Source organism: Bradyrhizobium sp. Kon37, from assembly GCF_055807535.1.
The window spans coordinates 1-56,182 of sequence record NZ_JBVVOY010000009.1; the positions used below are offsets into that span (position 1 = coordinate 1).

At 64.2% G+C, this 56,182-nt stretch carries 53 protein-coding genes (1 of these 53 cut by a window edge); 38 read left to right on the plus strand and 15 right to left on the minus strand.

Going from position 1 to position 56,182, the window contains the following annotated elements; all coding sequences use genetic code 11:
- Positions 1-366, plus strand: a 366-nt coding sequence (locus AC0L3J_RS18500; RefSeq protein WP_473348033.1) for an NYN domain-containing protein, incomplete at its 5' end; no start/stop codon positions are given.
- A 442-nt stretch (positions 367-808) separates the two neighbouring features.
- Here AC0L3J_RS18500 and AC0L3J_RS18505 read toward each other — a convergent pair.
- Positions 809-1,300, minus strand: a complete 492-nt coding sequence (locus tag AC0L3J_RS18505; protein ID WP_371259991.1) for a transposase — start codon at positions 1,298-1,300, stop codon at positions 809-811.
- A gap of 578 nt (positions 1,301-1,878) precedes the next feature.
- On the opposite strand from AC0L3J_RS18505, the gene AC0L3J_RS18510 reads away from it, so the two are divergent.
- From AC0L3J_RS18510 to AC0L3J_RS18520, 3 genes are all read left to right on the plus strand, one after another.
- Positions 1,879-2,124: a PilZ domain-containing protein gene (locus AC0L3J_RS18510; protein WP_027516316.1), complete on the plus strand. Its 246-nt coding sequence runs from the start codon at positions 1,879-1,881 to the stop codon at positions 2,122-2,124.
- 465 nt (positions 2,125-2,589) lie between these two features.
- Positions 2,590-3,222: a hypothetical protein gene (locus AC0L3J_RS18515; RefSeq protein WP_473348034.1), complete on the plus strand. Its 633-nt coding sequence runs from the start codon at positions 2,590-2,592 to the stop codon at positions 3,220-3,222.
- A 70-nt stretch (positions 3,223-3,292) separates the two neighbouring features.
- The gene (locus AC0L3J_RS18520; RefSeq protein WP_473348035.1) at positions 3,293-4,183 is read left to right on the plus strand and encodes an aldose 1-epimerase family protein; all 891 of its coding nucleotides are present in this window, start codon (positions 3,293-3,295) and stop codon (positions 4,181-4,183) included.
- A 30-nt stretch (positions 4,184-4,213) separates the two neighbouring features.
- On the opposite strand, the gene AC0L3J_RS18525 is transcribed toward AC0L3J_RS18520, so the two are convergent.
- Entirely contained in the window at positions 4,214-5,062 is an 849-nt protein-coding gene (locus tag AC0L3J_RS18525) for an MBL fold metallo-hydrolase (RefSeq protein WP_473348036.1), read from the minus strand.
- Positions 5,063-5,309: 247 nt separating this feature from the next.
- Between AC0L3J_RS18525 and AC0L3J_RS18530 the strand changes: the two genes are divergently transcribed.
- Complete coding sequence (locus AC0L3J_RS18530) at positions 5,310-6,122, plus strand: winged helix-turn-helix domain-containing protein (protein ID WP_473348037.1); 813 nt, start codon at positions 5,310-5,312, stop codon at positions 6,120-6,122.
- A gap of 231 nt (positions 6,123-6,353) precedes the next feature.
- On the opposite strand, the gene AC0L3J_RS18535 is transcribed toward AC0L3J_RS18530, so the two are convergent.
- Positions 6,354-7,160, minus strand: a complete 807-nt coding sequence (locus AC0L3J_RS18535) for a transglycosylase SLT domain-containing protein (protein WP_473348038.1) — start codon at positions 7,158-7,160, stop codon at positions 6,354-6,356.
- A gap of 98 nt (positions 7,161-7,258) precedes the next feature.
- On the minus strand, positions 7,259-8,401 hold the full coding sequence (locus tag AC0L3J_RS18540; protein WP_473348039.1) for an alpha/beta hydrolase family protein: 1,143 nt from the start codon (positions 8,399-8,401) through the stop codon (positions 7,259-7,261).
- A 141-nt stretch (positions 8,402-8,542) separates the two neighbouring features.
- On the opposite strand from AC0L3J_RS18540, the gene pgm reads away from it, so the two are divergent.
- The 5 genes from pgm to AC0L3J_RS18565 all read left to right on the plus strand — a co-directional run bounded on the left by pgm (position 8,543) and on the right by AC0L3J_RS18565 (position 14,490).
- A complete protein-coding gene (gene pgm / locus AC0L3J_RS18545) occupies positions 8,543-10,189 on the plus strand; it encodes a phosphoglucomutase (alpha-D-glucose-1,6-bisphosphate-dependent) (RefSeq protein ID WP_473348040.1) in 1,647 nt (548 codons plus the stop codon).
- 189 nt (positions 10,190-10,378) lie between these two features.
- On the plus strand, positions 10,379-11,428 hold the full coding sequence (locus AC0L3J_RS18550; protein ID WP_247816936.1) for an aromatic ring-hydroxylating dioxygenase subunit alpha: 1,050 nt from the start codon (positions 10,379-10,381) through the stop codon (positions 11,426-11,428).
- A gap of 6 nt (positions 11,429-11,434) precedes the next feature.
- Entirely contained in the window at positions 11,435-12,187 is a 753-nt protein-coding gene (locus tag AC0L3J_RS18555) for a GntR family transcriptional regulator (RefSeq protein ID WP_473295037.1), read from the plus strand.
- A gap of 10 nt (positions 12,188-12,197) precedes the next feature.
- Complete coding sequence (locus AC0L3J_RS18560; RefSeq protein ID WP_473348041.1) at positions 12,198-13,178, plus strand: PDR/VanB family oxidoreductase; 981 nt, start codon at positions 12,198-12,200, stop codon at positions 13,176-13,178.
- 259 nt (positions 13,179-13,437) lie between these two features.
- Positions 13,438-14,490: a SphA family protein gene (locus AC0L3J_RS18565; protein ID WP_473348042.1), complete on the plus strand. Its 1,053-nt coding sequence runs from the start codon at positions 13,438-13,440 to the stop codon at positions 14,488-14,490.
- A 91-nt stretch (positions 14,491-14,581) separates the two neighbouring features.
- Here the strand turns inward: AC0L3J_RS18565 and AC0L3J_RS18570 are convergent, their stop codons facing one another.
- Together AC0L3J_RS18570 and AC0L3J_RS18575 are read right to left on the minus strand one after the other, a co-directional pair.
- A complete protein-coding gene (locus tag AC0L3J_RS18570) occupies positions 14,582-16,543 on the minus strand; it encodes a putative bifunctional diguanylate cyclase/phosphodiesterase (RefSeq protein ID WP_473348043.1) in 1,962 nt (653 codons plus the stop codon).
- Positions 16,544-16,888: 345 nt separating this feature from the next.
- A complete protein-coding gene (locus tag AC0L3J_RS18575; RefSeq protein ID WP_473348044.1) occupies positions 16,889-17,254 on the minus strand; it encodes a nuclear transport factor 2 family protein in 366 nt (121 codons plus the stop codon).
- A gap of 100 nt (positions 17,255-17,354) precedes the next feature.
- Between AC0L3J_RS18575 and AC0L3J_RS18580 the strand changes: the two genes are divergently transcribed.
- The 3 genes from AC0L3J_RS18580 to hemC are packed head-to-tail and all read left to right on the plus strand — an operon-like array spanning position 17,355 to position 20,630.
- The gene (locus AC0L3J_RS18580; protein WP_473348045.1) at positions 17,355-17,945 is read left to right on the plus strand and encodes a TetR/AcrR family transcriptional regulator; all 591 of its coding nucleotides are present in this window, start codon (positions 17,355-17,357) and stop codon (positions 17,943-17,945) included.
- Between the two features lie 53 nt (positions 17,946-17,998).
- On the plus strand, positions 17,999-19,624 hold the full coding sequence (locus AC0L3J_RS18585; protein ID WP_473348046.1) for a GMC family oxidoreductase: 1,626 nt from the start codon (positions 17,999-18,001) through the stop codon (positions 19,622-19,624).
- Between the two features lie 25 nt (positions 19,625-19,649).
- A complete protein-coding gene (gene hemC / locus AC0L3J_RS18590) occupies positions 19,650-20,630 on the plus strand; it encodes a hydroxymethylbilane synthase (RefSeq protein ID WP_473348047.1) in 981 nt (326 codons plus the stop codon).
- Between the two features lie 216 nt (positions 20,631-20,846).
- On the opposite strand, the gene hemE is transcribed toward hemC, so the two are convergent.
- On the minus strand, positions 20,847-21,881 hold the full coding sequence (gene hemE / locus AC0L3J_RS18595) for a uroporphyrinogen decarboxylase (RefSeq protein WP_473348048.1): 1,035 nt from the start codon (positions 21,879-21,881) through the stop codon (positions 20,847-20,849).
- A 110-nt stretch (positions 21,882-21,991) separates the two neighbouring features.
- Here hemE and AC0L3J_RS18600 point away from each other — a divergent pair, with 110 nt between their 5' ends.
- Positions 21,992-22,207 (plus strand): hypothetical protein, encoded by a 216-nt coding sequence (locus AC0L3J_RS18600; RefSeq protein ID WP_007595236.1) that lies wholly within the window; start codon positions 21,992-21,994, stop codon positions 22,205-22,207.
- Positions 22,208-22,378: 171 nt separating this feature from the next.
- Positions 22,379-24,283 (plus strand): sensor domain-containing diguanylate cyclase, encoded by a 1,905-nt coding sequence (locus AC0L3J_RS18605; RefSeq protein ID WP_473348049.1) that lies wholly within the window; start codon positions 22,379-22,381, stop codon positions 24,281-24,283.
- A gap of 6 nt (positions 24,284-24,289) precedes the next feature.
- Here the strand turns inward: AC0L3J_RS18605 and AC0L3J_RS18610 are convergent, their stop codons facing one another.
- The gene (locus tag AC0L3J_RS18610) at positions 24,290-24,508 is read right to left on the minus strand and encodes a SlyX family protein (RefSeq protein WP_473262773.1); all 219 of its coding nucleotides are present in this window, start codon (positions 24,506-24,508) and stop codon (positions 24,290-24,292) included.
- Positions 24,498-25,280 carry an oxygen-dependent tRNA uridine(34) hydroxylase TrhO gene (gene trhO, locus AC0L3J_RS18615; protein WP_473348050.1) on the minus strand — a complete coding sequence of 261 codons (783 nt, stop codon included), beginning with the start codon at positions 25,278-25,280 and terminating at the stop codon, positions 24,498-24,500. Before trhO ends, AC0L3J_RS18610 begins: the two co-directional genes overlap by 11 nt.
- Before the next feature lie 185 nt (positions 25,281-25,465).
- Here trhO and ggt point away from each other — a divergent pair, with 185 nt between their 5' ends.
- From ggt to AC0L3J_RS18640, 5 genes are all read left to right on the plus strand, one after another.
- On the plus strand, positions 25,466-27,052 hold the full coding sequence (ggt, locus tag AC0L3J_RS18620) for a gamma-glutamyltransferase (RefSeq protein WP_473348051.1): 1,587 nt from the start codon (positions 25,466-25,468) through the stop codon (positions 27,050-27,052).
- A 169-nt stretch (positions 27,053-27,221) separates the two neighbouring features.
- Positions 27,222-27,836, plus strand: a complete 615-nt coding sequence (locus AC0L3J_RS18625) for a (2Fe-2S)-binding protein (protein WP_473348052.1) — start codon at positions 27,222-27,224, stop codon at positions 27,834-27,836.
- Positions 27,837-27,840: 4 nt separating this feature from the next.
- A complete protein-coding gene (locus AC0L3J_RS18630) occupies positions 27,841-28,857 on the plus strand; it encodes an FAD binding domain-containing protein (RefSeq protein WP_456765662.1) in 1,017 nt (338 codons plus the stop codon).
- Positions 28,858-28,859: 2 nt separating this feature from the next.
- Positions 28,860-31,151, plus strand: coding sequence for a xanthine dehydrogenase family protein molybdopterin-binding subunit (locus tag AC0L3J_RS18635; RefSeq protein ID WP_456765661.1), 2,292 nt, complete (start codon positions 28,860-28,862; stop codon positions 31,149-31,151).
- Between the two features lie 60 nt (positions 31,152-31,211).
- The gene (locus AC0L3J_RS18640) at positions 31,212-31,676 is read left to right on the plus strand and encodes an FKBP-type peptidyl-prolyl cis-trans isomerase (protein ID WP_007606926.1); all 465 of its coding nucleotides are present in this window, start codon (positions 31,212-31,214) and stop codon (positions 31,674-31,676) included.
- 65 nt (positions 31,677-31,741) lie between these two features.
- Here the strand turns inward: AC0L3J_RS18640 and AC0L3J_RS18645 are convergent, their stop codons facing one another.
- The gene (locus AC0L3J_RS18645) at positions 31,742-31,960 is read right to left on the minus strand and encodes a CsbD family protein (RefSeq protein ID WP_007606928.1); all 219 of its coding nucleotides are present in this window, start codon (positions 31,958-31,960) and stop codon (positions 31,742-31,744) included.
- 128 nt (positions 31,961-32,088) lie between these two features.
- Here AC0L3J_RS18645 and AC0L3J_RS18650 point away from each other — a divergent pair, with 128 nt between their 5' ends.
- From AC0L3J_RS18650 to AC0L3J_RS18660, 3 genes are all read left to right on the plus strand, one after another.
- The gene (locus AC0L3J_RS18650) at positions 32,089-32,601 is read left to right on the plus strand and encodes a cupin domain-containing protein (protein WP_473262780.1); all 513 of its coding nucleotides are present in this window, start codon (positions 32,089-32,091) and stop codon (positions 32,599-32,601) included.
- A gap of 131 nt (positions 32,602-32,732) precedes the next feature.
- Complete coding sequence (locus tag AC0L3J_RS18655; protein ID WP_473348053.1) at positions 32,733-33,161, plus strand: VOC family protein; 429 nt, start codon at positions 32,733-32,735, stop codon at positions 33,159-33,161.
- Positions 33,162-33,203: 42 nt separating this feature from the next.
- Complete coding sequence (locus AC0L3J_RS18660) at positions 33,204-33,692, plus strand: VOC family protein (RefSeq protein WP_473348054.1); 489 nt, start codon at positions 33,204-33,206, stop codon at positions 33,690-33,692.
- A 157-nt stretch (positions 33,693-33,849) separates the two neighbouring features.
- On the opposite strand, the gene AC0L3J_RS18665 is transcribed toward AC0L3J_RS18660, so the two are convergent.
- Complete coding sequence (locus tag AC0L3J_RS18665) at positions 33,850-35,004, minus strand: hypothetical protein (protein WP_473348055.1); 1,155 nt, start codon at positions 35,002-35,004, stop codon at positions 33,850-33,852.
- A gap of 2 nt (positions 35,005-35,006) precedes the next feature.
- On the minus strand, positions 35,007-35,708 hold the full coding sequence (locus AC0L3J_RS18670) for a FecR family protein (RefSeq protein WP_473348056.1): 702 nt from the start codon (positions 35,706-35,708) through the stop codon (positions 35,007-35,009).
- Positions 35,709-35,759: 51 nt separating this feature from the next.
- Between AC0L3J_RS18670 and AC0L3J_RS18675 the strand changes: the two genes are divergently transcribed.
- Positions 35,760-37,190 carry a phospholipid carrier-dependent glycosyltransferase gene (locus AC0L3J_RS18675; protein ID WP_473348057.1) on the plus strand — a complete coding sequence of 477 codons (1,431 nt, stop codon included), beginning with the start codon at positions 35,760-35,762 and terminating at the stop codon, positions 37,188-37,190.
- A gap of 57 nt (positions 37,191-37,247) precedes the next feature.
- On the opposite strand, the gene AC0L3J_RS18680 is transcribed toward AC0L3J_RS18675, so the two are convergent.
- Positions 37,248-37,889, minus strand: a complete 642-nt coding sequence (locus AC0L3J_RS18680; RefSeq protein ID WP_456765654.1) for an OmpA family protein — start codon at positions 37,887-37,889, stop codon at positions 37,248-37,250.
- Between the two features lie 508 nt (positions 37,890-38,397).
- On the opposite strand from AC0L3J_RS18680, the gene AC0L3J_RS18685 reads away from it, so the two are divergent.
- From AC0L3J_RS18685 to AC0L3J_RS18695, 3 genes are all read left to right on the plus strand, one after another.
- On the plus strand, positions 38,398-38,643 hold the full coding sequence (locus AC0L3J_RS18685) for a hypothetical protein (protein ID WP_456769694.1): 246 nt from the start codon (positions 38,398-38,400) through the stop codon (positions 38,641-38,643).
- A gap of 119 nt (positions 38,644-38,762) precedes the next feature.
- On the plus strand, positions 38,763-39,017 hold the full coding sequence (locus tag AC0L3J_RS18690; protein WP_456765653.1) for a hypothetical protein: 255 nt from the start codon (positions 38,763-38,765) through the stop codon (positions 39,015-39,017).
- 115 nt (positions 39,018-39,132) lie between these two features.
- Positions 39,133-40,296, plus strand: a complete 1,164-nt coding sequence (locus tag AC0L3J_RS18695) for a winged helix-turn-helix domain-containing protein (protein WP_456765652.1) — start codon at positions 39,133-39,135, stop codon at positions 40,294-40,296.
- A gap of 76 nt (positions 40,297-40,372) precedes the next feature.
- Here AC0L3J_RS18695 and AC0L3J_RS18700 read toward each other — a convergent pair whose 3' ends face one another.
- Positions 40,373-40,801 (minus strand): ribosomal maturation YjgA family protein, encoded by a 429-nt coding sequence (locus AC0L3J_RS18700; protein ID WP_456769693.1) that lies wholly within the window; start codon positions 40,799-40,801, stop codon positions 40,373-40,375.
- 79 nt (positions 40,802-40,880) lie between these two features.
- Between AC0L3J_RS18700 and AC0L3J_RS18705 the strand changes: the two genes are divergently transcribed.
- The 10 genes from AC0L3J_RS18705 (at position 40,881) to AC0L3J_RS18750 (ending at position 54,999) form a co-directional block, all read left to right on the plus strand.
- Positions 40,881-42,212: an MFS transporter gene (locus tag AC0L3J_RS18705; RefSeq protein WP_456765651.1), complete on the plus strand. Its 1,332-nt coding sequence runs from the start codon at positions 40,881-40,883 to the stop codon at positions 42,210-42,212.
- A 220-nt stretch (positions 42,213-42,432) separates the two neighbouring features.
- Positions 42,433-43,539 (plus strand): efflux RND transporter periplasmic adaptor subunit, encoded by a 1,107-nt coding sequence (locus AC0L3J_RS18710; RefSeq protein ID WP_456765650.1) that lies wholly within the window; start codon positions 42,433-42,435, stop codon positions 43,537-43,539.
- A 180-nt stretch (positions 43,540-43,719) separates the two neighbouring features.
- Positions 43,720-46,857 (plus strand): efflux RND transporter permease subunit, encoded by a 3,138-nt coding sequence (locus AC0L3J_RS18715; RefSeq protein WP_456765649.1) that lies wholly within the window; start codon positions 43,720-43,722, stop codon positions 46,855-46,857.
- Positions 46,858-46,892: 35 nt separating this feature from the next.
- Positions 46,893-47,492: a TetR/AcrR family transcriptional regulator gene (locus AC0L3J_RS18720; protein WP_106945200.1), complete on the plus strand. Its 600-nt coding sequence runs from the start codon at positions 46,893-46,895 to the stop codon at positions 47,490-47,492.
- Between the two features lie 175 nt (positions 47,493-47,667).
- Positions 47,668-48,291 carry a flavin reductase family protein gene (locus AC0L3J_RS18725; protein WP_027516354.1) on the plus strand — a complete coding sequence of 208 codons (624 nt, stop codon included), beginning with the start codon at positions 47,668-47,670 and terminating at the stop codon, positions 48,289-48,291.
- A 189-nt stretch (positions 48,292-48,480) separates the two neighbouring features.
- Positions 48,481-50,748, plus strand: coding sequence for an acyl-CoA dehydrogenase (locus AC0L3J_RS18730; protein WP_456765648.1), 2,268 nt, complete (start codon positions 48,481-48,483; stop codon positions 50,746-50,748).
- Positions 50,748-52,031 carry an acetyl-CoA C-acetyltransferase gene (locus AC0L3J_RS18735; protein WP_456765647.1) on the plus strand — a complete coding sequence of 428 codons (1,284 nt, stop codon included), beginning with the start codon at positions 50,748-50,750 and terminating at the stop codon, positions 52,029-52,031. The genes AC0L3J_RS18730 and AC0L3J_RS18735 overlap by 1 nt, the downstream gene beginning before the upstream one ends.
- Before the next feature lies 1 nt (position 52,032).
- Positions 52,033-54,129: a 3-hydroxyacyl-CoA dehydrogenase NAD-binding domain-containing protein gene (locus AC0L3J_RS18740; RefSeq protein WP_456765646.1), complete on the plus strand. Its 2,097-nt coding sequence runs from the start codon at positions 52,033-52,035 to the stop codon at positions 54,127-54,129.
- 51 nt (positions 54,130-54,180) lie between these two features.
- The gene (locus AC0L3J_RS18745) at positions 54,181-54,591 is read left to right on the plus strand and encodes an acyl-CoA thioesterase (protein WP_456765645.1); all 411 of its coding nucleotides are present in this window, start codon (positions 54,181-54,183) and stop codon (positions 54,589-54,591) included.
- A gap of 216 nt (positions 54,592-54,807) precedes the next feature.
- On the plus strand, positions 54,808-54,999 hold the full coding sequence (locus AC0L3J_RS18750; RefSeq protein ID WP_007595173.1) for a hypothetical protein: 192 nt from the start codon (positions 54,808-54,810) through the stop codon (positions 54,997-54,999).
- Between the two features lie 228 nt (positions 55,000-55,227).
- Here AC0L3J_RS18750 and AC0L3J_RS18755 read toward each other — a convergent pair whose 3' ends face one another.
- Positions 55,228-55,704 carry a nuclear transport factor 2 family protein gene (locus tag AC0L3J_RS18755; protein WP_456765644.1) on the minus strand — a complete coding sequence of 159 codons (477 nt, stop codon included), beginning with the start codon at positions 55,702-55,704 and terminating at the stop codon, positions 55,228-55,230.
- A 154-nt stretch (positions 55,705-55,858) separates the two neighbouring features.
- On the opposite strand from AC0L3J_RS18755, the gene AC0L3J_RS18760 reads away from it, so the two are divergent.
- Positions 55,859-56,182, plus strand: partial view of an HAD family hydrolase gene (locus AC0L3J_RS18760; protein WP_456765643.1) — the beginning only. It continues 363 nt past the right edge of the window; the window shows 324 of its 687 coding nt (coding positions 1-324); its start codon is at positions 55,859-55,861; its stop codon lies beyond the right edge, outside the window.

Consider the following 56,182-nt stretch of genomic DNA (forward strand, 5'->3'; position numbering starts at 1 on the left):
AAGGAGTTCATCGACGCCTCCGGCCGCCGCAAGGTCAAGGGCAACATGGACATCGAGCTCGCCGTGAACGCGATGGAACTCGCCGAGCACATCGATCAGATGGTGCTGTTCTCGGGTGACGGCGACTTCCGCTCCCTGGTCGAGGCCGTTCAGCGCCGCGGCGTGCGGGTCACAGTGGTCTCCACAATCGCCAGCCAGCCACCGATGATCGCCGACGAGCTGCGCCGCCAGGCCGATGTCTTCACCGATCTCATCGAGCTTCAATCCAAGGTCGGCCGCGACCCATCCGAACGCCCCGCCCCGCGCGACCGCGGACACATGCCTAGATTCTTGCAAGAGCCCAAGGGAAACGACTCCCTCGCCTAAACGATCGGCGAATGCGACTGGACAGGTCGGTAAGGAACGCTTTTGAGCTACCCGTGGCACCTACCTGTTCCTTCCGGGCGTGCCACACATCGGCAGTAACCTCAGACAAGATCGCGACGCGTTCCTGTGACAGTGTCGCCACCCGCCAAGATGGCTCTTTCGAAGAGCTTGGGGAGATGGTGGTCCGTGGGGGCGCGGCCGATCCAGCCACCGTTGCTAAGTGCGAGCTCGCTAAGCCACCGATCAGATGTCAAAGCTAAAGAATAAGGGCCTTTTCGCCGTCACCTGGTGCGATGTTTCTTTGGGTCTTGGGTGTGTGCAAACGAATAGGTCGGCAAGCGGCCGTGGTCGCCAATCGGATGCATCGCGTCGGAGCGTCCAATGACCGGTCAAAGTGGTTATCGCGACGCGATATTGCGCTTTTGGAGGCACTTTCTGGCCTTCAGGCGGCGCAAATGGCTGCAATCAGGCGCGGTTTGCCGACGATGTTCATTGCCCGGGTGAGGTTATAGGCGAGAACATGCAGCGCCATCTCAGCGGCAACATTCCGTAGGCGCTTCATCAGGAAGTGGGTCGCACCCATACGGGCTCTGATCGTGCCGAAGGGATGCTCGACCGTCTCGCGCCGCGTCCGCATGGCGTCGGGATTGGAATCGAGCCGTCTCTGGAATGTTGGTGTAGTGATAGGGCAGCAGCTGGCCGGACGGGCAGCGGTAGACGTCCTCATCAGGCGGGTAGGCGAAGTCCTGTTTGCCGAACCGACCTTCCGCCTTGGCGTTCGAAGTGACGGGCTTGGGCAGCGTGACTGCAAAGCCAGCCTCTTCGCAGGCCAATATCTCCTCTCCGTCGAAGTAGCCACGGTCGGCGACCGCCTCGAGTTTGTCCACTTCGAGCACTTCTTTGGATTTCTTCGACATCCGAGCAAGCTGCCCACGGTCGTTGCCGACGTTTATGACCTCATGCGTAACAATCAGATGGTGTTCGGTGTCCACCGCGACCTGGACATTGTAGCCGACGACACGCGTCCGCTGGTGGCCATCGAACAGGCATCCGGGTCGGTCAGCGATATCTGTTGATCCGGCGTGTTGCGCATCTGCGCATCAAGCGCCGAAGCTGCGTTCGCAATGTCAGCTTGCGTGGCCAGAGCCGAACTAGGTAACGCACCTAGGGCGATCCATGGCGTACGCTTAACCATCTGTAAGGTATCATGCATTTAAGATGGAGGCTTCCTAGCCTCACCATTTGTATATATGAGATTGCCGTGGCCTCAGATAATGATGACGAACTGGCTGTTTTGACGCGAGAGATCGCAGACATGGCGATCTATGTTCGGGATCAAACAGTTCTGATCGAGGTTCTTGAAGAGGATGGACATGACGTGTCCGAGTGCCAAAGAGAGCTAGCCAGGGAGCGATCGCATTTGGCGACACGGATCGCGAGGCAATTCAGGCTGCTCGAAATAACGTCGGCTCATGAAGGAAACGAGCCGGTCTCGCCGACCCAATGATAACCATGTCGGATCGCCGGAAGATCGACCGTGCGGAGGTCGACTTAGCCGCCTACATTTTTGGAGATGGCGGCAGCCAACGTTGCCGCGTGTTCAACATCTCGGAGGACGGGGCGGGGATCGAGTTGCAGACGAAGTTGCATATGCGTGCCACATTCAAGATGATGTTGGAAAGAGACCGTATCATCAGAGATTGTCGTCTGGTTTGGTGCAGCGAAACTCGCATCGGCGTTGTGTTCAAAACGGATTAAGTCGGCTAGGCCCATCCGCCATCACCGCGGGATTTCGGTGCTATTGCGCCATATCGGCCGGCCTGTCGCCCTGGTGAAGTGCGCGCAGAGATCTCCTCCAGGTTATCATCGTCTTCGGTCAAGACAAGAACGCTCTCAATTCGGATCTCGATCATGCCGGTTACCGCCGAGGGCGCGTGTCCGAAGGGGCCAATCGTAACCTCTGTCCGCGCTCCACTAGCGTTGCGGTGTACCAACCAGCGCCATCTGCGGCGCAACTGCAAGCCGCAATCGTTTCGACCGTAGGCTCAGTCTCCACTGCAAGTGCTGGACCATATGACTGGACGAGCAATAAACCATATGTTGCTTGCGCACAGCAGGCTTACAGCCACGGCCAGGTAGTTACCCAGTTCTACGGTCATACGGCCGGTGTGATCGCCTACAACCGCGATCGTCGCGCTTGCAACAGGCAGAATGGCTACCCGGATGCCTAACGTTGTTCACGCGGTGATCGGCGACTTCAAGTTCCCCGACCGCATCGTCCTCGGCACCGCCGACGAGTGCGGCCGCAAGGTGATGAGCGACAACTATGGGCCGCTCTCGCTGAACCAGGCGCCGCTGATGTTTACGGAACGCCGCACCGCCGAGATGATCAAATACGCCGCCAACGCATTCGTCGCGACTATCACCTTCATCAACGAACTCCGCAGACGTCTCCGAAAAGTCCGCGCCAACGTGCAGGAGGTCGCGCGCGGCATCGGCCTGGAAAACCGCGTCGGCGCCAAATTCGCATGCAGGTCCCGGGTTCGGCGGTCGTGCTCTCCGAAGGACACGAAGGCGCTGATCAAGATCGCGAAAAATCACGACGTGTCCTTGCATTGTCCTCGCGGTCAACGAGAACCGCAAGCGCGCGATGGCGCGAAAAGTGAGCCAGGCCCTCGGCGGCTCACTGGCGCGGCAAGACCACCGCCGTGCTCGGCTCACCTTCAAGCCGGATACCGACGACATGCGACGGCTTCGTCTATGAGAGCGTCTGACGGTCGTCCCAAGCTAAACTTAAGCTCGGCCGGACAATGCGGAGTTGAGCGTCGCTTCCCCAATGAGGAGCGGACGGAATAGTCTTCAGTGTGGTATGCTGCTCGCCGGCGAGCATTTCGTTCATCAGCCTTGGCTTCCGATGAGGACGGTCATGACCGACGCCACGCACACGATCCGCAGCGGCGGGCTCACCGCGACCATCAAGGCGCAAGGCGCGGAGATGTGTTCGCTGGCGAGCGATGCCGGCATCGAGTTCGTCTGGCAGGCGGAGCCCGCCTGGCCGCGCCATGCGCCGCTGCTGTTTCCGATCGTCGGGCGCCTCGCCAATGACGAATTGCGGCACCGGGGCAGGACCTACCGGATGACCCAGCACGGCTTCGCGCGTGACAGCCGCTTTGCGTGGGTGGAACGTGGCGAAAGTCGCTGTGTCCTGACGCTCGAAGACAGCGAGACGACGCGCGCGCTCTACCCCTTCGCGTTTCGCCTGACGGCAACCTATGCGCTCGACGAATCCGGTCTCGATCTTTCACTCGTGATCGCGAACACCGGCAAGGAGATATTGCCGGCCTCGCTCGGCGGCCATCCCGCTTTCAACTGGCCGCTCCAACCGGGGCTGGCGAAGGAGAGCTACGCGCTGAGCTTCGCGGACGCAGAGCCATCGCCCGTCCGCCGTCTCGACGGCGGCTTGCTGCGCCCGGCAACGCAGCCGAGCCCGATCCAAGGCTCCGTGTTGCCCTTGTCCGAATCCCTGTTCGTCGACGACGCAATCATCTTCGATCGGATCGCGAGCAATTCGGTCCGCTATGCCGTGGAGCAGGGCGCCTCCACCGGGCCGTGGTTGAAAATGTCATGGCGCGGCTTTCGCGAGCTCGGCGTCTGGTCGAAACCATCGGGCGCGCCGTTCCTCTGCATCGAGCCCTGGCGCGGCTATGCCAGTCCCGCCGGCTTCGACGGCGAATTCACTGACAAGCCGGGTCTGATGCACATCGCGCCCGGGACGGAAGAGCAATTGTCATTTCGGATTGAGGTTGGATCGTCCTGAGGTCGGACGGTCTTCGCGCATCTCGAGTTCTCAGACCTCGATCCGCGTGAGATCCTCGCCGAGCACGACAGGACCCGAATAGTCCCGTCTGACGTCCGCAAGCAGCGCGTTCAGCATGGAATCGTCGGTGCGAGGCCGGTGATGTGTCAGCGCGAGCTTCTTGATGCCGGCATTAGCCGCGACCTTGCCGACTGTATCGCCGCAGGCGATCGTGAATTTCGCAAGCCGGCGCAGGTGCTCGTTGTCGATCTCCGGTGTGGCGAGGAAGCAGCACTGGACCAGCAAGTCGGCCCCCTCAGCCAGTCGCTCGAGACCGGGGCAGGGCACCGTGTCGCCCGAAATTGCGATGACCTTGCCCTCGGCCTCGAAGCGGTAGCCGAGACACATCCAGCGTGCGAGGAAGGCCGGCGACATGTCGAGGCCGTCGCCATGCGAGACGAGTTCGGCGCTGATCTTCCAGCGCCCGGTGTCGAGAACGAGGCCCGGTATAATGTCGGTCGCGACGACTGGTTTCCAGCCGCCGAAGCTCGGCTCGCCCTGATCGCGCCAGGCGATGTCCTTGTCGTAGACCTGCGTGACCAGCGTATTGACGAGCCGTTCGGTATCCGGCGGACCATAGATGCGCAGATCGTCCTTGCGCCCGTGCAACCATGAATTGAGCATCACGTCGTAGAGGTCGCCGATGTGGTCGAAATGGTGATGGGTGAGAAAGACCGTATTGATGGAGCCGAGCGGCACGCCAGCCTTGCTGAGCTGCACCATGACGCCGCGGCCTGCGTCGATCAGGATGTTTTCCTCGCCGAGCCTGATCAGCGTGGTCGTCGCCATGCGGCGCGGGTCTGGGCGCGGGCCGCCGGTGCCGAGCAGGATGACTTCCATGGCGCCGCCTCCTGGGACAGACTTTTCGGGGCGCCACAGTAGATTTGAAGTTCTTGGCGTGGCAAGCGGCCGCGGGATGGGCTTCAGCTCGCACAACAGCCGCTCGTACGGGGCTCCCGAACATGCTGCGCGAGATGAGAAGTGTGGGCCAATTCATACTTAATCCAGTTGGATCGTGACCAATGTTGTTTGGGCGCGCTAACGCGCCTAGTATTGCAGCAGGCAATTCGAGGGGGCTCGAACAGTCGTGAATGTACGTTCACAGGACGGCGCGCTCGGCGACCTGAGCTTCCAGGTCGGCCCGCAAGCACACAGGACATCCAACATCGTGGCTGATTCCGCAGGTCAGGAATTGCGTGTCGCTGGCCGCGAGCGACTGATCGTCGTCGAGGACGATCCGGTGACGCGGACGATGCTGGTCGGTTATTTCAGCGAGAACAATTTCGACGTGGTCGGCGCCGGCTCCTGCGCCGAATGCCGCCAGGCGCTGCGGACGCGGACCGATCTCGTCTTCCTCGACCTGCAGCTGCCCGACGGCGACGGCTTCGATCTCGCCAAGGAGATCCAGGCGACCAGCAATGCGGGCATCATCTTCGTGACCCGCCGCGACACCGACGTCGATCGTATCCTCGGCCTCGAGATCGCGGGCGACCACTACGTTACCAAGCCGATCAATTTGCGCGATCTGCTCGCACGCGCGCGAAGCGTGCTGCGGCGGCGCTCGATCGACCGCAAGGCGGCGCGCACCCACAATTCGATCGCGTTCGGCGACTGGATCATCGACCTGACGCGGCGCGAGCTGCTCGGCAGCGACGGCAAGCCGGTGGCGCTGACGCGGGCCGAATTCGACCTGCTCGCGGCGCTCGTCGGTGCCGACGGCAGGCCGCTCAGCCGCGACTATCTGATCGAGGTCGTCAGCAACCGCCAGGCCGAGGTCGACATCCGCACTGTCGATGCCCTGGTGGCGAGACTGCGCCGCAAGCTCGTCGGCAGCGGCACGCCCGTCATCACCACCGTCACCGGCGTCGGCTACAAGCTCGCGCTGAGCGAGCGGCTCTAGACTCGGGCGCAGCACGAAATGGTGCCGGCGGCGCCATCGGGTTCAGCCACTGAAACCGACCAGGAACCGAATCGCGAGAAAGGCCGACAAGGCCACGGCGCCAGTCGCGACGATTGCAAACAAAACTCTCAAACTATTGTGCATGATCTCTATTCAGGTTCGGTTTCAAAGTTCGGTTTCAAAAATGTCGTTCGTCCAACCGCTGCTCGTCTCAAGGCAGCAACTCTAATTCTATTGGCGTGATGCGACCCGTTTCCACTTGGCTTCGACGCGAGCCTTGATGAGGCGGACCCGGGCTTCCTGTGCTGCCCAATATGCCCTGCTCGCTGCGGCCGTGCCTTGGCGGTACCGCGCGTAAATCTCCTTCGGCTGTGCCGGTCTCTTTTGGCTGTGTGCTGACTTCTGATGGTGCGCTGACTTCGAGATGGCGGGCGGCGTAGTTGGTGCCGGTGCCACATCTGGGACGGCCGCAGCCTGGTTTCCCACACTCGTCGAGTTCATGGAGACAAGACGGTTGCGGGCGCGATGACAATAGACCTGGGAGCGCGGAGTCATGGACTCCTCGTCATGACCGGCTCGATATTTCATCAGGGCGCGGCAAAGGTCCCCGCCTGCCAGGCGCCATGCGCGGCTCAGATACAGAACGCCGTAGTGGATGTTGATATCGGGCTCTGCGAGCTCTGCGTTATTTCCCCGAAATCCGAGCATCGCTGCCGTTTCGGGCCGAACCTGCATGAGGCCGATCTCGCCGACGGTGCCGATGGTGGCCGGATTGTATCCGCTTTCAACGAAGACGACGGCCTCGGCGACGTCGGCGGGCAGATCGGTCTTGGCCGTTTCTCTTTCGATGATTTTTCGAATCGCTGCCCGCGATGCCGGCGTCTCTCCGGCGCCGAGATCTGCATTGTGACCGCCGGCCGCCAACGCCGGTGCCACCTCGTTCTGAGCGTGCACGGAGGTGGACGCCAACCAAAGCACAGCGATCGCAACGTGTGTCCACGTCGCGCGGGCATTGACGTGTGTTCGATCCCGCAGCATGGAGACGTATTATCTCTTTCGAGTTAACAACCGATTTTCTGGCGGCCCCGGGGCGCGGTCCGGCTCGGACGGCGCGGGCGGCCAGCGGCGCATTGAAGCTATCGCGACCGCGAGCTCTGGTCGGTTGATGTGCTTGGCGCAGCCCCGGCCAATTTGTCGTCGACCGCATAGAGCGTGCAGGTGGGTGACCATTTTGTGCAGGCGCCAAGTGAATCGCGCTGGGCGTCGTCGGCGGTCGCGCGCCCCGAACGCCAGCCGTAACCGCCGTTCGGCGACACCGCAAAAGCCTTGTGCGGCATCGTGCTGGCGAGATAGCGCGCGAACTCGGCGCGCGCGGCCTCGCTGAGCTGGCCCGGCGGCGGGAGCGGATCGGGCGGGCTCAGGACATCGTGGCCGAGACCTCGCTCGCGCAGGAAGGCGTCGAGATACGGCGTCCATTGCGGACGGCTCGCGACCGAATAGAGATAATGGCCATCGTCGCCATAAGGCGGCGCTGCGATGAATTTCGCATTGCCGCCATTGGCGCGAAATCCGTCATGAAGGCGGCGCGCGAGTTCGGGACCGAAGTAGGAATCGTTGCTGGCATAGACCCACAGCATCGGCGCGCGCGAGGTTTTGCCGAACGTGGCGAAGGCCTGCACCAGCCCGTTCGGATTGCAGACGTCGTCGTCGTCGCGCGAGCCGCGCCCGCCGGCAAAGCTGATCGCGGCGACGAGACCCGCTGGCGCCTGCGCGGTCAACGCGACGGTGGCGAACCCGCCGGCGGAATGGCCGGCCGCGATCATGCCTGATGTGGTGACGTCGGCCCTGCGCGCCATCGCCTCGATCGCCGCGCGCAAATCCGCCACCGCGACCGCCGCCGCCGGCAGGTAAGCGGCATTGGCGCAGCCGCCGACGCTGTCGACGCGACCGCCGGGCGAGGTGCCGTAGCCGCGCCGCATCACGATCAGCGCGGCAAAGCCGCGCCGGGCGTATTCGAGAGCGATGCCGTAATATTTGTGCGCGGACATCGTCGCGCGATCGTCGAAACTGCGCGGTGAGCCGTGGCTGAGCAGCGCGAGCGGATAGCGCCTGGTCCCGGCCGGCCGGACCAGGAACGCCTCCAGCCCCTGCGGTCCGGCCTCGGCCATCGGGATACGCAAATCCTCGGTGTAGAACTCCGCGGCCACCGCATCGGGCGCGATGCCAGCCGTCGCAAGCCAGGCCATCAGAACAACCAACAGCCTCTGAAACAGCGTCATGCCCCGACTCGAAAAGCCCCGATCGAAAGACCATAGCATGATCTCAGGAACGGCCGCCCCATCGCGGGTGTTGTGCCCTTGGCGGGGGCTTGGCCGATGCTATGGTATCGCGCAATTCTACGACAGGACGAGGTATATCCAGTGGCTGATGTTCATCCCGCGGCGGGCAAGCAGGCCTCGCCGGACGCGCTCACCAACGTTCCGCGGCTGGTGACGGCCTATTTCGCCGGCAAGCCCGACGTCGCCGATCCCGCCCAGCGGGTGGCGTTCGGCACCTCCGGCCATCGCGGCACCTCGTTCAAGACCAGCTTCAACGAGGGCCATATCCTCGCGACGACGCAGGCAATCTGTGATTACCGACGTGAAAAGGGGCTGACCGGTCCGCTCTTTATCGGCATCGACACCCATGCGCTGGCCGAGCCCGCGCTGGTCAGCGCCGTCGAGGTGTTCGCGGCCAACGGCGTCGACATCATGATCGACAAGGACGGCGGCTACACGCCGACGCCGGTGATCTCGCATGCGATCCTGACCTACAACAAGGGCCGCAGCTCGGGCCTTGCCGACGGCGTCGTCGTCACGCCCTCGCACAATCCGCCCGAGGACGGCGGCTACAAATACAATCCGCCGCATGGCGGACCCGCGGATACCGATGCGACCTCCGTGATCGAGAAGCGCGCCAACGCCTATCTCGCCGACGGCCTCAAGGGCGTGAACCGCATCGACTACGCCAGGGCACGCAAAGCCGCGAACGTCCACGCCTATGACTACGTCACACCCTATGTCGCCGATCTCGGCAACGTCGTCGATCTCGACCTGGTCAAATCCGCCGGTGTCAATATCGGTATCGATCCGCTCGGCGGCGCCGCCGTGCATTACTGGCATCCGATCATCGAGCGCTACGGCCTGAAGGCGACCGTGGTGAACGAGGCGATCGACCCGACGTTCCGCTTCATGACGGTGGATTGGGACGGCAAGATCCGCATGGACTGCTCCTCGCCTTACGCGATGGCGAGCCTGATCGCGATGCGCGACCGCTTCGACGTCGCGTTTGCAAACGACACCGACGCGGACCGCCACGGCATCGTGACGCGCACCGGCGGCCTGATGAATCCGAACCATTACCTCGCGACCGCGATCTTCTATCTGTTCGCGCACCGCCCGAACTGGGGCAAGGACGCCGCGATCGGCAAGACCGTGGTGTCGAGCTCGATCATCGACCGCGTCGCGAAAAAACTCGGCCGCAAGCTGGTCGAGACCCCGGTCGGCTTCAAATGGTTCGTCGATGGCCTGCTCACAGGCGGCTTCGGTTTCGGCGGCGAGGAGAGTGCAGGCGCCTCGTTCCTGCGCCGCGACGGCACGGTGTGGACCACCGACAAGGACGGCATCATCCTCGGCCTGCTCGCCGCCGAGATCATGGCGAAGACCGGCCGCGATCCGAGCCAGCTTTTCAACGACCTCACCGCCGAGTTCGGCGTGCCCCATTACGCGCGCATCGACGTCGCCGCCACCACGCCGCAGAAGAACATCCTGAAGTCCGTCACGCCCGAGCAGCTCGGCCTGAAGGATCTCGCCGGCGATCCCGTCCGCGCCACGCTGAGCAAGGCACCCGGCAACGGCCAGCCGTTCGGCGGCATCAAGGTCGAAACCGATTTCGGCTGGTTCGCCGCGAGGCCGTCAGGCACCGAGGACGTCTACAAGATCTACGCGGAGAGTTTTCGCAGCCCCGAGCACCTGAAGGCGATTCAGCAGGAGGCTCAGGTGGGGTTGGCGAAGGTGTTCGGGGCGTAGCCGACGCGGGCGCCTACCCGCGTACAAGCCCGGGCATGACGAGTTTGCGGGTGCGCCGCTGGGACAATATCTCGTCTGTATACCGGAACAAGAATAACGGTATTTTGGTAGGGCAAATTCGGCCTTGAACCATTCCACTCCTGCGCTATTGTATACATAACGTATCCACTAGCCTTGGGAGTGAGACCGGTGACAAAACCCTTCCCGATGAACGCCTGGTACGCCGCCGCCTGGGACGCCGACGTGAAGCCGGCACTGCTGCCGCGGACGATCTGCGGCAAGCACGTCGTGATGTACCGCAAGGCCGATGGCTCGGTGGCTGCGCTGGAGGATGCCTGCTGGCACCGCCTGGTGCCGCTGTCCAAGGGCCGGCTCGAAGGCGACACCGTCGTCTGCGGCTATCACGGCCTGAAATACAATGCGCAGGGGCGCTGCACCTTCATGCCCTCGCAGGAGACCATCAACCCGTCGGCCTGCGTGCGCGCCTATCCCGTGGTCGAGCGTCACCGCTACATCTGGCTCTGGATGGGCGATCCCGCGCTGGCCGATCCCGCGCTGGTGCCTGACCTGCATTGGAATCACGACCCGGCCTGGGCCGGCGACGGCAAGACCATTCACGTCAATTGCGACTACCGCCTCGTGCTCGACAATCTCATGGACCTCACCCACGAGACGTTCGTGCACGGCTCGTCCATCGGCAACGAGGCGGTCGCAGAGGCGCCGTTCGACGTCACCCATGGCGAGAAGACTGTGACGGTGACGCGCTGGATGCGCGGCATCGAGGCGCCTCCGTTCTGGGCGAAACAGCTCGGCAAATCCGGTCTCGTCGACCGCTGGCAGATCATTCGCTTCGAGGCGCCGTGCACCATTGCCATCGACGTCGGCGTGGCGCCAACCGGCACCGGCGCGCCCGAAGGCGACCGCTCGCAGGGCGTCAACGGCTTTGTGCTCAACACCATCACGCCGGAGACCGAGAAGACCTGCCACTATTTCTGGGCCTTCGTGCGCAACTATCAGCTCGGCGAGCAGCGCATCACCTCCGAGATCCGCGAGGGCGTCTCCGGCATCTTCCACGAGGACGAGCTGATCCTCGAGGCGCAGCAGCGCGCGATGGACGAGAACCCGGATCGCATCTTTTACAATCTCAACATCGACGCCGGCGCGATGTGGACGCGCAAGCTGATCGACAAGATGGTGGCAAAGGAAAACCCGCCGCAGCACCTCCAGGCCGCGGAGTAAGCCGACATGGCCGAGCGTGAGGTCGACCGCTCCGTCTCGCAGACGGTGAAGGCGCAGCTCGCGCTGCGCGATCAGCTCCTGTCGGGCTCGTTGCGTCCGGGCGAGCGCATCTCCGAGCTCCAGGCGGTGGAGACGACCGGCGCCTCGCGCACCCCGGTGCGCATGGCGCTGGTGCGGCTGGAGGAGGAGGGCCTCTTGGAGGCGATTCCCTCCGGCGGCTTCATGGTGAAGGCGTTCTCCGAGCGCGACATCTCCGATTCCATCGAGCTGCGCGGCACGCTGGAGGGGCTCGCCGCGCGCTTTGCCGCCGAGCGCGGCGTGTCCGCGCGCGAGCTCGAGCCGCTGAAGGAGTGCCTCGCCGCGATCGACGAGCTGTTGCGCCAGGTCCCGATCTCGGTCGATGCGTTCTCGTCCTATGTCACGCTGAACGCGCGCTTCCACGCCCTGCTCACCGAATTGTCGCGAAGCCCGCCGCTGATCCGGCAGATCGACCGCGCCTCGTCGCTGCCGTTTGCATCCCCGAGCGGTTTCGTGATGGCACAGTCGGCGCTGCCCGAGGCGCAGCAGATCCTGATCATCGGGCAGGAGCACCACCGCGTCGTGATCGACGCCATCGAGAACCGCGAAGGCGCCCGCGCCGAAGCGGTCATGCGCGAGCATGCGCGGCTCGCGGTGCGCAATTTGCGGCTTGCGCTACGCAACCGGACCCATCTCGACCTCTTGCCGGCGCTTGCGCTGATCAAGACCGCAACCGATTGAGGGGAGTGTCATGCGCTTCATCGAAACCTGGATTCCGGCGACACTCGTCTCGAGGCGCGATCTTGCGCCGAGCATCCGCGAATTCCTGATCCGGCCGGACCAGTTCGATGGCGCCGCCTATCCGGTCGGCAGCCACATCAATATCAGCGTCACCATCGACGGGCAGCCGGAGACGCGGTCCTATTCGCTGGTCGGGGAAGCGTCGTCGCAGGGTTTAAGGATTGCGGTGCGCCGCGCCGAGGATTCGCGTGGCGGCTCGCGCTATATGTGGTCGTTGCAACCGGGCGCGCGGCTCGACATCACGACGCCCGCCTCGCTGCTCGCGGTCGATTGGGCGCGTCCAAACTACTGCCTGATCGCCGGCGGCATCGGCATCACGCCGATCCTCGGTGCGGCGCAGGCGCTGGCGCGGCGCGGCGTCGATGTCACGCTGCATTACGCGGTGCGCTCGCGCGCTGAGGCCGCCTATCTCGACGATCTCGCCGCAACGCTGGGTGACCGCCTGGTCGTTCACGCCAGCGATGAGGGCAAGCGGCTCGATCTCGACGCCCTGTTCGCCTCAGTGCCCAAAGACACGCTGGCGCTGTTCTGCGGCCCGATGCGGATGCTGGATGCCGCGCGCCACGCCTGGATCGGCGCCGGCCACCCGCTTCCCGATCTTCGCTACGAGACTTTTGGTTCGAGCGGCACGCTGCCGACCGAGACATTTCGCGTGCGCCTGAAAGGCTCCGATGTCGAGCTGGAGATCCCACGCGAGCGCTCGATGCTGGATGTCCTCAACGCCAGCGGCCACGACGTCATGTACGATTGCAAGCGCGGCGAATGCGGCCTGTGCGCCATCGACGTGGTCGCCGTCGATGGCGAGATCGATCATCGCGACGTCTTCTTCAGCGACCATCAGAAGCAAAGCAACCAGAAGATCTGCGCCTGCGTCTCCCGCGCGCGGGGCACCATCACGGTTGACACACTGCTGCGAGTGGATGCGGTCTGAGGGGGGTAGGGCGTCTCCTCATACGCTTACCCCACGAAGGCAGGCCTTGTCCGCCCTGTTCGGGGGCCGGCACTCTTGGTCGAGCCGAGACTGCGTCGTCGCCGTAATACTAATATCCGCCGCTGTTACCATTCTGTCACGGATTTGGACGCTGCTTGTGCCCTAGTATTGGATGCCCGTCGTAACTTAAGGCTCCGCGGTTCGCGGGGCGCTTTGCAGTAGCCCGCCACTGGTTGCAAATGCCGCCCAGAGGTTTGCAATGAGATCAAACAAGCCGGGAAGCTGCGTCATCAACTATGCGACAGCGGTGGCTGCTCTCGTGCTTTGCGCTGATGTTTCGCATGCCGACCAGGGCGGTAGCTCATTCTGGTTTCCGGGTCAGTTTGCGAGTCTCGCCGCCATGCAGCAGACACCGGGCTGGGCGCTCAGCGTGATCGATTACCATTCCAGCGTCGCCGCCGCTGGGAGTGCTGCTGCAGCCAAAGAGATCCTGGCCGGCAAAATTCCCGCGAACGTCAATGTAAATTTGAATCTGAGTCTGAGCGGGCGCGCCGATCTGGTCGCCCTTACGCCATCGTATACATTCGCGACGGCGGTGCTTGGCGGCCAGTTGGTCGTAGGCATATCGGGCCAGTACGGCAGAGCCGCCACCAGTATCGCCGGAACGCTGACTGCGATAGCCGGACCGATTGTGGTGACGCGCACCGGAATGCTGGAAGGATCGCTTACCTCCTACGGCGACCTCGCACCGTTCGCGGAACTGCTATGGAACCATGGCGTCGACAATTACATGGCTTACGTCACGGGCAATGTTCCCGTCGGCGACTATGATCCGACGCGGATTCCCAATATCGGGCTCGGGCACGGCGCGATCGACATTGGGGGCGGCTATACCTATTTCGACCCGGCGGCAGGAAACGAAATCTCGGGCGTCGCCGGCCTGACCTACAATTTCAGGAATCCCGACACCCAGTACCGGAGCGGCATCGATTTCCACTTCGACTGGGGCGCATCGCACTACCTAACGAAGCAGCTTTTCGTCGGCATTGTCGGATACGCCTACCAGCAAATCACCGACGATTCCGGCCAGAACCCGATCCTCGGTGGTTTCAGGTCACGCGTTTTCGGTGCCGGTCCGCAAATCGGGTACAGCTTCCCGGTCGCAGACATGCAGGGCTTCCTTGGTCTGAGGGGATACGGCGAATTCGGTGCAGCCAACCGTCCGTCAGGATGGAATACTTGGCTGACGTTCACCATTTCCCCGTCCGCGCCTGCCGCCATAGCACCCACGAAGCATCTGGTTGTGAAATAAACCTCGTGCCAACCGGACGTCGGCTGCGATCGGCCGGTGTCAAATGGGTCAATCGCATCACTTTGGCCGTATGCCGGCCGATTCTGCTCGCCTACGCCGCGTAGGTCGCCCGCAACTTCTTCGGATCAAGCAGCGCCAGGACGCCATCCGCCGACACCGGCCGGCTGATGAGATAACCCTGAACTTCGTCGCAACCGACCTGGCGCAGATATTCGAGCTGGTCGGCGGTCTCGACACCTTCGGCGACCACGCCGATGCGAAGGTCGCGCGCGAGCCCAATCACGGATTTCACGATCGCGGCGCAGTCCGGCTGCACCAGCATATCGCGGATGAAGGACTGGTCGATCTTGATACGGCTGAACGGCAGCTTGCGCAGATAGGTCAGCGAGGAGAAGCCGGTGCCGAAATCGTCGAGCGCCACGGTGACGCCGAGCTCCAGCAGCGCGTTCAGGACCGACGCGGCGGAGGCGTATTTCGACAGCAGCATCGATTCCGTGATCTCGATCTCGAGGCGGTGCGGGGCGATCTTCGCCTCCGCGAGCGCCTGCACGATGATCTGGAGGAGGCCGTTGTTGTGAAACTGCGCGGCCGAGAAATTCACCGCGACCCTGATCTCTTCGGGCCACTCGGCAACCGTCGCGCAGGCGCGGCGGACGACCCATTCGCCGATCTCGTGGATCAACCCGGTTTCCTCGGCGATCGGAATGAACTCGCTCGGCGGCACCAGCCCGCGCTGGGGATGCTGCCAGCGCAGCAGCGCCTCGAACCCGGTGATGCGGTTGCCGCCGAGGTCGAGAAAGGTCTGAAAGACCAGGAACAGCTCGTCCCTGGCGATGGCGCCTTCCAGATCCGATTGCAGCGCCTTGCGGTCGCGTGACGAGCGGTCGTCGGCCTCCTCGAAGAAACACACCGTGCCGGGTCCGGCCTTCTTGGCGCGGTAGAGCGCGGTGTCGGCGTTCTTCATGATGTCGAGTTGCGTGCTGCCGTCGCGCGGCGCCAGCACGATGCCGACGCTGGTCGCGCCGACGATCTGGCGGCCCTCGATCTGGAACGGTTCATCGAAGGCCGCGACGAAGCGCTCGGCGATCTCGAGCGCATCCTCGGGGCGCGCCAGATTGGCCATCACCAGCGCGAACTCGTCGCCGCCGATGCGTGCGACATGCTCGGCCGCGCGGGTGCAGCGTTGCAGGCGGCTCGCGATCTGGACCAGAAACTCGTCGCCGGCGGGATGGCCGAACTTGTCGTTGACCTCCTTGAAACGATCGAGATCGAGCAGAAGGACCGCGAATTCCTCGCCGGACAGAGCGAGCCGCTTCAAGGCGGCATCGAGCGTTTCGTTGAACGCGACGCGATTGGGCAGATGGGTCAGCGGGTCCTGCCGCACCGTACGTTCGGCCTCGATCTGCCGTATCACGCGCCGTGCGAACGCGATCGAATTGACGAACACGCTGCGCAGCAGCACCGATCCGTAGACCACCACCAGGAAGGCGATCAGCAGAAACGCCGGATCGCCATTCCTGCCGAGGCAGATCGCGATGCCAGCGAAGATCGGGGCCGTGAATGCGATCGCCGCGATCGGGATGGTGGCGAAGGCCAGCGCGCCCCCCGCCAGCATCCCCGAACAAAGGCAGGTGATGACGAGCTGCCCGCCGGTTGAGGCATCGGCGAAGAATGCGACCGGAACGGTGCCCCAGGCGGCGCCGAGGATGAAGGCATTGCGCACCAGCCGATGCATGGCCCGGCGCGAGACGAATTGCGGTTTGGTGATGCGGCGCGCGGCATGGGATTGCAGGCCGAACGCGATCGCGGCGCCCGCCACGATGGCGGCCCAGATCAAGGCCAGCTTCAAGTCCGGCGAATGCCACAGCGCGACGACGAGTACCCCGGCGTTGCAGGCATTGGCCAGCATGATGCCGACCGAATAGCCGAGCACCAGCGACATCTGTTCGGCGCGGATATGGCCGGCGACGGCTTCGTCGGTTACGGGACCGCCAAAGGCCGACAGATCGCCGGCGAACAGCCGCGCGAAATAGCTGGTCGTTTGAGTCCGCATTCCAGAGCCTAGCAGCATGGGCCGCTTGTCCGGCCCGGTCCGGAGAATTCGCTGCAAACCTTTGACGAACTATGAATGATCTGAGCTTGCGACGATTGCTGTGACCACTTCTGCGTGTTCGCGATATTGTATCGATAACAAATCGATACAAATGCGAGGCGCGGTCGTCATCGTCGTCGCGGCAGGAGCATGCTCACAACCAACTCCGCTGTCATGCCCCGCCTTGTGCGCACTTGCGCACTGGGGCGGGGCATCCAGTACGCCGCAGCCTATCGAGGAATCACTGCCGTCTCTGGAATACTGGATCGCCCGCCTTCGCGGGCGATGACAGCTGTGCTTTAGGCATCACCGCCCCAACTGCTTCGGATCGTAATAGAAACGTTCTTCGATCAACTGATCGCCCCGCCAGGTCTGCCATGCGATCTCATCCAACGTTCGGATGATGCCCTCGGCGTTGGTGAAGCTGAATCTCCAGCGCGTAGCGACATGATCGCCTTCGATCAGGCTCGGCCCGATGCGCACCGCCTTGACCTCCCTAGAGGCTGCCAGCACGCCGCGCTCCTTGGCCGCGAGCTTGTCGCGTCCGACCAGAGGTTCGGCCTGGTTTTCATAGGTGGCGCCGTCCGGCGTGTAGTAGTCGAGGATCGCCCCGACGAAATCCCCGTCCTCTAATCGTTTGGCAAAAGCTTCGACGACATCACGGCTCGGCATGGCGCACCTCACGAGTAAAACCGACTATTAGTCGGTAAATACCGACCGACGGTCGAAAAGTCAACTGGCTGTCCTGGTCCATTTCGACTACAGCAGAGCCATGGCGAAACAGGCGGAGCGGCGGGCTGCGACATCGGAGGCGATCCTGACGGCGGCGCGCCGCCTGTTCGGGACGCAAGGCTTTGCCGCGACGACGATGGACGAGATCGCCGAAGCCGCCCACGTCGCCAAGGGCGCGGTCTATCATCACTTCAAGACCAAGGAGGCGGTGTTCGAAGTGGTGTTCGACCAGGTCTCGCGCGACCTCGTTGCCGAGATCGACAGCACGGCCCGCGCCGAGAAGGACGTGCTTGCCGCGATGGTCGCAGGCACCCAGCATTATTTCGCCGCGACCGCCAAAGGCCCGACCGGCCAGATCATCCTGCGCGACGGCCCGGCGGTGCTCGGCTGGGAGCGCTGGCGCGAGATCGACGCCAAACATTTCGGGGGCAAGCTGCCGCGCGCGATTGCGGCGGCGATGGAGGCCGGCCTGATCGCGCGGCAGCCGGTCGAGCCGCTGGCCCGGCTGCTGCTCGGGGCGGTGACGGAGGCCGCGGTCGCCTGCGCCGGACGCGCCGATATCGCAAGGGCGGGTGCGGAATATGCCCGTGCGTTCAGGTCGCTGGTCGAGGCGCTGCGCGTCGCTGCATGATCGTGCTAAGTGATGATTGGAAACGCCCACACCAACAAAAAGAACAGTAGCGCATGAACGCAACTTCTTCCCTTATGCCCTCCGATCCTGAATTCGACTACATCATCGTCGGTGCCGGCTCTGCCGGCTGCGTGCTCGCCAACCGGCTGTCGGCCAACGGCAAGCACAGCGTGCTGCTGCTCGAGGCAGGCCCGAAGGATTCCAACATCTGGATCCACGTGCCGCTCGGCTACGGCAAGCTGTTCAAGGAAAAGACCGTCAACTGGATGTACCAGACCGAGCCGGAGCCCGAGCTGAAGGGCCGCCAGGTGTTCCAGCCGCGCGGCAAGACGCTGGGCGGATCGAGCTCGATCAACGGCCTGCTCTATGTCCGCGGTCAGCACGAGGATTACGACAGATGGCGTCAGCGCGGCAACGCCGGCTGGGGCTATGACGACGTGCTGCCCTATTTCAAGAAGGCCGAGAACCAGTCGCGCGGCGCCGATCAATATCACGGCAGCGGCGGCCCGCTGCCGGTGTCCAACATGGTGGTGACCGATCCGCTGTCGAAGGCCTTCATGGACGCCGCGGTCGAGACCGGTCTGCCCTACAATCCTGATTTCAACGGCGCCACGCAGGAAGGCGTCGGCCTGTTCCAAACCACGACCCGCAACGGCCGCCGCGCCTCGACGGCGGTGGCCTATCTCGGCCCCGCCAAGGCCCGCGGCAATCTCAAGATCGAGACTGGCGCGCTCGGCCAGCGCGTGCTGTTCGAGGGCCGCCGCGCGGTCGGCGTTGAATATCGTCAGGGCGTCACGCTGCGCCGCGCCCGTGCGCGCAAGGAGGTCGTGCTGTCGAGCGGCGCCTACAATTCGCCGCAGCTGCTCCAGCTCTCCGGCGTCGGACCCGGCGACCTCCTGCGCAAGCACGGCATCGATGTCGTGCTGGACGCGCCGGGCGTCGGGCACGATCTCCAGGATCACATGCAGGTCCGCATCGTGATGCGCTGCTCGCAGAAGATCACGCTCAACGACACCGTCAATCACCCGCTCCGCCGCACCATGGCCGGCGCGCGCTATGCGCTGTTCCGCAAAGGTTGGCTGACGATCGCGGCCGGCACGGCGGGCGCCTTCTTCAAGACCAGTCCGCGGCTGGCCTCGCCCGACATCCAGGTCCACTTCCTGCCGTTCTCGACCGACAAGATGGGCGAGAAGCTTCATGGTTTCTCCGGCTTCACCGCGTCGGTATGCCAACTCCGTCCCGAAAGCCGCGGGTCCTTGCGCATCAAAAGCGCCGACCCGACAGTGCCGCCGGAGATCCGCATCAACTACATGTCGACCGAGACCGACCGCACCACCAACGTGGAAGGCCTGAAGATCCTGCGCAAGATATTGCATGCACCGGCGCTGAAGCCGTTCGTGGTCGACGAATACGATCCCGGAGCGAAGGTGTCCACGGATGCCGAGCTGCTGGATTATTGCCGTGAGCGGGGCAGCACCATCTACCATCCGACCTCGACCTGTCGTATGGGCAATGATGCGCTCGCGGTGGTCGATCAGCGGCTGAAGGTGAGGGGCCTCGAAGGCCTCCGAATCGTCGACGGCTCGATCATGCCCGATCTCGTGTCGGGGAACACCAACGCGCCGATCATCATGATCGCCGAAAAGGCCTCCGACATGATATTGGAGGATGCGCGGTAAACTCGCGTCTTGAGAGGATTTGGGCTTGGCTACGCGATTCAAGATCGGCACACGCAAGAGCGCGATGGCGCTGGCGCAGACGGAAGAGATCGCGCGCCGCCTGACCGCTGCCATGCCCGATCTCGACGTCGAGATCGTCAAGTTCGACACCACGGGCGATCTCGACCAGACCAGCAAGCTGTTGCCCCATGGTGGCAAGGGCGGTGCCTTCGTGGCGCAGATCCGTGCCGCCGTGCTGTCGGGCGAGCTCCAGGCGGCGATGCATTCGCTGAAGGACATGCCCGGCAACGAAGACACGCCCGGCCTCGTGATCGGCGCCACGCTGTCCCGCGACCCTCCCAACGACGCGCTGGTGCTGCGCAACGGCGTGACACTGGAGGCATTGCGCCAATCGCGTGGCAAGGGTTTCAAGATCGGCACCAACGCCGTCCGCCGCGCCGCCTATGCGCGGCGATTGTTTCCCGATGTCGAGATCATCCATTTCCGCGGCGCTGCCGACACGCGCGTGCGAAAACTGGACAATGGCGAGAAGCAGCGCATGCCGGATGGCGGCGCTGTGGGACCTGCGGACGCGCTCATCATGGCGCGGTCCGGCCTCGACCGCGTCGGGCTTTCCCATCGCATCGGCTACGAATTCTCCGCAGCGGAAATGCTCCCGGCAGCGGGGCAGGGCATCGTCGCCGTCGAATGCGCGGCACAGGACTGGCAGACGCGTCGCATCCTCGCATCAATCGACGATCCCGCTGCACACGCTTCTGCCGACGCCGAGCGCGAAGTGCTGTGGGTGCTGAACGGCCATTGCAATTCGCCGGTGGCGGGCTTTTCGACCATTGCGGGCGATCAGATGTCGCTCACCGCGTCCGTGCTCGATCTCTCCGGCAACACCATCATCGAAGCCTTGCGTTCGGGGCCCGCCAATCGTCCCCGCGAACTCGGCCGTGCGGTAGGACTGGATCTGCTGGCCAGGGGCGCCGCGGAGATCATCGAGCGCAGCCGGCCGCGGTAAGCTTTCCCACAGGTTCGCAATGACGAGGGGGACAGCGCTGCGATGATGGCATCATGCGCCTGTTTTGCCCGACGCGTCAAATGTTGGCGCGACCTGATGCGATGACAGCGCACCCGATTTCGGTCCGCCCTAAGTCATTGATCGGGCGTGGCCTCTCTACTGTGCATGGGGTTGTTTTCGCGTTTTTTGTTTTTCCGCTCCCCAGGCACAAAAAAATCAGCCCCGAACCCGCTTCAGCATCTGCTCGACATGGGCGATCGGCGTCTCCGGCTGGATGCCGTGGCCGAGATTGAAGATGAACCGCCCTTGCGCGAAATTCGTCAGCGTATTGTCGACCGCGCGGTCGAGCGCGGCGCCGCCTGTGATCAGCACCAGCGGATCGAGATTGCCCTGAACCGCAACCTTGCTCTGCACGCGCTCGCGGATGAAGGCCGGCTCCGCGGTCCAGTCGATGCTGACACCGTTGACACCGGTCGCCTCGACGAAGCCGGGCAATTGCGCGCCGGCACCGCGCGGAAAGCCGATGATCTTCGCATCCGGCACCTTGGCGCGCACGCCTTCGACGATGCGCCGGGTCGGCTCGATCGACCAGCGCGCGAATTCCGCGGGTGGCAGCACGCCGGCCCAGGTGTCGAAGATCTGCAAGACGTTCGCGCCGGCCGCAAGCTGCGCCAGCAGATATTCGATCGAGTTCTCGACCAGCACGTCGATGATAGCTGCGAACGCCTCCGGATGCCGGTAGGCCATCATCCGCGCCGGCGCCTGGTCGGGCGTGCCCTGGCCGGCAACCATGTAGGTCGCCACCGTCCACGGCGCGCCGCAGAAGCCGATCAGTGCGATCTTGGGATCGAGCGCCCCGCGCACGATCTTGAGGGCCTCGAACACCGGTGCGAGCTTGCCGAAATCGGCTTGCTTCGCCAGTGTCGCGACCTTGGCGGGATCATCCAGCGGTTCGAGCCGCGGACCCTCGCCGACCTCGAAGCGCACGGAACGTCCGAGCGCATAGGGGATCACCAGGATGTCGGAGAAGATGATCGCCGCGTCGAAGCCGAACCTCCGGATCGGCTGCAGCGTCACCTCGGCGGCAAGCTCCGGGTTGAAGCAGAGGTCGAGGAAGCCGCCGGCCCTGCCGCGCACCTGGCGATATTCCGGCAAGTAACGGCCGGCCTGCCGCATCATCCAGACCGGCGGAATGACCTGCCGCTGGCCGGAGAGGACGTCGATGAACGGTTTTGTCGCAGACTGGGGCACGAATGGTCCTGAAGATGGTTAGGGCTCCTGATACACCGCCATGGCCCGAAGCGGAACAGGGGAACCAAGCGCAATTGGGCCGCGTTGACCAGCCAACGGAGGACGAGACCATGGCTGAGACATTCAACCCCGCGCCGCATGACAAGCACGCCGACGATCTGCACGAAGCCCTCGCCGCCGACCGCCACGCCAAGCTCGACGCCGGTCTGAAGGATACCTTCCCTGCGTCCGATCCCGTGAGTGCTGCCCAGCCGACGCCCTCGAAGGCCGATGCGGAGGCCGACAATCCCTCGCTCTGGGACAAGGTTAAGGCCATCTTCAGCTAAGGCGGGGAGCGCCGGATTCCGATAGGTTTGCTAATGCCTTGTTAGCGATGCGCCGATTCCGGCGTACGTACGACTACGGGAAACCGGTAACATCACTGCATATTTATCCCGGCGTTTCAGAGTTCAATAACAGAAGCAGCAGAAGTTCCGGAGATCGGAGATTTCTGCTGCATGAGCGCTGTGACCCAAAGAGCCGGATGGAGCCGCCTGCCGCTGCGAGCGGCTGCGTTCGTCGCGCTGACCTGCGTGGCCATCCTCGGCGTCAGCGGCTGGCGCGAATGGGCGGCGCGCGACGCGGTGCTCAAGGGTGCCGAGACCGAGATGGCGAATGTTGCTCGCTCGCTGACGCAGCATGCCGAGGACAGCCTCGATCTGCTGGACTCAGGCGTCGTCGGTGTCGTCAGCCGGCTGGAGATGGACGGCGCCGAGCCGGCCACGATCGCCAAGCTCAGAACCCTGCTGGAGGCGCGCAAGAAGGCGATGGAGCGTGTCCACAGCCTCGCCATCATCGACGAACACGGCAACTGGTTGACCTCGCCCGGCACGATCGGCTCGACTCTCAACGACGACGCGTTCTTCCGTTATCACCAGCTCTCGCCGAAACGGGAGCCCCATGTCGGCCGTCCCGTGAAGAGCCTGCTCGACGGCGAATGGGTCGTCACCTTGTCGCGGCGGTTCAACAAGCCCGACGGCAGCTTCGGCGGCGTGGTGCTCGCGACCATCAGCTCCAACTATCTCTCGCATTTCTACGAACAGTTCGAGATCGGCCGCAACAGCTCGGTGGCGTTGACGCACGGCGACGGCCTGATCATCGCGCGCAACCCGAGCAACGACAGGTTCGTCGGTCGCAGCGTTGCCGATACGCCGCTGTTCCGCGACGCCAGCCTGCAGCGGCCGGGCGGCGCCTATCATTTCAAGTCGCCGCTCGACGGCGCCGAACGCGTCAGCTTCTTCAAGCGCTCTGGCCGGTATCCGCTGGTCCTGCTCGCGACCGTCGACAAGGCCGAATTGCTGGCGCCCTGGCGTGCTGCGGCGACCTCTCGCATGCTCTACGTGCTCGCGCTGGTCATGCTGATCGCGATCATCGGTGCGGTGCTGGTGCGGCAGTTGCAACGCGGCCAGAGCATGGCGGCCGCGCTGGTCGAGAAGGAAGCGCATTTCCGACTGCTTGCGGAAGGCTCCAGTGACATGGTCACCCGCATCGGGCTCGACGAGCGGCTGCGCTATGTCTCGCCGTCGTCGATTGGCGTCGTCGGCTGGCGCGCCAATCAGCTGATCGGGACCCTCGCGCTCGCCGGCGTTCACGCGGACGACCGGCCGCAGGTGCAGGCGCTCGTCGACGCCATGAAACGCGGCGAGAAGGAGGAGGTGCGCGTCACCTATCGCAACGCGCACCGGCAGAATGCCGAAGTCTGGCTCGAATCGACCATGCGGGTGACCCGCAAGGAGAATGGCCGCGTCGACGGCGTGGTCGCGATCTCGCGCGACATCACCGAGCAGAAGAAGCTCGAGACCCGGCTGGAAACGCTCGCGATCGAGGACAGCCTCACCGGGCTTGCCAATCGTCGCCGCTTCGATGAACGAGTGAAGGAGGAGTGGGCGCGTGCCTATCGCGAGCGCTCCAGCCTCTCTTTGCTGATGATCGACGTCGACCACTTCAAGTCTTACAACGACGAATACGGCCATCCCGCGGGCGATGCCTGCCTCCGGCAGGTGGCGCAGATCATCGCCGCCGAGATGCATCGTTCCGGCGATCTGGCGGCGCGCTACGGCGGCGAGGAGTTCGCCATGCTGCTGCCGAACACCGACGCAGCGGGCTGCGCCCTGATCGGCGACCGGATTCGACGGGCGATCCGTGATGCGGGCCTGGTGCACACCAGCAACCATGTTGCTGGATGCGTCACCGCTTCGCTCGGCGGTGCTGCTTGCCGGCCGGCGCTGGAGCGCACGGCCGGCGTGGTCTCGCTGATCGAGGCCGCCGACCAGGCGCTCTATGCCGCCAAGGAGGCCGGGCGCAACCGGCTGATGATGTCGGGCGAGGTGAGCAACCTCCTGCTCAAGGCGTCCGGTCAGTAACCCCGCTCAATAATGCGGCGGACGCTCATTGGTCGCTCCCGGCGCATTCGCCTCGGCCTCCTGCAGCCGCTCGCCGAGCTCCGCGATCCTCCGCGTCAGCGCGTCGATCTGCTTCCACTGCGCGGTGATGGTCTGGTTCAGCGTCTCGATCGCGTCGTCCTGATAGGCGAGGCGCGTCTCCAGCGTGTCGATGCGCTCGCCGAGTGTCTTGATCTCATTCGTCACGTGCCGCGTCCTTGTCCCGTTCGCGCAATCCACATTCTTGCAAGCCAAGTTGCTGCAAACCATGGCCGAGCGCGACGCGCTCGTCGAACACGAAGCATTCGCCGCGCCAGCGGCTCTCCGCCTCCGGCACCTCTTCCAGATATTTGAGAATGCCGCCCTTGAGGTGATAGACCTCGGCAAAGCCGCGCGCGAGCAGGTGCGCGCTCGCCTTCTCGCAGCGGATGCCGCCGGTGCAGAACATCGCGATTTTGCGGTGTTTGGCCGGATCGAGCTGCTCGGCCGCAAAATCTTTGAACTGGCCAAAGCTCCTGATGCCTGGGTCGAGCGCGCCGTCGAACGTCCCCATCGCCACCTCGAAGGCATTCCTGGTGTCGAGCACCAGCGTATCGGGCGCCGCTATGAGCGCGTTCCATTCGCTCGCATCGACATAGGTGCCGACCTGCCGCGTCGGATCGGCGGCTTCGTCACCCAGCGTGACGATCTCCTTTTTCAGTCGCACCTTGAGCCGGCCGAATGGCATCGCTTCGGCGGTCGAGAACTTCAATTCGAGATCGTTCAACCTGCCGCCGAACATGTCGCCGTGCGCGAGCTCTTGGGCGAGGGCGTCGATCGCCTCGCCCGGGCCCGCGACCGTGCCGTTGATGCCCTCCTGCGCGAGCAGCACGCTGCCCTTCAGCGCCAAGCTGGCGCAGAACGCGCGCAACGGCTCCCGCAGCTCGCGGTAATCGGGCAGGGCGGCGAATTGGTAGAAGGCGGCGACCTTGTAAATCATGGCGCCCGTTTAGCAGGCGCAGCGTGCCCGGAAAACCCGCAACGAGCAGCTCTATTCCCAACGGATGGCAGCCATTTCCCTGGCATGCCAGCATTGCCCCGGCGGGCCGGAATGTGTCATGTAGGCCCGACTTTTTCCGAAACGACACGCCATCCGCGCCAGACGCCAACGAGAGCAAGAATTCGATGAGAAACTTCCATTTCCCCGGCAGGTCCACGGTCCACGCCACCAACGCGATGGTGGCGACCTCGCATCCGCAGGCGTCGCTCGCCGCGATCGAGGTGCTGCGCGAGGGCGGCACGGCGGTGGACGCGGCCGTCGCGGGCTCGGCCATTCTCGGGGTGATCGAGCCGCAATCGACCGGCATCGGCGGCGACTGCTTTGCGCTGATCCAGCCGCGCGGTGAGGGCAAGATCATCGCCTATAACGGCTCCGGCCGCGCCCCGAAGGCGGCGAACGCCGACTGGTATCTCGAGCGCAAGATCAATTCCGTGCCGCTGACCTCGGCGCATGCGGTCTCGATCCCCGGCGTGATCGACGCCTTTGCGACCGTCTTGCGCGATCACGGCAAGTTCGGCTTCGACCGGCTGCTTCAGCCTGCGATCAAGGCGGCCGAGGAAGGCTACGTCGTCGCTCCTCGCATCGCCTTCGACTGGAAGAACCAGTTCGAGAAGCTGAAGGCTGGCACCAACACCGAGCGGTATCTGCTGCCGCACGGCAAGCCGCCGGTGGCCGGCGACGTCATCCGACAGGCGGAGCTCGGCAAGACACTGCGGGCGATCGCCAAGGACGGCCGCGACGCCTTCTACAAGGGCCCGATCGCCGAAGACATGGTGGAGACCCTGCGCGGAATCGGCGGGCTGCACACGCTCGACGATTTCGCCGCGCATACCACCGAGACGACGACGCCGATCGGTACCATGTACAAGGGCTACGACGTCTGGCAGTGCCCGCCGAACGGACCGGGCCTCACCATGCTGCTGATGTTGAACATCCTGTCGCGGTTCGACCTGACCAAATACGCGCCTCTCAGCGTCGAGCGTTTCCACCTCGAAGCCGAGGCCGCGCGCATCGCCTACATGCACCGCGAGCTGCATGTCGCCGATCCCGAGCATATGCAGGTCGAGGTCGCCAAGATCCTCGCCAAGGAATACGGCAACGAGCACATCGACAAGATCCGCATGGACGGCATGCTCGACCTGCCGAACGTCGCGCCGCCGATGAATCCCTCAACCATCTACATCACCGTCGTGGACAAGGACCGCAACGTCTGCTCGTTCATCAACTCGGTTGCGCATTCCTTCGGCTCGGCCATCGTCTCGAACAAGACCGGCATCCTGCTCCAGAATCGCGCCGGCGGCTTCCGCATCCAGCCCGGCCACCCCAATTGCATCGCTGGTGGCAAGCGTCCGCTGCACACGATCATGCCGAGCCTGCTCACCAAGGGCGGCCGTTCCGTGATGCCGTTCGCGGTGATGGGCGGACAATATCAGCCGGTTGGCCAGACCCATGTCGTGACCAACATTCTCGATTATGGCTGCGACGTGCAGGAGGCGATCGATATGCCGCGCGGCCTGCATTACGAGGGCCAGTACCAGCTCGAGGACAGCGTGCCGGCCGAGATCGTCGAAGGCCTGAAGAAGCTCGGCCACAAGACCACCAGCGTCGTCGGTCCGCTCGGCGGCGCGCAGGCGATCTGGATCGACTGGGACAAGGGCACGCTCACCGGCGGTTCCGATCCGCGCAAGGATGGTTGCGCGCTGGGATACTGACCGCCGCGGGACGGAGTTCCCCGCCCAAGATCAGGAAAAGTTGACGAAGGGGCGACGCGGCATTTGCTGCGTCGCCCTTTCTCGTTCGGAACGGAGCTCATTGCTTCAGGTTAAGGGCCGATGAGCAGTGCAGGCGTGCGCTGCTTGCCCGAAGCGGCGGAGGCCCTCCATGTCCGAAAAAGCAGGTTCCGGACCATCCGGATTCGATCGGCGCGCCTTCATGGCGGGCGCTGCCGGCAGTGCGCTGGTCCCGATGGCGGCGCGTGCGGCTACGCAGGATGCGAGCGTGTCGGCCGCCCAGGATCCGGCGCTCCCCGTCGATGTCACGCTGCGGGTCAACGGCAAGGACAAGCGTCTGCACATCGATGCGCGCACGACGGTGCTCGACGCGCTGCGGGAGCATCTCAAGCTCACCGGCAGCAAAAAGGGCTGCGACCACGGCCAATGTGGTGCCTGTACGGTGCTGATCGACGATCGACGCGTGGTCTCGTGCCTGACGCTCGCGCTCGCGGCCGAGGGGCAGGAGATCACGACGATCGAAGGCCTTGCCACCGACGATCATCTGCATCCGATGCAGCAGGCCTTCGTCGACAACGACGCATTTCAATGCGGCTATTGTACGCCGGGCCAGATCATGTCCGCCGTGGCCTGCGTCAAGGAGGGCCATGCGGGCAGCGAGGCCGACATCCGCGAATACATGAGCGGCAACATCTGCCGCTGCGCCGCCTATCCCAACATCGTCGCCGCCGTGAAGCAGGCCGCGCCCGAGATCATGAAAGGCTAGGCGCATGCGACCGTTTTCATATCAAAGGGCAACAGACCCCGACATGGCCGTGCAGGCGCTCAGTGCTGCCGCGGCTGCGAACAATCCGCTGACCAAGGCTACAGCGCAGCCGCTCGCGGGCGGCACCACGCTGATCGACCTGATGAAGCTCGACGTGATGCGGCCCGCCGCGATCGTCGATATCAATCCGCTTGCGCGCAGCTGGTCGGCGATCGAGCTCGGCAGTGACGGCTTGCGGCTCGGCGCGCTGGCGAAGATGTCCGACGTGGCCGCGCATGCCGAGATCCAGCGCAACTATCCGGTGATCGCGAATTCCCTGAAGCTCGCCGCCAGCGCCCAGCTGCGCAACATGGCGACGCTCGGCGGCAACGTGATGCAGCGAACGCGTTGCAGCTATTTCCGTGATGTCTCCTATGAGAATTGCAACAAACGCAATCCTGGCTCGGGCTGTGCCGCGATGGATGGCGTCAATCGCATGCATGCGGTGCTCGGCACGTCCGATCAGTGCATCGCGACCTATCCCGGCGATTTTGCGCAGGCCCTGATCGCGCTCGATGCGATGGTCGAGATCACCGGCAGGTCCGGCACGCGCAACCTGCCCTTCGCAGGCTTGCACAAGGCACCCGGCAAGACGCCGGACATCGAGACCACGCTTCGGCCCGGTGAGCTGATCTCTGCGTTCTCCATTCCCGGCCGCTGGCCGCGCTCGGTGTATCTCAAGGCGCGCGACCGTCAGTCCTACGAGTTCGCGCTGTCGTCGGCTGCGGTCGCGCTCGACGTGCAGGATGGCGCGATCAGGGACGCGCGTGTCGCGCTCGGCGGCGTCGCCACCGTGCCGTGGCGGGCGCGCGAGGCGGAGGCGCTGCTGAAGGGACAGACATTCGACGACGGTCTGGCGCAGCGTGTGGCCGATGCCGCGTTTGCCGACGCCAGGAGCCGCCGGCACAACGGCTTCAAGATCGCGCTCGGCAGGCGCGTGGTGGCGCGCGCGCTCCAGCAGGCCGTAACGATGGAGATCTGATCATGACCGCTGCAGCTCCCGAGCCGAAAGCAAACATGGGCCGTCCCGTGCCGCGCTATGACGCGGCCGCAAAGGTCACGGGCCGGGCGACTTATGCGTCCGACATGCCGCTCGACAATCCAGCCTACGCAGTCCTGGTCACGAGCGCCATCGCCAAGGGCCGCATCGACAGTTTCGATCTCGACGATGCCAGGCGGGTCCGCGGCGTGATCGACATCGTCACGCACGACAACGCTCCGAAGCTGAAGGAATCGAAACTGTTCAGCAATGGCGGCTATGCCGGCACAACGATCCAGCCGCTGAAATCGGCGGACATCGCCCATGACGGCCAGATCATCGCCGTCGTCATCGCCGAGAGTTACGAGGCGGCGCGCGAAGCCGCCAATCGCGTCAAGGTCAGCTACACGGCCGTAGCGCCGAGTGCGAGCTTCGAGTCGCCAGGGACCACCACGGCAGCGGCAAAGGGACAGAACGCACAGTTCAAGGAAGACCCGGAGGTCGGCGATTTCGCAAAGGCGTTCGACGCGGCCGAGGTCAAGCTCACCGCCTCCTATGAAACGCCGACCCAGCACCACAACCCGATGGAGCTGTTTACGACGAGCTGCGCCTGGATGGGCGACGAGCTCGTCATCTACGAGGGCAGCCAGTATGTGTACGGCCTGAAGAACGGCGTCGCCGAGCAGCTCGGCATCGACGCCGACAAGGTCCGCGTCGTCAATCCCTATGTCGGCGGCGGCTTTGGGTCGCGCGGCTCGATGACGCCCCGCACCGCCATCATCGCAGGCATTGCCAAACGCCTGAACCGGCCGATCAAGCTGGTGCCGACCCGTGACCAGGGGTTCACCATCGCCACCTACCGCGCCGAGACGCGCCATGAGATCAGGCTTGGTGCGGGTCGGGACGGCAAGCTGGTGGCCTTGAGGCACGACGGCGCGGAGGTTTCGTCGCGCCCGGATCCCTATTGCGTCGGCGGCACCAAGACCACGACGCGGCTCTATGCCTGCCCGAACGTCGCCAGTCTGGTGTCGATCGTGCGCGCCGACCGCAATACGCCCGGCTTCATGCGCTCCCCGCCGGAGGTTCCGTATCTCTTCGCGCTGGAGAGCGCGATGGACGAGCTCGCGGTGAAGCTGAACATGGACCCCGTCGAGCTCCGCCGCATCAACGACACCACCATGGAGCCGATCGGCGGCAAGCCCTATACGTCGCGGTCATTGATGGCGTGCTTCGACGAGGCCGCCAGGGCGTTCGGCTGGTCGCAGCGCTCGCCGCAGCCGAAATCGATGTCGGACGGCGACTGGCTGGTCGGCTATGGCTGTGCCGCCACCTGCTATCCGACGCAGATGGCGCCCTCTGCCGCGCGCGTTCGCCTCCAGCGCGACGGCCGTACCCGGGTCGAGATCGCCGGTCACGAGATCGGCACCGGTGCGTATACCGTCATCGCCCAGACCGCGGCCGAGCGGCTCGGCGTGCCCCTGGAGAAGGTCGCGGTCTTCCTGGGTGACAGCGATCTGCCGCCGGCGCCTGTTGCCGGCGGTTCGAACTCGACTGCCAGCACCTGCTCGGCGGTAATGATGGTGTGCGACCGGATTCGTCAAAGGCTGTTCAAGGCCGTAATGCCGAGCGACAGCCTCACCGATAAGGCCAAGGAGACTGTCGGCATCAGCCAGGCGCCGAGCACGCAGGCGGCGCAGAGCGATCGTCCTCTCGATCTTGAGAAGGCCTTCGACGCGCTCGGCGTCGGTATCGTCGAGGAATACGGCGAGTGGAAGCCCGAAGGCGCGCCGCTGGATTCCTTCACGGCGATGCACAGCGGGCACGCGCGGCTCGTCGGTGGCCATCAGATGAAGGACAAGATCGCCTACGCCTTCGGCGCCGAGTTCGTCGAAGTCCGCGTCAATCGCTTTACCCATGAAATTCGCTGCCCCCGGCTGGTGGGAGCGTTCGCGGCGGGCCGCATCATGAACCCGCGCACGGCGCGCAGCCAGCTCATGGGCGGCCTGATCTGGGGCATGTCCTCGGCGCTGCTGGAGGCCACCGAGATCGACGAGCGCAATGCACGCTACGTCAACGACAATCTTGCCGACTATCTCGTGCCCGTGAATGCCGACGTGCTCGGCGTCGAGGTGATCCTGCTTTCCGAGCAGGACGATCACATCAACCCGGCAGGCGTGAAGGGCCTCGGCGAGCTCGCCAATGTCGGCACCAATGCGGCGATCTGCAATGCGATCTATCACGCCACGGGCCGGCGCATCCGCAAGCTGCCCGTGCGGCTCGAAAATATCGAGGTGTGAGGGGTGGAAACGGCGTCGGCGTTGCGCTAGACACCTTGCGCCTCAAACGGAAGGTCTCTTATGCAGCGTTTACAGCGCGTGCTCCTCGCCATCATGTCGGCACTCGCGATCACCGTGATCGCCGGCGTGTCCGATTTCGTTTCCACCACGGCCTCGGCCCAGACCGCAGGGAAGACCATGACCACAGCTTCAGGTTTGCAGATCACCGACAGCGTCGCCGGCACCGGCGCTTCGCCCAAGCCCGGCCAGATCTGCGTGATGCACTACACCGGCTGGCTCTACGAGAACGGCCAGAAGGGCAAGAAATTCGATTCGTCGGTTGACCGCAACGAGCCGTTCGAATTCCCGATCGGCAAGGGGCGCGTCATCGCCGGCTGGGACGAGGGCGTTGCCTCCATGAAGGTCGGCGGCAAGCGTACGCTGATCATTCCGCCGCAGCTCGGCTATGGCGCCCGCGGCGCAGGCGGCGTGATTCCGCCGAACGCCACGCTGATGTTTGACGTGGAATTGCTCGGGGTGAAGTAAGCCCACAAACAAAAGACCGGCCCCTCGGCCGGTCTTTCGCTTTCAGTGCGACGTGTTATCTCGTCTTACTCCGTCGCGCGCTTGGCCGCAGCGGCTGCGCGATCAACCGCGTCCTTCGCGGCGTCCTTGGCATCGCCCATGGCCTGCTGGCCCTTGCCCTTCACTTCCTGGACTGCACCTTCACCCTTCAGGCGCTCGGACCCGGTGGCTTCACCGACGCCCTGCTTGGCCTTGCCCATTGCCTCATTTGCGGTGCCCTTGATCTTGTCGGTCGTGCTACCCATGAAACTCTCCTCGCGTTTTGCTCGCTAGGACAACGTTCGACGGCTATGAGGGTTCCGATTTTGTTATGGCTCGATGTCGCGGCTTTGGGTTAGTTTGCCGCACACGGAACCAACAGAAAGCAAGTCTCATGACCGGCCATGACCATTCGCATTCCCACCATGACCACGATCACGACGATCGCTGGAAACATGACGGCGTGCGCGTCATTCCCGGCAACCAGCTCGATACCAACGTGCCGTCGACGGCGGGCATGGACCGCGCGGCCGCGATCAATTTCGCGCGCGTCGGTGCGCAGAAATTGTGGGCGGGTACGGTCAGCATCAAGCCCGACGCCAAGACCGGCGCGCACCACCATGGCCATCTCGAAAGCGTCATCTACGTGGTGAAGGGCAAGGCGCGGATGCGTTGGGGCGAGAGCCTGCAATTTACCGCGGAGGCCGGCCCCGGCGACTTCATTTTCGTCCCGCCCTATGTGCCGCATCAGGAGATCAACGCCAGCGCGGACGAGGTGCTGGAATGCGTCCTGGTGCGCAGCGACGGCGAGGCGGTCGCGGTCAACCTCGACATCGAGCCGATCGAGAAGCCTGAGACCGTGCTGTGGGTCGATCCCATTCACCGCGATCCGAACGAGAAGAAGTGAGGAGCGCCTGAAAGCCAGCGGGTTCTGTGCGACGGAACCTCGCAGGCAAGGTCCAAAAAAAGATCCGGAAGCCGTGTCGGATCGCCGCCTGGCCGTCCGTCCTTGGGCAGAACCCCGCCCAAGGAGCTCCGATGCCCAGGATGATTTTCCTCAATTTGCCCGTGACCGACCTCAAGCGCGCCACTGCGTTTTATGAGGCGGTCGGTGCGACCAGGAACCCGCAATTCAGCGATGAAACGGCGAGCTGCATGGTCTTTTCCGAGACCATCTACGCGATGCTGACGACCCACGAGAAATTCCGTCAGTTCACGCCGAAGCCGATCTCGGATGCAAAGACCTCAAACCAGGCGCTGTTCTGCCTGTCCGCCGACAGCCGGACCGAGGTCGACGATATCGTCAGCAGGGCCGAGGCTGCAGGCGGGGTGGCCGATCCCAGCCCGAAGGACGAATACAGTTTCATGTACGGCCGCAGCTTCGAGGATCCGGACGGCCACATGTGGGGCGTGAACTGGATGGACATGGCGGCCTTCGCGGCGCAGTCCGACATGGCGAACGCCTGATCCAAGCCCACAACAGCAAGAAACCGAAGAGGAGCATTCAAGATGTCCAAGCTCGTGCCCTGCATGTGGTTCAACGGCGATGCCGAGGAAGCCGCGAAGTTCTACGTCTCGCTCGTTCCGAATTCGGCGATCACGCATGTTCAGCGCAACGTTTCAGATGGCCCGTCCGGCAAGGAAGGCTCCGTGCTGGTGGTCGAGTTCACGGTGGCGGGACAGCCTTTGGTCGCGCTCAACGGCGGCATGAAAATGGAATACACCCACGCGATCTCGCTGATGATCCATTGCGACGATCAGGCCCAGGTCGACAGCGTCTGGAATGCGTTCCTGGCCCATGGCGGCAAGGAAGAGCAGTGCGGCTGGCTCAGGGATCGCTGGGGTGTGGCCTGGCAGGTCGTGCCGAAGGTGATGTTCGAGTTCCTTTCGAGCCCTGACAAGGCGGCTGCCGCACGCGCGATGCAGGCCATGATGAAGATGGTCAAGCTGGACGTGGAAACTTTGCGCCGCGCGTTCGAGGGCAAGTCGGCGGCGTGAAGGGCGTGCCCTTGCCGCATACTCGCTGTCATCGCCCGGCTTGACCGGGCGATCCGGTACGCCGAGACGGCCGTTGGTCAATCGATAGGCCGCGGCGTCCTGGATGCCCCGGTCGAGCCGGGGCACGACGCCGGAATTTGAGGCGAAGGCTCCGCCGCTAATAATTGATCCGCAGCCCCACGCCGCCATGGATGGTGTTGCCGACCGGCTGCGGGCCGAGCGTGCCGTTGGCGAACAGGTCCACGATCCAGCCCTTCTGCACGCGGAAGCCGAGCCGGCCGCCATATTCGAACCAGCCCTGGTTGCCCATGGTCGGCACTACCACGCCGTCGCCGGTCACGGTGGCAACGATGCCGCTGTGGGCAGCGAACGACTGCACCCAGCCGCCATTGATGTTGGCCTCGATATTGCTGCCGTAGAGATGCGTCCACTGGCCGCCGATCTTGACCAGGCTGGTGCGGTCGGTGCCGGTCGTGATGCTGGCGTCGAACGGATTGAACGCCGCTGCGCTGTCCGTGTAGCCCGAGACGCGCTGCCAGAGCTGCCAGACCTCGATCGAGGCGGCGACCTCGTCGCGGGGCGACACGCGACTTATCCAGCCGGCGCGGCCGTAGACGGCGTAGTTCGCGGCGTTGGTCGAACTCGTGACGCTAACCGGGCCGAGGCTGGTGTTGTAGCTGCGGGTGTAGCGCGCCTTCTCCCACGGCGTCAGGATCGTGCCGACGTCGAAGAACGGACGCGACGAGCCCCAGTCGGTGAAGTCATAGCGCAGCGCGAACGCACCGATCGGGGCGCTGGTGATGTTGTAGCCGCCCTCGCTGTATTGCGTGTAGGCGATGCCGGCGAGCAGCGACAGATTGTTGGTCAGCTCCTTGCGGCCGTGGATGCCGGCCGAGAACGAGCCGGCGGAGCCGAACGCGCTGACGCAGTTGCTGCAATTGACCTGCTCGTTGACGCCGAGCAGCACCGTGCCGAGCACCCGGTTGGTGATCATCTGGTTGAAGCGCTGATTGGCAAGGCCGCCGATCGAGCCGCCGCTGGAATCCGCGCCGGTTGGCGTCGGCGTCGGGCTCGGCGAGGAGGACGGAAAAGGGCTCGGCGACGATGACGGGTAGGGGCTGGGCGAGGGCGAGGGGCTGTAGGTCGGCGTCGGTGAATATGTCGGCGAAGGGGACGGCGTCGGCTCTCCGCACTCGGACTCGCAAATCGTGGCGGCGGCTGCCGCACGGCCATCGAACGCGGCAAACGCAAACGTAGCCGCGGCGGTCAGCACGCTCGCGACGATGAAGCGCCTGACGTTGAATACCGCCATCGTCAGCGTCCGCACAGCATGCCGTCGTCATGGACGGCGGGCGTGATGGTCGGCGACGCGTCCGCATATTGGTTGACCGCGCACAATCCCGCGCTCGCGGCGCAGGTCGCGGCAAAGGTCCAGGGCGGCGTGTTGGTTTTGCTGATAGAGACCTTGCCGCCGGTCGAGGTGATGATTGCGGTGTCGCCGGGCTGGGTGAGCTGCACGCATTGTTGGCTCGTCGTGCAGACACTGGCGGCGCCGTCCTGCAGCACGACGACCGAGCGGCCGCGCTGGGACAGGATATCGAGCGTGGTTCCCCGCACGCCGATGGTCGCGAGCGGGGTCGTGATCTTGTAGGCAGTCTTCTCGGAATGCCCGGTGACGAAACGGAATGCGCCGGTCGTCATGCGGATTGCGACGTCGCGATAGCTGTGCTCGTCGTTGAAGACGGTGCGGTCGAGCTTGAGCGTCGCGCTCGGACCGAGCGACAGATTGGTGCTGTCGGCCATCACGAAGCGCGCCGCGCTGCCGGCGCCGGTGCGCACGGTCTCGTCCCGCAGCATGCTGTCGCCGACGCTGATCGGCGTCGTTGTCGCGGCGACGCGAACGACTTCATTCTGGATCACGACGGCTTCACCGACGCGCGTCTGCGCGTGCGCGCAAGGGGCCACGCACAAGGCGGTCGAGAAGAGCGTGGAGAAAAGCCAGAAACGCAAATTCATTTCGCAACCGATCGATGTGTCCCTGATCGTACCGGATCAGGCACGCTTGCGATGTGGCGGAATTATCACAAGCAGCGCGAGACCTGCGTTATGCTTAGTGACAGTTGCGGCAGAATGCGTTCAATGAAAACCGCGATCTCTATTATTCTCCGCGGTGACGCAAATTTGCCACGCAAAACATCCCCACAAATGCGACTCGACTTGCCGGCGGTTCCGAAGGTGTCGCGGAGCGCAGTGATTGCTGTCGCGATTTTCCTGGTCACGCATCTCGCATTGCTGATCGGCCTCTCGACGCCGGAGAAGTTCGTCTTCGACGAAGTGCACTACGTGCCGGCGGCGCGGCAGATGCTGGCACCATCGATGTCGCAGCCGATGCTCAATCCGATGCATCCGCCATTGGCGAAAGAGCTGATCGCGCTATCGATCGCGGTCTTCGGCGACACCGCGCTGGGCTGGCGCTATCCCGCGGCGTTGTTTGGCGCCCTCGCGATCGTCGCGATCTATCTGTGCGGCCTCGCACTGTTCGCCGCGCAAGGGCCTGCGATCGCCGCTGCGCTGATCGCCGGCTGCAACCAGATGCTGTACGTGCAGGCGCGCGTCGCGATGCTCGACATTTTTGCGCTCGGCTTCGGCCTGCTCGCAATTGCCGCCTTCATGCACGGTTTTCGAAAGGACCGGCCTCACGCAATGTTCGCGGCTGCCGGCAGCCTGTTCGGCTGTGCTGCGGCCTGCAAATGGAGCGGCCTGTTTCCGCTCGGAATCTGCATCGTCATCGTCGCGGTGATCCGCCTGATGCAGGGCTGGCACACTATGTTTGCCGACGCGAAGCCGGGGGATTGGTACCGGCCCGATCTCTGGCCCGACTTCAGACTACATCACGTCGTGCTCTGCTTCGTCGTCCTGCCCGTGGCGACATATCTTGCGGCCTTCGTCCCGCTCTACGGCGTGTCGCTGCCGGATCTGGTCGAGGCGCAGCGCCGGATCTTCGCCGACAACACCACCACTGCCATCGCCGGCCACACCTATATGAGCGCGTGGCCGTCATGGCCGCTGCTCGCGCGCCCGGTGTGGTTCCTGTTCGACAAGGGCGCGGACGACAATGTCTCCGCGGTCGTCTTCCTCGGTAACCCCCTGGTGCTGTGGCCGGCGCTGCTCGCGCTCGCCGTCGTGCTGCGCGACTTCGTCGTCGCGCGCCGCCGGGATGCGTTCCTGATCGTGGCCTTCTATTTCGGATCCTGGCTCGCCTGGGCGTTGCTGCCGCGCACGCTCGCCTTCATCTATTACTATCTGCCGGCCGCGACCGTGGCGTCGCTTGCACTGGTCTACGTGCTGCGCCGGGACGGTCTGCCACGCTGGCTGTTGTGGGCCTATGTCGCGGTCGCGGCAGCAGGCTTTGCCGCCATGCTGCCGATCTCGGCGGCCTTCGTCGGCACATCGATGCAGACCTTCAACCGGCTGATGCTCTTCCAAAGCTGGATATGACATCGCCGCCTGCCGGGGGAACGGCAGGCGGCGCCTTTATGGGCGATGACCTGGGAATTACTTCGACGCGGTCTTGGTGTCCATGTTCACGACCTGAACGCGGCGGTTGATCGGGTCGGCGCCGTTGGCGGTGTCCTTCAGCTTGGTCTTGCCGTAGCCGACGGTGACGAGATCGGTGCCGGTGAGGCCGTAATTCTGCACCAAATATTTCTTGATGGTGTCAGCCCTCCGCTCGGAGAGCCCCTGATTGTATCCCTCGGTGCCGACCGCATCGGTGTGGCCGGCGACCACGAAGGTCGAGCCCTTCAGCGAGGGGTCGGACAGCGCCTTGCCGAGCGCCTGCACCGACGGCACTGACGTCTGGGCGATGTCGGCCGAGTTGTAGTCGAACTGGATCTCCAGATCGATCTTCGGCTTGGTCGCGGCGAGCTCGGCAATCTGCTCGCGCTCGCCCGTCGACAGCGACCGCGTCGAGCGGTTGCGCACGGTGTTCAGGAACGTCGATTCCTTGGCCTGCACGGCCGGATCGACCTGCGGACCTGCGGACAGGCCGCGGGTCGTCGACTTCGGCTTCAATGCATCCAGGATCTGGTTGGTCGAGACATTGCCGTCGCCGGCCATAGCCAAGCCGGCCGTCATCGACAGAAGTGCCGAGAGGGTCATCGCCTTCAGTGCAAAAGACTTATTGAAACGGGTCATTGTCGTATCCTCGTTGTGACGCCTGATGGCTATTTGATGCTGCAAGCATAGGGCAGGTTCAAAAGCCCTGGTGTGATCTTGGTCACGGTGGAAACGGGGCCCTCCGGGGCCATGGCAGCGAATTTCGAGCGGTTTCGGGTTTCGTGGAGGGCCGCCCCGCGGTCCACTCCGAGGACGGACGCTGGCGCGTGAAGAGAGTGGTCGCACGCTGCCCGGCGAGCGTTCGAGCCGTCGCAGTCCTGTCGTGATCCGCATCACTGAGGACCGCGCGCCCAGGTGCCGCTCGGGGGCCGGGGCCCGGTTCACTCAGGGAAACCTGTGCTGACCGATTGTCGCAAAGCCGTCGCGTGATGGCCTGTCTGCGGACAATTTTTCGGCCAGATGGACGCCTAGGGCGGAGCCTCCGACAAGCGCAACGAAGGGAGCCGAGTTCCATCCAGTGCCGAGGCCGAGTGATTACCAGTTCTATCGCAGTGGCCCGCCGGATCGGTCCGTGTCCCTGAGCTCCATGCCCATCTACGTCGGCGCGGCGATGATCGCGGTGGCGATCCTGCTGTCGACCCTGATCACGGGGCTGACCTCCCGCTATGTCGGGCTTCAAGCGCCGACCGACGAGAATATGTGGCTGGTCGATCGTCTCACCGGCAGTGTCTATCGCTGCCAGGCGGAGGAGCGCGGCAAGGCCTCGTGTGAACCCGATGTCGCAACAGGCAGCGTTGGCGACCGGTCCAAAGCCCCGAAAGCTGGCCGCTGAGCCCTCCGCCTTCGCAGCGCAGCAAGAAAATTGTCTTCTCCCCGAAACGTCTTCGCCGGAGAATACGTATTGCGAAGGCCGGCATGACGCCGGTTTCGTTTTACGGAGGAGACTTTTCGATGAAGATCTTGCTCACAGCCGCCGCTTTTGTCGCGTTCACGCTTTCCCTTTCACCGGCATCCGCCGCCATGATGGCGTGCACCGGCGATAACATGATGAAATCGACAGCCATGATGATGGGCACGGCCGATACCCCGGCCAAGGTCGCGGCCAACAAGGAAATGGCCATGGCCAATACCGATATGAGCAATGGCAAGATGAAGGGCGGCTGCATGCATTACATGAAGGCGCAGAAAGCCATGATGATGAAATAGGGCCTCGGCCACGCCAAGCGGCCGCGCTGTCAGCAGATGGCAGCGCGGCTTTTCTTTTGCTGAATCCGGTCCGCTTCTTTCTCCCGGCGCGAATTCCGCTACATTCCCTCCTGCAATGTCCCGCGCGCCCAAACCGATTCCAATCACCACGAAACAGGCCCGGCAAATCTGGCTTCATGCCCAGCGGCTGGACGAGCGCGCGCCGTTCGGTGACGGCGCGCAAGCCGTCTCAGATGCGGTCGCCCATCTCGGCTATGTGCAGATCGACACCATCAACGTGATCGAGCGCTGCCATCACCACATCCTGTTCAGCCGGATCCCGTCCTACCGCCGCGCCGACCTGCGCCACGCCCAGAGCGTCGACAAGAGCGTGTTTGAATATTGGACGCATGCGTTGTCCTATGTGCCGGCCGGCGACTTCCGCTTCTTCCTGCCGGCGATGCGCGAGCACCGCCGCGAGGGGCACAAATGGTTCGCCTCGGTGAAGCCGGCCGACATGCGCAAGGTGATGCGGCTGGTGCGCGCCGGTCCGCTGACGATCCGCGACATCGAGGACGACGTGCTCACCGAGAAGGAGCATCTCTGGCAAAGCCGAAAGCCCTCGAAGCGGGCATTGCAGCTCGCCTTCTATACCGGTGCCGTGACCGTCAGCGAGCGACAGGGCATGCTCAAGACCTATGAGCTGATGACGCGCCATTTCGGCTGGGACAAGCTGCCGAAGCCGGCATCGGCAAAGGACATTACGGCCTATCTGCTCGATCGCGCGCTGCGATCGCAAGGTGTCGTGAGCCTCGATTCGGTCTGCCATCTCGACGCGCCGCGCAAGCCGGCGGTGGCTGCCCTGATCGCCTCGCGCGTCCGCCGTGGCGAGCTCGTGCCTGTCGCCATCGACGGTGCCGGCAAGCAGGAGCACTGGGCACTGCCTTCTGCGCTTGAGCCGGGCGAGCGCGCGCCGCCGGATCTCGTCCATATCCTCTCGCCGTTCGATCCGCTGATCATCCAGCGCAAGCGCACCAATCTCATCTTCGGCTACAACCATTTGTTCGAGGCCTATGTGCCGAAGGCCAAACGCAAGCTCGGCTATTTCGCGCTCCCCGTGCTGGTCGGGGACGAGATCGTCGCCGCGCTCGATCTGAAGACCGACCGGCAGGCAAAGAAGCTGCTGATGCAGAAATGGACCTGGGTCGGCGAGGGGAAGAAGACCGCGGGGCGCAAGGAGCTCAAACGGAAGATCGAGGAGGAGCTCGATCGGTTCGAGCGGTTTCAACTGGCCGACTGATCGTAGGGTGGATTAGCGAAGCGTAATCCACCACAGTCTGTTTTCGCAGACGCAGAGGTTGGTGGGTTACGCTGCGCTAACCCACCCTACGCATCGCCGCCAATCGATCAATCCAAACGCCGAACGCAATCCCGACCGCGTAAGCCAGCAAATTCCACGGCGAGAAGATGCGCCCAAGCAGCAACGCTCCGGCCGTGGTCAGCCGGAACGCGTCGAGCCATGGCGTATGCACCAGCCGGGAAAACTCCACCACGACTGCGATCGCCATTGCGATGGCTGCGATCTGCGCCCGTGACAGCCTTGGCAGCAAAACGCCGACCAGCAGAAACACCATCGTTGCCCATAGCAGCGAGCCGCCGTACTTCACCACGAAGGCGGAAAGGCCGAGCGGAAAGCCGTACCAGCGCAATGACAATCCGCATGCGATCACGGCCAGCGCCAGACCGGCGCGGATCAGCGATGTCCGTAGCGGCGCAATGGGTTTGACCGGTTGCGCCTGATGCATTGCTTGCTCCATTGACTCTTTTGCGGCGATGCTCAAAACCCCGGATCAGCCCATAAAAGCAACAACCCCGGGGGAAGCCATGAGCCAGACCACGACCTATGCCGGTTCGACCGGCGCAGCCAAGTCGGAAATCGAGACCTCGACGATCCGCGCCATCTCCTGGCGCCTGATCCCGTTCCTGGTGCTGGCCTACTTCTTCTCCTATCTCGACCGCGTCAATCTCGGTTTCGCTGCGCTGACCATGAATGCCGAGCTGAAATTCACGCCGCTGATCTTCTCCTGGGGCGCCGGCATCTTCTTCATCGGCTATTTCATCTTCGAGGTGCCGAGCAATCTGGCGCTGGAGAAGTTCGGCGCCAGCCGTTGGATCGCCCGCATCATGGTGACCTGGGGCATCATCTCGGCGCTGATGGCGCTCACGAGCGGCGTCACGAGCTTCTACGTGCTGCGCTTTCTGCTCGGCGTCGCCGAAGCCGGCTTCTTCCCGGGCATCATCCTCTATCTCACCTATTGGTATCCGGCCGAATATCGCGCCCGCTTCCTTGCGGCCTTCGCCATCGCCGTGCCGGTCTCTACTGTGATCGGCGCCCCGGTCTCCGGCCTGCTGCTCGGGCTGGACGGCGCGATGGGCCTGAAGGGGTGGCAGTGGCTGTTCATCATCGAGGGCATTCCTTCCGTGCTGCTCGGCATCGTCACCTGGTTCTATCTCACCGACAGGCCGGAGAAGGCGGATTGGCTCACGGCCGAGCAGAAAGCCTGGCTCAAGACCAAGCTCGACGCCGAGATCGCGGCCAAGCAGGCGGTGAAGCATTTGTCGCTCAGTGAGGCGCTGACCTCACCGAAGGTGATCATGCTCGCCCTGGTCTATTTCGGCTTCGTCGGCGCGCTCTATGGCATGCAGTTCTGGCTGCCGCAGATCGTCAAGGCGTTCGGCCTCACCAACGCCCAGACCGGCTTCGTCACCGCGATCCCGTATCTGTTCGGCACCATCGCGATGATCCTGTGGGCGAGGCACTCGGACGCAACGCGCGAGCGCGTGATGCATGTCGGCGCGCCGTTGCTGCTCACCGCCATCGCGCTCGGCGTCTCCAGCTATCTCACCGATCCCACCCTGACCATGATCGTGCTGACGGTCGCCGCGATCGGCGTGTTCTGCTGCTTCGGCGTGTTCTGGACCCTGCCGACCGCCTGGCTCTCCGGCACGGCGGCGGCCGGCGCCATCGCCCTGATCAACTCGATCGGCAATCTCGCCGGCTTCGGCGGGCCCTATCTGATCGGCTGGGTCAAGGAAGCCACCGGCCAGACCTCGAGCGGACTGTTCGTGCTCGCGGTGCTGCCGCTGATCGCCGGCATCCTGGTCTTCATCGGCGGCCACGACAGCAAGCACGAGTTCGCCGAACAGGGGCGGTAGCCTCGAAAATCGCCCTGGCGAAAGCCAGGGCCCATTTCCGCCTGGCCCTCCGGAGGGCCCGCGGCGCGACGCTTTCTTCTAACAGCCCAGACTTCCGCCAAGGGCAACCGCGGAGGTTACCACCTCTTAACGATCACGCTTTCCTGATGACTGACGAATATTGACTTTCATCAGTGATTAGTTGACATTCCTCTCATTGCAGCCGAGGGAGTGTCCTCCGATGTTCGTCCGATCCGTTTTATCCAGCTATTCGAGGCTCTTGGCTGGTGTTTCGCTGGCGTTGATGGCTGCCGCCCTCGCGGGGTGCAATGACACCGTCGCTGAAAAGGCCGAGCCGCCGCGGCCGGTTCTTGTCGCCACTGCGCACTACGATGCCGAAAAGCCCGAGCGCAGCTTCGTCGGCACCATCAGGCCGCGGATCGAGAGCGATCTGGGCTTTCGGGTCGCCGGCAAGGTCGCCAAGCGTCTGGTCGAAGTCGGCCAGACCGTCGAAATCGGCCAGCCGCTCGCGGTCCTCGATGAGGTCGATCTGAAGCTCCAGGCCGAGCAAGCCGTGGCCGAGCAGACCGCTGCGACCGGCGTGCTGGCCCAGGCCGCCGCCGCCGAGCAGCGCGCCAAGGATTTGAAGGCCAAGGGCTGGACTACCGACGCGCAGCTGGATTCGAGCCGCGCCGCCGCCGATGAGGCCCGCGCCCGCCTGAACCGGGCCGAGCGCTCGGTCGAGCTGACGAACAATTCCCTTTCCTACGCGACGCTCAACGCCGACGCCCGTGGCGTCGTCACTGCAACGCTGATCGAGCCTGGCCAGGTGGTTGCCGCAGGCCAGACCTCGATCCGTGTCGCCCGCTTTGCCGAAAAGGAAGCGGTCGTCGCGATCCCTGAGACGCTGGTCGGACGTGCCAAGTCGGGCGCCGCCAGCGTCACTCTTTGGTCGGAGCCGGGCAAGAAATATACGGCCAAGCTGCGCGAGATCGCGCCCACTGCGGATCCTGCCACGCGCACCTATCTCGCCAAGTTTTCGCTGCCCGAGGCCGACGACAAGGTTTCGCTCGGCATGACCGCGACGCTGACGCTGTCGGACGCTGCCACCGAGCGCGTCGCGCGGCTGCCGCTGTCGGCACTGTTCAACGAAGGCGGCAAACCGTCTTTCTACGTCGTCGACGATAACGGCGGGGTCACGCTGAAGCCGGTGACGGTGAAGTCCTACGAGAGCAACGACGTCGTCGTCACCGGCGGTGTCGAAGAGGGCGCCAAGATCGTCGCCCTCGGTGTGCAGAAGCTCGATCCGGCCCAGAGGGTGCGGATCGTGTCGTCACTGTCCTTTTAAGTCTCGCTTACGAGTTACGTCGTGTGAGGTGAGTTTCGGCCCGAGCGCAAATGCTTTGGCTGAAGCGGCGAAGCGATCCAGAACCTGCCCAGCCCCCTGGATTGCTTCGCTGCCTCGCGACGACGCGTTGAACAGGGTGGCTGTCGTTTTTTTGCAACCGGATCATCTTTGGAGAGTGCGATGAAGCGCTTCAATCTTTCGGCCTGGGCCGTCAGCCATCCGACGCTGATCCTGTTCCTGATGCTCATTCTCGGCGTCGCCGGGTTCTTCTCCTATCAGAAGCTCGGCCGCGCCGAGGATCCGTTCTTCACGGTCAAGGTGGTCAACGTCTCCGTGCTCTGGCCGGGCGCGACCGCGCAGGAGATGCAGGCCCAAGTCGCCGATCCCATCGAGAAGAAAATCCAGGAGCTGCCTTACTTCGAGAAGGTGCAGACTTATTCCAAGCCCGGCTTCACTGCGCTCCAGGTCACCTTCCGCGATTCCACGCCGCCGAAAGACGTGCCGTATCTCTTTTATCTGCTGCGCAAGAAGCTGGCCGACGTGCAGGGCCAGCTGCCCGCAGGGATTCTCGGGCCCGTCGTTAACGACGAGTTCTCCGACGTCGATTCCATCCTCTACATGATGACCGGCGACGGCGCCGACTACGCCCAGCTCAAGAAGGTCTCGGAGGGTTTCCGTCAGCGCCTCCTGAAGGTGCCGGGCGTGACCAAGGTCGACGTCTACGGCAACCAGGATGAGCGCATCTTCGTCGAGTTCAGCCATGCCAAGCTCGCCACTCTCGGCATCACGCCGCAGGCGCTGTTCGACTCGCTCGCCAAGCAGAACAACGTGACGCCGGCCGGCACGGTCGAGACCTCCTCTCAACGCGTGCCGCTGCGCGTCACCGGTGCGCTCGACGGCGCCAAGGCCGTCGCCGAGACCCCAGTCGAGAGCAATGGTCGCGTGTTCCGCCTCGGCGACATCGCCACCGTCACCCATGGTTACGTCGACCCGCCGAGCTTCATCGTGCGCCAGGAAGGCAAGGCCGCGATCGGCATCGGCGTCGTCACCGCCAAGGGCGCCAACATCCTCGATCTCGGCAAGGAGGTCGAGAAGGCGACGGCTGAATTCATGAAGGCGGTGCCGCAGGGCGTCGACATCAAGCTGATCGCCGACCAGCCCAAGGTGGTCGAGCACGCCGTCAGCGAATTCGTGCACTCCTTCATGGAAGCGCTGGTGATCGTGTTGTTCGTGTCGTTCCTGGCACTCGGCTGGCGCACCGGCATCGTGGTCGCGCTGTCGGTGCCGCTGGTGCTCGGCATCGTCTTCGTCGTCATGAATACGATGTCGCTCGATCTGCACCGCATCACGCTGGGTGCGCTGATCATCGCGCTGGGCCTGCTGGTGGATGACGCCATCATCGCGGTCGAGATGATGGTGGTGAAGATGGAGCAGGGCTGGGACCGCATGCGTGCGGCGTCCTTTGCCTGGGAATCCACTGCGTTTCCGATGCTCACGGGAACGCTGGTCACGGCCGCTGGCTTCCTCCCCATCGGCTTTGCCAATTCCGCGGTCGGCGAATATGCGGGCAGCATCTTCTGGATCGTGGCGATCGCGCTGGTTGCGTCCTGGTTCGTGGCGGTGATCTTCACGCCCTATATCGGCGTCATGCTGCTGCCCAACATCAAGGTGCACCACAATCACGATCCGCACGCGGTGTACGAGACCCGTATGTATCGGGGCCTGCGCGCCATCGTGCAGTGGTGCGTCAATCACCGAATCACCGTGGTGGCTGCGACCGTCGGCGTCTTCATCGCCTCGATCGTCGGCTTCGGCCACGTCCAGCAACAGTTCTTCCCGCTCTCCGAGCGCCCCGAGCTGTTCCTGCAGCTTCGCCTGCCCGAGGGCACCGCCTTCAACGTCACGGAAAAGGCGGTGAAGAAGGCCGAGACCATGCTCAAGGACGACAAGGACATCGAGACCTACACGGCCTATGTCGGGCAGGGCTCGCCGCGCTTCTGGCTCGGCCTCAATCCGCAGCTTCCGAACGAGGCTTTCGCCGAAATCGTCATCGTCGCAAAGGGCGTCGAGGCGCGCGAGCGCATCAAGGCCAAGCTTGAAAGCGCTGTTGCCGACGGCGCGCTCAACGAGGCCCGCGTGCGCGTCGACCGCTTCAATTTCGGTCCCCCCGTTGGTTTTCCCGTGCAGTTTCGCGTCATCGGCCCCGACGCCAACAAGGTGCGCGAGATCGCCTACCAGGTTCGCGACGTCATGCGGCAGAACAAGAGCGTCAAGGACGTCCAGCTCGACTGGAACGAGCAGTCGCCTTACCTCAAGCTCGTCGTCGACCAGGATCGCGCCCGCGCCATGGGCCTGACCCCGCAGGACGTGTCGCAGGCGCTGTCGATGCTGATCTCGGGCTCGCAGGTGACGACCGTGCGCGACGGCATCGAAAAGGTCGGCGTGGTCGCGCGCGCCGTCTCGTCCGAACGGCTCGACCTCGGCGCAGTCGGCGATCTCACCATCACCTCGCGCAACGGCGTGGCCGTGCCGCTGCAGCAGATCGCCAAGATCGAGTATGCCCACGAGGAGCCGATCATGTGGCGGCGTAACCGCGACATGGCAATCACCGTGCGCTCCGACGTCGTCGACGGCGTGCAGGCGCCCGACGTCACCGGCCAGATCGCGCCGAAGCTGAAGGCGATCAAGGACAATCTCGAGCCGGCCTACCGCATCGAAGCGGGCGGCGCGTTCGAGGAATCGGCCAAGGGTAACGCCTCGATCTTCATTCTCTTCCCGCTGATGGTCATGGTGATGCTGACGCTGCTGATGTTCCAGCTGCAGAGCTTCTCGCGCCTGATCCTGGTGTTCCTGACCGCGCCGCTCGGCATCGTCGGCGCCTCCTTCGGGCTCAACATCGCCAACGCCCCGTTCGGCTTCGTGGCGCTGCTCGGCCTGATCGCGCTCGCCGGCATGATCATGCGCAACGCCGTCATCCTCGTGGATCAGATCGAGACCGACGTTTCGCATGGCCTGACCCGCCGCGAAGCGATCGTCGAGGCCACCGTCCGCCGCGCCCGTCCGGTGGTGCTGACGGCGCTTGCCGCCATCCTCGCCATGATCCCGCTGTCGCGCTCGGCGTTCTGGGGCCCGATGGCGATCACCATCATGGGCGGATTGTTCGTCGCGACCTTCCTGACGCTGCTGTACCTGCCGGGCCTCTATGCCCTCTGGTTCCGCAAGAGCCTGGATGAGGCAGGTACGCCCGAGCAGCCTGCCGCGCCGCAGCATGGGAGCGATGACCAGAACGCAATTCCGCTTGCTGAGGCGGCTGAATAAGTGAAGATGAACTGCTGATTGACGAGTCCTGACAGATGACACTGGTTTCGGAACATATCGAAGGGGACACCCGGGATCGTATTCTTGAGGTGGCCGAGCGGCTGTTCCGCCAGATCGGTTATCTCAAGACCACGGTCGGGGACATCGCCAAGGAGCTCAAGATGAGCCCCGCCAACGTCTATCGCTTCTTCGAATCGAAGAAGGCGATTCATCAGGCGGTGGCCCGTTCGCTGATGGGCGAGGTCGAGCTGGAAGCGCAGCGGATCGTGGCGAGGCCCGGTCCGGTACTGCCGCGCTTCCGCGAACTGCTCACCACCATCAATCGTATGAACACCGAGCGCTATGTCGGCGACAATAAGCTGCACGAGATGGTCGAGATCGCGATGCAGGAGGACTGGGACGTCTGCGTCAACCACATGGAGTGCATTGCCGGGGTCATCGGCCAGATGATCGCGCAAGGCGCGGCCTCCGGCGAGTTCGAGGCGCCGGACCTGCAACTGGCCGCGCTGTGCGCCTGCACCGCGATGATGCGCTTTTTCCACCCCCAGATGATCGCCCAGTGCGCCACTAAGCCGGGCCCGACCATCGACCAGATGATCGATTTCGTCATCGCGGGATTGTCCCCGCGGCACTGACGCGGCGTCGGATTTCCTCCTATAAGCAGGCTGCCCTCGGATTTATCGGCCGGGACGGCCCAGGACGGATCCACACACTCCGTCATTGCGAGCGCAGCGAAGCAATCCAGACTGTCTCCGCACAGGGATTCTGGATCGCTTCGCTGCGCTCGCAATGACGAGAAGGAAACAGCGCGTGACCGACAAAGACCTACACTTCTACGAGCCCGCCAAGGGCCACGGCCTCAAGCACGATCCCTTCAACGCCATCGTCGCGCCGCGGCCGATCGGCTGGATCTCGTCGCGCGACACCAAAGGCCATGTCAACCTCGCGCCCTACAGCTTCTTCAACGCGTTCTGCTATGTCCCCCCGATCATCGGTTTCTCCTCCACAAACTGGAAGGACACGGTCGAGAACATCCAGCAGACCGGCGAGTTCGTCTGGAATCTCGCCACCATGGACCTGGCCAGGCACATGAACGCGACCGCGGCGCATGTTGGCCCTGAGGTCGACGAGTTCGAGGTCGCCGGCCTCACCGCCGTGCCCGGCAGGCTCGTCAACGTGCCGCGCGTGGGCGAGAGTCCGGTCGCCTTCGAATGCAAGGTGTCCGATATCGTCCGGCTCAAGGGCGCCGACGGCAAGGAAGCCAATGCCTGGTTGACGCTCGGCGAGGTTGTCGCCGTCCACATCGACAAGGCCATGATCAAGGATGGCGTCTACCAGACCGCCGCCGCCCGCCCGATTGTCCGCGCCGGCCGCAGCGGTGATTATTTCGAGATCAAGCCGGAAAACATGTTCGAGATGGTCCGGCCGGACTGATCTGGTCGCTCTCGGCTCCCGCTTTTCGCCGCGCTCCTCTCCCGGAACTGCCACTACGCCTCGGCCGTTATGGCCCTGGGCGGCTGCCCGGCCGCGTCAATTCGCGTCTTTTCGCAGGCGAAGTGTTCACCGCCGCCGGCCACTTTCCGCTAAAATGCCCGATCACCGCGCCGATGCATGAGGTCCGCCATGAGCTTCCGCCGCGACACCCTGACCAAGCCGATTTTCTCCTGGGCGCGCGGCGTGCTGCCGGCGATGTCGGACACCGAGCGCGAGGCACTGGAGGCCGGCGACGTCTGGTGGGACGCCGATCTCTTCACCGGCAACCCTGATTGGTCGAAGCTGCTGAAGGTCCCGCAGGCAACGCTGACTGACGAGGAGCAGGCCTTCCTCAACGGCCCCGTCGACGAGCTCTGCGCCATGCTCGATGAATGGAAGATCTTTTGGGAATGGCGCGACCTGCCGCCCGATGTCTGGCACTTCATCAAGCGCGAAAAATTCTTCGGCATGATCATTCCGAAGGAGTTCGGCGGCCTCGGCTTCTCGCCCTATGCGCATTCGGAAGTGGTGCGCAAGATCTCGACCCGCTCGATTGCCGCCGCGGTGACGGTGATGGTGCCGAACTCGTTGGGCCCCGGCGAGCTCCTGATGCACTTCGGCACCAAGGAGCAGCAGCAGCGCTGGCTGCCGCGTCTTGCCGACGGCCGCGACATTCCCTGCTTCGGCCTCACCAGCCCCGAGGCCGGCTCCGATGCCGCCTCGATGGTCGACACCGGCATCATCTGCAAGGGCAGCTTCGAGGGCCAGGAGGTGCTGGGCCTGAAGCTCAACTGGCACAAGCGCTACATCACGCTCGGTCCCGTCGCGACGCTGCTTGGCCTCGCCTTCAAGGCCTATGACCCGGATCATCTCGTCGGCGATCGGGAGGAGCTCGGCATCAGCGTGGCGCTGATCCCGACCAACCTTCCCGGCGTCGAAATCGGCAAACGCCATCTGCCGTCGATGCAGGTGTTCCAGAACGGCCCGAATTGGGGCCGCGATGTTTTCATTCCGCTCGACTACGTCATCGGCGGCCAGGCGCGGCTGGGGCAGGGCTGGAAGATGCTGATGACGGCGCTCGCCGCCGGCCGCGGCATCTCGTTGCCGTCGCTCTCCGCCGCCGGCGCCGCCTATGCCGCCCGCACCACCGGCGCCTATGCCCGGATCCGCGAGCAGTTCGGCATCTCCATCTCCAAATTCGAAGGCGTCGAGGAGCCGCTCGCGCGCATCGTCGCGACCGCCTATCAGCTCGATGCTGCGCGACGGCTGACCTGCGCCGCGCTGAATGCCGGCATCCATCCCGCTGTCATCTCGGGCATCATGAAGCTGCACGCGACCGAGCGGATGCGCACCGCGGTCGACGACGCCATGGACATCCATGGCGGCAAGGCCGTGATCGACGGTCCGCAAAACTATCTCGGCAATCTCCACCGTGCCGTCCCCGTCGGCATCACCGTCGAGGGCGCCAATATCCTCACCCGCAATCTCATCGTGTTCGGGCAGGGCGCCATCCGCGCCCATCCTTATTTGCTCGACGAGATGAATGCGCTTGCCGATGCCGATCGCGAGCGCGGGCTCGCCGCCTTCGACAAGGCGTTCTGGAAGCATGTCGGCCACAGCTTCGAGACATTATTGCGCGCCTTCGGCCGGAGCTGGAGCTTTGGTGTCTTCGCGCTTGCACCCGATGCGGGTGACGCCAGGCCATTCTATCGTCAGCTCTCGCGCTACTCCGCGGCGTTCGCCCTCTGCGCCGATATGGCGCTGCTCACGCTCGGCGGCGCGCTCAAGCGCAAGGAGATGCTGTCGGCACGCTTCGGCGACATCCTGTCCGAGCTGTATCTGCTCTCGGCCGCGCTCAAACGCTGGCAGGACGAGGGCCGGCAGAAGGAGGATTTTGCCGCGCTCGAATGGTGCATGGCGACGGGCTTTCGGACCATCGAGAATCGGCTTGCGGAGATTTTGGCCAATCTGCCGAACCGCTTCGTCGCAGGCGTCCTCAAATTCGTGGTCCAGCCCTTCGGTGCCCGCGTGCTGGGTCCCTCCGACCGGGTTGTGCATCAATGCGCAAGCCTCGTGCTGGAGCCGTCGGCCGCGCGCGACCGCCTCACGCCTGATCTGGCTTATGTCGATGACGATGGCGGCTTCGCCCGGCTGGAGCGCGCTTTCAACCTGGTCGCAGGCACGGACGCCATCGCCTGGCGCATGCGCGCGGCGCACATGAGCGACTGGAAGGATGCGGTGGCCAAGGGCGTGATCACGCAGGCCGAGGGCGAGCAGCTGGCCGCGGCCCGCGAAGCCGTTACAAAGGTGATTGAGGTCGACGATTTTGCGCCGGAGGCGCTGTCGCCGATTTACAAGAAAACCGGCGACGTGCATCAGTTCTTCCAGGAACTCGGTGAACAGAGGGCGGCGAGCTGATGGCACGACCGGTTTTCATCGTCGACGGCAGCCGGACGCCGTTTTTGAAGGCGCGTTCGGGGCCCGGTCCGTTCACGCCGGTCGATCTCGCCGTGCAATGCGGTCGGCCGCTGCTGGCGCGCCAGCCGTTTGCGCCTGATGCCTTCGACCAGGTCATCCTCGGCTGCGTCAACGTGATCGCGGACGAGATGAACCCTGCTCGCGTGGCCGCGCTTCGGCTGGGCATGGGCGAAGACATGGTCGCCTTCACCGTGCAGATCAATTGCGGCTCGGGCATGCAGTCGATCGACACCGCCTACCGCTACATTCGCGAGGGCCATGCCGACATGATCCTCGCCGGCGGCACCGAAGCCTTGAGCCACGCGCCGCTGGTCTGGCCCAATTCCGGCGTGCGCTGGTTTGCCGGCCTTGCCACCGCCAAGGGCATGGCGGCGAAGCTTGCCGCAGCCTTCAAGCTGCGGCCGCGCTATCTCAAGCCGATCATCGGGTTGGAGCGCGGGCTGACCGATCCCATTACCGACCTGAACATGGGCCAGACGGCCGAAGTCGTCGGCCATCTCTTCGGCATCACCCGCGCGCAGTCCGATGCCTATGCCGCCGAGAGCCATCGCCGGCTCGCGCATGCGCAGGCGGAAGGTTTTCTCAAGGGCGAAGTCGAAACCGCGTTCTCCCGCGACGGAAAATTCTTCGACCATGATGATGGCGTGCGTCCGGACTCGACGGCCGAGACGCTCGCTAAACTGAGACCGGTGTTCGAGCGTCCCTGGGGCCAGGTCACGGCCGGCAATTCCTCGCAGATCACCGACGGCGCGTCCTGGGTGATCCTGGCGTCCGACGAAGCGGTCGCCAAGCACAAGCTGACGCCGAAGGCCGTCATCGTCGACAGCAACTGGGCCGCACTTGACCCAAGCATCATGGGTCTCGGTCCCGTGATGTCGGCGACGCCGCTGCTGAAGCGCAACGATCTCACCATCCAGGACGTCCAGACTTGGGAGCTCAACGAGGCGTTCGCTACCCAAGTGCTCGGCTGCCTCGCCGCCTGGAATGACGACAAGTTCTGCCGCGAGATTTTGGGGCTGGACGGCGCTGCCGGCGAGATCGACCGCGAAAAACTCAATGTCGATGGCGGCGCAATCTCGCTCGGGCATCCCGTCGGCACCTCCGGCAATCGCATCGTACTGCATCTCGTCAACACCATGAAGCGGCTCGGCACGCGGCGCGGCGTTGCGACCGAATGCATCGGCGGCGGGCTCGGCGGCGCCATGCTGATCGAGGCGGTGTGACATGGATTCCAGGATCATGACCGCGCTCGGCGACCGCGTGATGGAGCTCGGGCCCAAGCCCGCTGCCGATAGTCCCTACAAGCACTTCAAGCTGACGCGCGACGCCGACGGCGTCGCCTGGCTCCTGTTCGACCGCACTGACGCCAGCGCCAACACGCTGTCCTCGGACGTGATGGAGGAGTTCGACGCCGTGCTGGCGGCGATCGAGACCGAGCGTCCTGCCGGCCTCGTGATCCGCTCCGCAAAGCCGTCCGGCTTCATCGCCGGCGCCGACGTCAACGAATTCCGTGGCGCCAGCGATGCCGGGATGGTGGAGACGCGGATCCGCGCGGCCCATGCGGTGGTCGACCATCTGGAAGCGCTGAAGCTGCCGACGGTCGCGGTGATCCACGGCTTCTGCCTCGGCGGCGGGCTCGAAGTCGCGCTGGCCTGCCAATCGCGCATCGCCATCGACGGCGCGCGCTTCGGCTTCCCTGAGGTGATGCTGGGCCTGCATCCCGGTCTCGGCGGCACCGCGCGTTTCACCGCGCTGGTCAATCCGACCCGATCGATGGCTTTGATGCTGACCGGCCGCACCATCGATGCCCGCCGCGCCAGATCGCTCGGCCTCATCGACACCGTGACGCAGGAGCGCCACGTTCGCAACGCGGTGAAGGACGCACTGTTCGGCCGGCTCAAGCGGGCGCGGCCGGGCTTTCTGACGCGTGCGGCGAATTTCGGCCCGGTGCGCGGGCTGTTGGCCAGGCGGATGCGATCGGAGGCGGCGAAGGCCGCGTCCCGCGAGCATTATCCAGCACCCTATGCTTTGATCGATCTCTGGGAGGCCCATGGTGGCAGCAAGGCCGCGATGCTCAGGGCAGAGCAGGCCTCGTTCGCCAAGTTGATGGTGACGCCGACCGCGCAGAATTTAATCCGCGTGTTCTTCCTGCGCGAGCAGATGAAGAAGGCGGCAGGCTCCGGCAACATGATCAGGCATGTCCACGTCATTGGCGCCGGCGCCATGGGCGGCGACATCGCGGCCTGGTGCGCGGGGCAGGGGCTGCGCGTCTCGCTCGCCGACATGAAGGCGGAGCCGATCGCGGGCGCGGTCAAGCGCGCCGCCGAGCTCTACGGCAAGATCATCCGCAAGCCGACCGAGGTGCGCGACGCGCTCGATCGCCTGATCCCCGACATGGACGGGGAGGGCGTCCGCAACGCCGATCTCATCATCGAGGCGGTCCCGGAGAAGCTCGAGCTCAAGCAGAAGGTCTATGCCGGGCTCGAGCCGCGAATGAAGCCGGGCGCGATTCTCGCGACCAACACCTCGAGCATTCCGCTCCAGGATTTGCGCACCACGCTGGCGCGGCCGGAGCGGCTGGTCGGCCTTCACTTCTTCAACCCGGTGTCGCGGTTGCAATTGGTCGAAGTCGTCAGCCATGACGGTAACGATACGCAGGTGCTGAAGGAGGCACTCGCTTTCGTCGGCGCGATCGATCGGCTGCCGTTGCCGGTGAAGAGCTCGCCGGGCTTCCTCGTCAACCGCGCGCTGACGCCTTACATGCTGGAAGCGATGGTGATGCTGGACGAGAAGATCGATCAGCGCCTGATCGATGCCGCCGCGGAGCAGTTCGGCATGCCGATGGGGCCGATCGAACTGGCTGACCAGGTCGGGCTCGACATCTGTCTCGACGTCGGCGACATGTTGCGCACCAAGTTCGGCGATCTGCTGCCGCCGACACCGCCCTGGCTGCGCGAGAAAGTCGCCAAGGGCGAACTTGGCCGCAAGACCGGCAAGGGCTTTTACGTCTGGCGCGACGGCAAGGCCGAAAAGGCGCCGTTGCCCGAGACCGGTCCGCGCGTCACCGACCAGATGATCGACCGCCTGGTGCTGCCGATGTCCAATGTCTGCGTCGCCGCGCTTCGCGAAGGTATCGTCGATGATGCCGACATGGTCGACGGCGCCATGATCTTCGGCACCGGTTATGCACCGTTCCGTGGCGGTCCGTTGAACTATGCGCGCACGCGTGGCGTGGATCATGTCGTATCCACCTTGCGCGCGCTGGCCGGAAGATTCGGCGAGCGCTTTGCGCCGGATCCGGGCTGGGATAATTTCAAGTGAGCAATTTCAAGCGAGCAATCCTCAAGTGAGCAATCTTCAAGTGAGAGCGGCATGAACGAGCAAGCCAATGCCGGGCCGGGCGGCGATCTCTGCATTCGCACGCTGGCAATGCCTGCCGACACCAACGCAAACGGCGACATCTTCGGCGGCTGGCTGCTCAGCCAGATGGACGTCGGCGGCGGCGTGTTTGCGTCAAAGGTCGCAAAGTCGCGCACGGTGACCGTCGCCATCGAGGCGATGAATTTCCGCAAGGCCGTCTATGTCGGCGATCTCGTTTCGGTTCACGCCCACCTCGTCCGCATCGGGCGCACGTCTGTCACCGTGCATCTGGAAGCATGGGCGCTGCGCCGCGGCGAGCAGCAACCGTTCCTCGTCACCGACGGCAACTTCACCTACGTGTCGATCGACGAGCACGGCCGCCCGCAGCCGGTTCGCCCGGCCGACACCACCATCGCGACGTAATCGCGCGCGGCGTTGCGCCTCATCTCAGGTGCGACGCCGCCAAACGCGGCGCGACTGAGTCACGGCGCCGCGGCTTTGCCAAGAACCAGTCATAAAACGGATGAGGTCCCGGCGTACTCCATCGCGTGTCGATCCGGGGTGGAAACGGCGTCAAAATGCCCAGGAACCTTTGGGCAGAACTGCCGTTATTTGCCCGCACTGAGGAATCCACGGACCATGCCGGACAGCTACATCATCGAAGTCGATTCGCAGACCGCAGGTATCGTCGTTCGTTCCCAGGGAGGCTACTGCTTTTTCGCCTCATCCAACCGCTTCAACCGTCTCGAAGGCCAGCTCTTCCGCAACGCCCGCGAAGCCGAGCGCGCCGCGCGCAAGCTGGTTAACGGTGATGTGAAGGAAGCGGCGTAGTCGTCCCGCTAGTCATTCCGCGCCGCGCGTAGCGCGAGAGGTGGGAATCTTTTGCCGCGAACTCTTCTTCTCTTCTCCCCTTGTGGGAGAAGGTGGCGCGTAGCGCCGGATGAGGGTCGCCTCCGCAAATTCCACTGCGAGGGGTTCGTTCTCGGAGAGAAACTCCTCACCCGACTTCGCTTCGCGAAGCCACCCTCTCCCGCAAGGGGAGAGGGGAAGAGCCGTTGTTCACAACTTCGTCGCCGCCCGCGAGAGCAGCTTCCAGTCGTCGCCCTGCTTCTGCCAGTTCATCAGGATGTGAAGATTGGTCGGCACTTTTTTCCCATCGGCCGCCATCTCCTGTTCCGCCACCCAGTGGAAACGCACGATCGCAGCGGGGCCGACGACCTTGATAGTCGGGTCCTTGTACTCGATCGACAGGAATTTGGATTTGCCGTCGGTGGCGTTGGCGACGAAGGTCGCCTTGTCCTCGACCTTGCCGCTGGAATGGCTGTAGCTCACCTCCTCGGCGCAGAGCGCGCCGAGCGCCTTGGGATCGGCCGCGATCTGGGCGAGACGGAACGCCTCGACCTTCTTCGCCACGGCTTCCTCGTCCGCCGAGGCCGCCAGCACCGGTGTCGTGAGCGCTGAAACTGCAAGCGTGGAGACGGCAAGAGCTGGGACGGCAAGAGTCGAGAGAGCCAGATCGCGTCGGTTGATCGTCATCGTTTCCTCCTTTTTGATCTTGCACGGAGTGTTGCAGCCGCGCGCGACTTTGTCGAGTGTCGCGTCGTGGTCATGCACGTGCGTCATTGCGCGATTGGCGCTGTATTGATACGGCTTTCGTATTGATGCGTCATCTATTCGGGAAAGTACGGACATGATCGAGGCTATCGGCAGGGAGACGGGAAGGGCGTTGCTGTTCGATATCGACGGTACGCTCGCCAACACCGATCCGCTGCACCTGAAGGCGTTCAACCAGGTGCTCGGCCCTCGCGGCCATGTCTTCGATCACGCGCGCTTCTCCAGGGAGCTGCAAGGCTTCGCGAATATAGCGATCGGCGAGCGCTTTCTGCCCGATGAGGCGCCGGAACGGCGTGCCTCGATCCTCGATGAGAAGGAGGAAGTCTTCCGCGAACTCGTCGCCGGGCAGATCGAGCCGCTGCCGGGCCTGATGGCGCTGCTCGACAGGGCGGATGCGGCC

Excerpts from the sequence above, each read along its gene's own strand:
- AC0L3J_RS18510 (WP_027516316.1), top strand. The coding sequence starts at position 1,879 with ATGTCGGATCGCCGGAAGATCGACCGTGCGGAGGTCGACTTAGCCGCC.
- AC0L3J_RS18515 (WP_473348034.1), top strand. The coding sequence starts at position 2,590 with ATGCCTAACGTTGTTCACGCGGTGATCGGCGACTTCAAGTTCCCCGAC.
- AC0L3J_RS18520 (WP_473348035.1), top strand. The coding sequence starts at position 3,293 with ATGACCGACGCCACGCACACGATCCGCAGCGGCGGGCTCACCGCGACC.
- AC0L3J_RS18525 (WP_473348036.1), bottom strand. The coding sequence starts at position 5,062 with ATGGAAGTCATCCTGCTCGGCACCGGCGGCCCGCGCCCAGACCCGCGC.
- AC0L3J_RS18535 (WP_473348038.1), bottom strand. The coding sequence starts at position 7,160 with ATGCTGCGGGATCGAACACACGTCAATGCCCGCGCGACGTGGACACAC.
- AC0L3J_RS18540 (WP_473348039.1), bottom strand. The coding sequence starts at position 8,401 with ATGACGCTGTTTCAGAGGCTGTTGGTTGTTCTGATGGCCTGGCTTGCG.
- AC0L3J_RS18555 (WP_473295037.1), top strand. The coding sequence starts at position 11,435 with ATGGCCGAGCGTGAGGTCGACCGCTCCGTCTCGCAGACGGTGAAGGCG.
- AC0L3J_RS18560 (WP_473348041.1), top strand. The coding sequence starts at position 12,198 with ATGCGCTTCATCGAAACCTGGATTCCGGCGACACTCGTCTCGAGGCGC.
- AC0L3J_RS18565 (WP_473348042.1), top strand. The coding sequence starts at position 13,438 with ATGAGATCAAACAAGCCGGGAAGCTGCGTCATCAACTATGCGACAGCG.
- AC0L3J_RS18570 (WP_473348043.1), bottom strand. The coding sequence starts at position 16,543 with ATGCGGACTCAAACGACCAGCTATTTCGCGCGGCTGTTCGCCGGCGAT.
- AC0L3J_RS18575 (WP_473348044.1), bottom strand. The coding sequence starts at position 17,254 with ATGCCGAGCCGTGATGTCGTCGAAGCTTTTGCCAAACGATTAGAGGAC.
- AC0L3J_RS18580 (WP_473348045.1), top strand. The coding sequence starts at position 17,355 with ATGGCGAAACAGGCGGAGCGGCGGGCTGCGACATCGGAGGCGATCCTG.
- AC0L3J_RS18585 (WP_473348046.1), top strand. The coding sequence starts at position 17,999 with ATGAACGCAACTTCTTCCCTTATGCCCTCCGATCCTGAATTCGACTAC.
- AC0L3J_RS18600 (WP_007595236.1), top strand. The coding sequence starts at position 21,992 with ATGGCTGAGACATTCAACCCCGCGCCGCATGACAAGCACGCCGACGAT.
- AC0L3J_RS18605 (WP_473348049.1), top strand. The coding sequence starts at position 22,379 with ATGAGCGCTGTGACCCAAAGAGCCGGATGGAGCCGCCTGCCGCTGCGA.
- trhO (WP_473348050.1), bottom strand. The coding sequence starts at position 25,280 with ATGATTTACAAGGTCGCCGCCTTCTACCAATTCGCCGCCCTGCCCGAT.
- ggt (WP_473348051.1), top strand. The coding sequence starts at position 25,466 with ATGAGAAACTTCCATTTCCCCGGCAGGTCCACGGTCCACGCCACCAAC.
- AC0L3J_RS18625 (WP_473348052.1), top strand. The coding sequence starts at position 27,222 with ATGTCCGAAAAAGCAGGTTCCGGACCATCCGGATTCGATCGGCGCGCC.
- AC0L3J_RS18630 (WP_456765662.1), top strand. The coding sequence starts at position 27,841 with ATGCGACCGTTTTCATATCAAAGGGCAACAGACCCCGACATGGCCGTG.
- AC0L3J_RS18635 (WP_456765661.1), top strand. The coding sequence starts at position 28,860 with ATGACCGCTGCAGCTCCCGAGCCGAAAGCAAACATGGGCCGTCCCGTG.
- AC0L3J_RS18640 (WP_007606926.1), top strand. The coding sequence starts at position 31,212 with ATGCAGCGTTTACAGCGCGTGCTCCTCGCCATCATGTCGGCACTCGCG.
- AC0L3J_RS18645 (WP_007606928.1), bottom strand. The coding sequence starts at position 31,960 with ATGGGTAGCACGACCGACAAGATCAAGGGCACCGCAAATGAGGCAATG.
- AC0L3J_RS18650 (WP_473262780.1), top strand. The coding sequence starts at position 32,089 with ATGACCGGCCATGACCATTCGCATTCCCACCATGACCACGATCACGAC.
- AC0L3J_RS18655 (WP_473348053.1), top strand. The coding sequence starts at position 32,733 with ATGCCCAGGATGATTTTCCTCAATTTGCCCGTGACCGACCTCAAGCGC.
- AC0L3J_RS18660 (WP_473348054.1), top strand. The coding sequence starts at position 33,204 with ATGTCCAAGCTCGTGCCCTGCATGTGGTTCAACGGCGATGCCGAGGAA.
- AC0L3J_RS18665 (WP_473348055.1), bottom strand. The coding sequence starts at position 35,004 with ATGGCGGTATTCAACGTCAGGCGCTTCATCGTCGCGAGCGTGCTGACC.
- AC0L3J_RS18670 (WP_473348056.1), bottom strand. The coding sequence starts at position 35,708 with ATGAATTTGCGTTTCTGGCTTTTCTCCACGCTCTTCTCGACCGCCTTG.
- AC0L3J_RS18675 (WP_473348057.1), top strand. The coding sequence starts at position 35,760 with ATGTGGCGGAATTATCACAAGCAGCGCGAGACCTGCGTTATGCTTAGT.
- AC0L3J_RS18680 (WP_456765654.1), bottom strand. The coding sequence starts at position 37,889 with ATGACCCGTTTCAATAAGTCTTTTGCACTGAAGGCGATGACCCTCTCG.
- AC0L3J_RS18685 (WP_456769694.1), top strand. The coding sequence starts at position 38,398 with ATGCCCATCTACGTCGGCGCGGCGATGATCGCGGTGGCGATCCTGCTG.
- AC0L3J_RS18690 (WP_456765653.1), top strand. The coding sequence starts at position 38,763 with ATGAAGATCTTGCTCACAGCCGCCGCTTTTGTCGCGTTCACGCTTTCC.
- AC0L3J_RS18695 (WP_456765652.1), top strand. The coding sequence starts at position 39,133 with ATGTCCCGCGCGCCCAAACCGATTCCAATCACCACGAAACAGGCCCGG.
- AC0L3J_RS18700 (WP_456769693.1), bottom strand. The coding sequence starts at position 40,801 with ATGCATCAGGCGCAACCGGTCAAACCCATTGCGCCGCTACGGACATCG.
- AC0L3J_RS18705 (WP_456765651.1), top strand. The coding sequence starts at position 40,881 with ATGAGCCAGACCACGACCTATGCCGGTTCGACCGGCGCAGCCAAGTCG.
- AC0L3J_RS18710 (WP_456765650.1), top strand. The coding sequence starts at position 42,433 with ATGTTCGTCCGATCCGTTTTATCCAGCTATTCGAGGCTCTTGGCTGGT.
- AC0L3J_RS18715 (WP_456765649.1), top strand. The coding sequence starts at position 43,720 with ATGAAGCGCTTCAATCTTTCGGCCTGGGCCGTCAGCCATCCGACGCTG.
- AC0L3J_RS18720 (WP_106945200.1), top strand. The coding sequence starts at position 46,893 with ATGACACTGGTTTCGGAACATATCGAAGGGGACACCCGGGATCGTATT.
- AC0L3J_RS18730 (WP_456765648.1), top strand. The coding sequence starts at position 48,481 with ATGAGCTTCCGCCGCGACACCCTGACCAAGCCGATTTTCTCCTGGGCG.
- AC0L3J_RS18735 (WP_456765647.1), top strand. The coding sequence starts at position 50,748 with ATGGCACGACCGGTTTTCATCGTCGACGGCAGCCGGACGCCGTTTTTG.
- AC0L3J_RS18740 (WP_456765646.1), top strand. The coding sequence starts at position 52,033 with ATGGATTCCAGGATCATGACCGCGCTCGGCGACCGCGTGATGGAGCTC.
- AC0L3J_RS18745 (WP_456765645.1), top strand. The coding sequence starts at position 54,181 with ATGAACGAGCAAGCCAATGCCGGGCCGGGCGGCGATCTCTGCATTCGC.
- AC0L3J_RS18750 (WP_007595173.1), top strand. The coding sequence starts at position 54,808 with ATGCCGGACAGCTACATCATCGAAGTCGATTCGCAGACCGCAGGTATC.
- AC0L3J_RS18755 (WP_456765644.1), bottom strand. The coding sequence starts at position 55,704 with ATGACGATCAACCGACGCGATCTGGCTCTCTCGACTCTTGCCGTCCCA.